The organism is Ruegeria sp. CDSA141 (genome assembly GCF_059612005.1).
In genome coordinates, this window is record NZ_JBXWPT010000005.1 from 1 (window position 1) to 55754 (window position 55754).

57 protein-coding genes, 3 tRNA genes and 3 pseudogenes (1 of these 63 running past the window's edge) are annotated in these 55754 nt (G+C 56.2%); 23 read left to right on the plus strand and 40 right to left on the minus strand.

Annotation, left to right across the window (positions count from 1 at the left end; translation table 11 throughout):
- Nucleotides 1–754, plus strand: a 754-nt coding sequence (locus tag AC2FLP_RS09295) for a 5'-methylthioadenosine/S-adenosylhomocysteine nucleosidase family protein (RefSeq protein WP_496683545.1), incomplete at its 5' end; no start/stop codon positions are given.
- A 395-nt stretch (nt 755–1149) separates the two neighbouring features.
- Here AC2FLP_RS09295 and AC2FLP_RS09300 read toward each other — a convergent pair.
- From AC2FLP_RS09300 to AC2FLP_RS09440, 29 genes are all read right to left on the minus strand, one after another.
- The gene (locus AC2FLP_RS09300; RefSeq protein WP_496683543.1) at nt 1150–2184 is read right to left on the minus strand and encodes a toll/interleukin-1 receptor domain-containing protein; all 1035 of its coding nucleotides are present in this window, start codon (nt 2182–2184) and stop codon (nt 1150–1152) included.
- A 900-nt stretch (nt 2185–3084) separates the two neighbouring features.
- Entirely contained in the window at nt 3085–3393 is a 309-nt protein-coding gene (locus tag AC2FLP_RS09305; protein ID WP_496683540.1) for a hypothetical protein, read from the minus strand.
- Nucleotides 3394–3544: 151 nt separating this feature from the next.
- Nucleotides 3545–3973: an EcoRII N-terminal effector-binding domain-containing protein gene (locus tag AC2FLP_RS09310; protein WP_496683537.1), complete on the minus strand. Its 429-nt coding sequence runs from the start codon at nt 3971–3973 to the stop codon at nt 3545–3547.
- Nucleotides 3966–5801: a DEAD/DEAH box helicase gene (locus tag AC2FLP_RS09315; protein ID WP_496683534.1), complete on the minus strand. Its 1836-nt coding sequence runs from the start codon at nt 5799–5801 to the stop codon at nt 3966–3968. Before AC2FLP_RS09315 ends, AC2FLP_RS09310 begins: the two co-directional genes overlap by 8 nt.
- Nucleotides 5788–6618 carry an HNH endonuclease gene (locus AC2FLP_RS09320; RefSeq protein ID WP_496683532.1) on the minus strand — a complete coding sequence of 277 codons (831 nt, stop codon included), beginning with the start codon at nt 6616–6618 and terminating at the stop codon, nt 5788–5790. Before AC2FLP_RS09320 ends, AC2FLP_RS09315 begins: the two co-directional genes overlap by 14 nt.
- Nucleotides 6611–8254, minus strand: a complete 1644-nt coding sequence (locus AC2FLP_RS09325) for an ATP-binding protein (RefSeq protein WP_496683529.1) — start codon at nt 8252–8254, stop codon at nt 6611–6613. Before AC2FLP_RS09325 ends, AC2FLP_RS09320 begins: the two co-directional genes overlap by 8 nt.
- Before the next feature lie 78 nt (nt 8255–8332).
- Nucleotides 8333–8791 carry a very short patch repair endonuclease gene (locus AC2FLP_RS09330; protein ID WP_496683527.1) on the minus strand — a complete coding sequence of 153 codons (459 nt, stop codon included), beginning with the start codon at nt 8789–8791 and terminating at the stop codon, nt 8333–8335.
- Entirely contained in the window at nt 8784–10133 is a 1350-nt protein-coding gene (dcm, locus tag AC2FLP_RS09335) for a DNA (cytosine-5-)-methyltransferase (RefSeq protein ID WP_496683524.1), read from the minus strand. Before dcm ends, AC2FLP_RS09330 begins: the two co-directional genes overlap by 8 nt.
- A 415-nt stretch (nt 10134–10548) precedes the next feature.
- Entirely contained in the window at nt 10549–12546 is a 1998-nt protein-coding gene (locus tag AC2FLP_RS09340; RefSeq protein ID WP_496683522.1) for an AAA family ATPase, read from the minus strand.
- 146 nt (nt 12547–12692) lie between these two features.
- The gene (locus AC2FLP_RS09345; RefSeq protein WP_496683519.1) at nt 12693–13001 is read right to left on the minus strand and encodes a hypothetical protein; all 309 of its coding nucleotides are present in this window, start codon (nt 12999–13001) and stop codon (nt 12693–12695) included.
- On the minus strand, nt 12998–13237 hold the full coding sequence (locus AC2FLP_RS09350; protein WP_496683517.1) for a helix-turn-helix transcriptional regulator: 240 nt from the start codon (nt 13235–13237) through the stop codon (nt 12998–13000). Before AC2FLP_RS09350 ends, AC2FLP_RS09345 begins: the two co-directional genes overlap by 4 nt.
- Nucleotides 13238–13354: 117 nt before the next feature.
- On the minus strand, nt 13355–14164 hold the full coding sequence (locus AC2FLP_RS09355; RefSeq protein WP_496683514.1) for a hypothetical protein: 810 nt from the start codon (nt 14162–14164) through the stop codon (nt 13355–13357).
- Complete coding sequence (locus AC2FLP_RS09360) at nt 14154–15356, minus strand: tyrosine-type recombinase/integrase (RefSeq protein WP_496683512.1); 1203 nt, start codon at nt 15354–15356, stop codon at nt 14154–14156. The genes AC2FLP_RS09355 and AC2FLP_RS09360 overlap by 11 nt, the downstream gene beginning before the upstream one ends.
- A 165-nt stretch (nt 15357–15521) precedes the next feature.
- Nucleotides 15522–15596, minus strand: a tRNA-Phe gene (locus AC2FLP_RS09365).
- A gap of 79 nt (nt 15597–15675) precedes the next feature.
- A complete protein-coding gene (locus AC2FLP_RS09370) occupies nt 15676–15858 on the minus strand; it encodes a DNA gyrase inhibitor YacG (protein ID WP_117868192.1) in 183 nt (60 codons plus the stop codon).
- Entirely contained in the window at nt 15855–16877 is a 1023-nt protein-coding gene (locus AC2FLP_RS09375; protein ID WP_496683510.1) for a ribonuclease E/G, read from the minus strand. Before AC2FLP_RS09375 ends, AC2FLP_RS09370 begins: the two co-directional genes overlap by 4 nt.
- Nucleotides 16874–17452 carry a Maf family protein gene (locus AC2FLP_RS09380; RefSeq protein WP_299895135.1) on the minus strand — a complete coding sequence of 193 codons (579 nt, stop codon included), beginning with the start codon at nt 17450–17452 and terminating at the stop codon, nt 16874–16876. Before AC2FLP_RS09380 ends, AC2FLP_RS09375 begins: the two co-directional genes overlap by 4 nt.
- Nucleotides 17453–17463: 11 nt before the next feature.
- Nucleotides 17464–17682, minus strand: coding sequence for a translation initiation factor IF-1 (gene infA, locus AC2FLP_RS09385; protein WP_005978431.1), 219 nt, complete (start codon nt 17680–17682; stop codon nt 17464–17466).
- Between the two features lie 91 nt (nt 17683–17773).
- Nucleotides 17774–18649, minus strand: a complete 876-nt coding sequence (locus tag AC2FLP_RS09390) for a carbon-nitrogen hydrolase family protein (RefSeq protein ID WP_299895138.1) — start codon at nt 18647–18649, stop codon at nt 17774–17776.
- Between the two features lie 67 nt (nt 18650–18716).
- Nucleotides 18717–18986: a DUF4242 domain-containing protein gene (locus AC2FLP_RS09395; protein WP_117868185.1), complete on the minus strand. Its 270-nt coding sequence runs from the start codon at nt 18984–18986 to the stop codon at nt 18717–18719.
- A gap of 63 nt (nt 18987–19049) precedes the next feature.
- Entirely contained in the window at nt 19050–19643 is a 594-nt protein-coding gene (locus AC2FLP_RS09400; protein WP_496683507.1) for a GNAT family N-acetyltransferase, read from the minus strand.
- Nucleotides 19636–20034: a ketosteroid isomerase-related protein gene (locus AC2FLP_RS09405; RefSeq protein WP_117868181.1), complete on the minus strand. Its 399-nt coding sequence runs from the start codon at nt 20032–20034 to the stop codon at nt 19636–19638. Before AC2FLP_RS09405 ends, AC2FLP_RS09400 begins: the two co-directional genes overlap by 8 nt.
- Before the next feature lie 2 nt (nt 20035–20036).
- Entirely contained in the window at nt 20037–20489 is a 453-nt protein-coding gene (locus tag AC2FLP_RS09410; protein WP_117868179.1) for an arsenate-mycothiol transferase ArsC, read from the minus strand.
- 3 nt (nt 20490–20492) lie between these two features.
- The gene (locus AC2FLP_RS09415) at nt 20493–20972 is read right to left on the minus strand and encodes a UPF0262 family protein (protein WP_117868176.1); all 480 of its coding nucleotides are present in this window, start codon (nt 20970–20972) and stop codon (nt 20493–20495) included.
- A gap of 98 nt (nt 20973–21070) precedes the next feature.
- A complete protein-coding gene (gene hisD / locus AC2FLP_RS09420; protein ID WP_496683504.1) occupies nt 21071–22372 on the minus strand; it encodes a histidinol dehydrogenase in 1302 nt (433 codons plus the stop codon).
- A gap of 61 nt (nt 22373–22433) precedes the next feature.
- A complete protein-coding gene (locus AC2FLP_RS09425; protein ID WP_496683502.1) occupies nt 22434–22955 on the minus strand; it encodes a GNAT family N-acetyltransferase in 522 nt (173 codons plus the stop codon).
- Complete coding sequence (locus AC2FLP_RS09430) at nt 22956–23432, minus strand: DUF2948 family protein (RefSeq protein ID WP_425078762.1); 477 nt, start codon at nt 23430–23432, stop codon at nt 22956–22958.
- A complete protein-coding gene (gene murA / locus AC2FLP_RS09435) occupies nt 23429–24697 on the minus strand; it encodes a UDP-N-acetylglucosamine 1-carboxyvinyltransferase (RefSeq protein ID WP_496683500.1) in 1269 nt (422 codons plus the stop codon). Before murA ends, AC2FLP_RS09430 begins: the two co-directional genes overlap by 4 nt.
- Before the next feature lie 6 nt (nt 24698–24703).
- A complete protein-coding gene (locus tag AC2FLP_RS09440; protein WP_496683498.1) occupies nt 24704–24859 on the minus strand; it encodes a hypothetical protein in 156 nt (51 codons plus the stop codon).
- An 83-nt stretch (nt 24860–24942) separates the two neighbouring features.
- Here AC2FLP_RS09440 and AC2FLP_RS09445 point away from each other — a divergent pair.
- Nucleotides 24943–25017 (plus strand) — tRNA-Thr (locus AC2FLP_RS09445).
- A gap of 459 nt (nt 25018–25476) precedes the next feature.
- Nucleotides 25477–25965 carry an invasion associated locus B family protein gene (locus tag AC2FLP_RS09450; RefSeq protein WP_496683496.1) on the plus strand — a complete coding sequence of 163 codons (489 nt, stop codon included), beginning with the start codon at nt 25477–25479 and terminating at the stop codon, nt 25963–25965.
- Between the two features lie 189 nt (nt 25966–26154).
- On the opposite strand, the gene AC2FLP_RS09455 is transcribed toward AC2FLP_RS09450, so the two are convergent.
- The 3 genes from AC2FLP_RS09455 to AC2FLP_RS09465 form a co-directional block, all read right to left on the minus strand.
- Nucleotides 26155–26231: transfer RNA gene (locus AC2FLP_RS09455), tRNA-Met, on the minus strand.
- 72 nt (nt 26232–26303) lie between these two features.
- Nucleotides 26304–27290: an alpha/beta fold hydrolase gene (locus AC2FLP_RS09460; protein ID WP_496683494.1), complete on the minus strand. Its 987-nt coding sequence runs from the start codon at nt 27288–27290 to the stop codon at nt 26304–26306.
- Entirely contained in the window at nt 27291–28763 is a 1473-nt protein-coding gene (locus AC2FLP_RS09465) for a flavin-containing monooxygenase (protein ID WP_117868093.1), read from the minus strand.
- A 229-nt stretch (nt 28764–28992) separates the two neighbouring features.
- On the opposite strand from AC2FLP_RS09465, the gene AC2FLP_RS09470 reads away from it, so the two are divergent.
- The 5 genes and pseudogenes from AC2FLP_RS09470 (at nt 28993) to AC2FLP_RS09490 (ending at nt 31723) form a co-directional block, all read left to right on the plus strand.
- Nucleotides 28993–30540, plus strand: a complete 1548-nt coding sequence (locus AC2FLP_RS09470; RefSeq protein ID WP_299895198.1) for a trimethylamine methyltransferase family protein — start codon at nt 28993–28995, stop codon at nt 30538–30540.
- A 133-nt stretch (nt 30541–30673) separates the two neighbouring features.
- Nucleotides 30674–30892, plus strand: a complete 219-nt coding sequence (locus tag AC2FLP_RS09475; RefSeq protein ID WP_496683491.1) for a hypothetical protein — start codon at nt 30674–30676, stop codon at nt 30890–30892.
- Between the two features lie 171 nt (nt 30893–31063).
- A pseudogene (locus AC2FLP_RS09480) lies at nt 31064–31243 on the plus strand (SDR family NAD(P)-dependent oxidoreductase); the annotation flags it as partial.
- A gap of 67 nt (nt 31244–31310) precedes the next feature.
- Nucleotides 31311–31475: pseudogene (locus AC2FLP_RS09485) on the plus strand (SDR family NAD(P)-dependent oxidoreductase); the annotation flags it as partial.
- A 68-nt stretch (nt 31476–31543) separates the two neighbouring features.
- Entirely contained in the window at nt 31544–31723 is a 180-nt protein-coding gene (locus tag AC2FLP_RS09490) for an SDR family oxidoreductase (protein ID WP_496710054.1), read from the plus strand.
- A gap of 2 nt (nt 31724–31725) precedes the next feature.
- Here the strand turns inward: AC2FLP_RS09490 and AC2FLP_RS09495 are convergent, their stop codons facing one another.
- The 4 genes from AC2FLP_RS09495 to AC2FLP_RS09510 are packed head-to-tail and all read right to left on the minus strand — an operon-like array spanning nt 31726 to nt 36200.
- The gene (locus AC2FLP_RS09495; RefSeq protein WP_496683487.1) at nt 31726–33066 is read right to left on the minus strand and encodes an NAD(P)/FAD-dependent oxidoreductase; all 1341 of its coding nucleotides are present in this window, start codon (nt 33064–33066) and stop codon (nt 31726–31728) included.
- Nucleotides 33063–34559 (minus strand): aldehyde dehydrogenase, encoded by a 1497-nt coding sequence (locus AC2FLP_RS09500; RefSeq protein WP_496683485.1) that lies wholly within the window; start codon nt 34557–34559, stop codon nt 33063–33065. The genes AC2FLP_RS09495 and AC2FLP_RS09500 overlap by 4 nt, the downstream gene beginning before the upstream one ends.
- Nucleotides 34560–34564: 5 nt before the next feature.
- The gene (locus AC2FLP_RS09505) at nt 34565–35482 is read right to left on the minus strand and encodes a dihydrodipicolinate synthase family protein (RefSeq protein WP_496683483.1); all 918 of its coding nucleotides are present in this window, start codon (nt 35480–35482) and stop codon (nt 34565–34567) included.
- A 7-nt stretch (nt 35483–35489) separates the two neighbouring features.
- Nucleotides 35490–36200 carry a GntR family transcriptional regulator gene (locus AC2FLP_RS09510; protein ID WP_496683481.1) on the minus strand — a complete coding sequence of 237 codons (711 nt, stop codon included), beginning with the start codon at nt 36198–36200 and terminating at the stop codon, nt 35490–35492.
- A gap of 168 nt (nt 36201–36368) precedes the next feature.
- Here AC2FLP_RS09510 and AC2FLP_RS09515 point away from each other — a divergent pair, with 168 nt between their 5' ends.
- Nucleotides 36369–37319 (plus strand): GlxA family transcriptional regulator, encoded by a 951-nt coding sequence (locus AC2FLP_RS09515; RefSeq protein ID WP_496683477.1) that lies wholly within the window; start codon nt 36369–36371, stop codon nt 37317–37319.
- Between the two features lie 479 nt (nt 37320–37798).
- Here the strand turns inward: AC2FLP_RS09515 and AC2FLP_RS09520 are convergent, their stop codons facing one another.
- Nucleotides 37799–38356 carry a ZrgA family zinc uptake protein gene (locus tag AC2FLP_RS09520; RefSeq protein ID WP_496683475.1) on the minus strand — a complete coding sequence of 186 codons (558 nt, stop codon included), beginning with the start codon at nt 38354–38356 and terminating at the stop codon, nt 37799–37801.
- 249 nt (nt 38357–38605) lie between these two features.
- On the opposite strand from AC2FLP_RS09520, the gene AC2FLP_RS09525 reads away from it, so the two are divergent.
- The 12 genes from AC2FLP_RS09525 to AC2FLP_RS09580 all read left to right on the plus strand — a co-directional run bounded on the left by AC2FLP_RS09525 (nt 38606) and on the right by AC2FLP_RS09580 (nt 51984).
- Complete coding sequence (locus AC2FLP_RS09525) at nt 38606–39877, plus strand: imelysin family protein (RefSeq protein WP_496683473.1); 1272 nt, start codon at nt 38606–38608, stop codon at nt 39875–39877.
- 85 nt (nt 39878–39962) lie between these two features.
- Nucleotides 39963–40256, plus strand: a complete 294-nt coding sequence (locus AC2FLP_RS09530) for a (2Fe-2S)-binding protein (RefSeq protein ID WP_496683471.1) — start codon at nt 39963–39965, stop codon at nt 40254–40256.
- Nucleotides 40204–40689 carry a bacterioferritin gene (gene bfr / locus AC2FLP_RS09535; protein WP_496683469.1) on the plus strand — a complete coding sequence of 162 codons (486 nt, stop codon included), beginning with the start codon at nt 40204–40206 and terminating at the stop codon, nt 40687–40689. Before AC2FLP_RS09530 ends, bfr begins: the two co-directional genes overlap by 53 nt.
- Nucleotides 40649–42196 (plus strand): di-heme oxidoreductase family protein, encoded by a 1548-nt coding sequence (locus tag AC2FLP_RS09540; RefSeq protein ID WP_496683467.1) that lies wholly within the window; start codon nt 40649–40651, stop codon nt 42194–42196. The genes bfr and AC2FLP_RS09540 overlap by 41 nt, the downstream gene beginning before the upstream one ends.
- Before the next feature lie 3 nt (nt 42197–42199).
- On the plus strand, nt 42200–43210 hold the full coding sequence (locus AC2FLP_RS09545) for an imelysin family protein (protein ID WP_496683465.1): 1011 nt from the start codon (nt 42200–42202) through the stop codon (nt 43208–43210).
- Between the two features lie 3 nt (nt 43211–43213).
- Nucleotides 43214–44299: a DUF1513 domain-containing protein gene (locus AC2FLP_RS09550; RefSeq protein ID WP_496683463.1), complete on the plus strand. Its 1086-nt coding sequence runs from the start codon at nt 43214–43216 to the stop codon at nt 44297–44299.
- 101 nt (nt 44300–44400) lie between these two features.
- On the plus strand, nt 44401–46290 hold the full coding sequence (speA, locus tag AC2FLP_RS09555) for a biosynthetic arginine decarboxylase (RefSeq protein WP_299895238.1): 1890 nt from the start codon (nt 44401–44403) through the stop codon (nt 46288–46290).
- Nucleotides 46291–46471: 181 nt separating this feature from the next.
- The gene (locus AC2FLP_RS09560) at nt 46472–47599 is read left to right on the plus strand and encodes a tyrosine-type recombinase/integrase (protein WP_496683461.1); all 1128 of its coding nucleotides are present in this window, start codon (nt 46472–46474) and stop codon (nt 47597–47599) included.
- 314 nt (nt 47600–47913) lie between these two features.
- Nucleotides 47914–48057, plus strand: a complete 144-nt coding sequence (locus tag AC2FLP_RS09565) for a hypothetical protein (RefSeq protein WP_496683459.1) — start codon at nt 47914–47916, stop codon at nt 48055–48057.
- Nucleotides 48054–48308 (plus strand): hypothetical protein, encoded by a 255-nt coding sequence (locus AC2FLP_RS09570; protein ID WP_496683457.1) that lies wholly within the window; start codon nt 48054–48056, stop codon nt 48306–48308. Before AC2FLP_RS09565 ends, AC2FLP_RS09570 begins: the two co-directional genes overlap by 4 nt.
- A 347-nt stretch (nt 48309–48655) precedes the next feature.
- Nucleotides 48656–50884 (plus strand): DUF5906 domain-containing protein, encoded by a 2229-nt coding sequence (locus tag AC2FLP_RS09575; protein ID WP_496683455.1) that lies wholly within the window; start codon nt 48656–48658, stop codon nt 50882–50884.
- 653 nt (nt 50885–51537) lie between these two features.
- Nucleotides 51538–51984: a hypothetical protein gene (locus AC2FLP_RS09580; RefSeq protein WP_496683453.1), complete on the plus strand. Its 447-nt coding sequence runs from the start codon at nt 51538–51540 to the stop codon at nt 51982–51984.
- Between the two features lie 160 nt (nt 51985–52144).
- Here the strand turns inward: AC2FLP_RS09580 and AC2FLP_RS09585 are convergent, their stop codons facing one another.
- The 3 genes and pseudogenes from AC2FLP_RS09585 to AC2FLP_RS09595 all read right to left on the minus strand — a co-directional run.
- Nucleotides 52145–52630, minus strand: a complete 486-nt coding sequence (locus tag AC2FLP_RS09585) for a RidA family protein (RefSeq protein WP_481668677.1) — start codon at nt 52628–52630, stop codon at nt 52145–52147.
- Nucleotides 52631–52818: 188 nt separating this feature from the next.
- The gene (locus AC2FLP_RS09590; protein WP_496710055.1) at nt 52819–53709 is read right to left on the minus strand and encodes an alpha/beta fold hydrolase; all 891 of its coding nucleotides are present in this window, start codon (nt 53707–53709) and stop codon (nt 52819–52821) included.
- A gap of 18 nt (nt 53710–53727) precedes the next feature.
- Nucleotides 53728–53994 (minus strand): annotated as a pseudogene (locus AC2FLP_RS09595) (winged helix-turn-helix domain-containing protein); the annotation flags it as partial.
- A 144-nt stretch (nt 53995–54138) separates the two neighbouring features.
- Between AC2FLP_RS09595 and AC2FLP_RS09600 the strand changes: the two are divergent.
- Together AC2FLP_RS09600 and AC2FLP_RS09605 are read left to right on the plus strand one after the other, a co-directional pair.
- Nucleotides 54139–54336, plus strand: coding sequence for a hypothetical protein (locus AC2FLP_RS09600; protein WP_496683449.1), 198 nt, complete (start codon nt 54139–54141; stop codon nt 54334–54336).
- Nucleotides 54337–54682: 346 nt separating this feature from the next.
- Nucleotides 54683–55754, plus strand: partial view of a linear amide C-N hydrolase gene (locus AC2FLP_RS09605; protein ID WP_050602985.1) — the 5' portion only. It continues 38 nt past the right edge of the window; only the first 1072 of its 1110 coding nucleotides appear in the window; it begins with the start codon at nt 54683–54685; its stop codon lies off the right edge, out of view.

The following is a 55754-nucleotide window of genomic DNA, read 5'->3' on the forward strand; positions in this document are numbered from 1 at the left end:
TGATACACCCCTGAAACTCAGGGGCTTGAATCACGCAGCCAAGTCGACCGCAACCAAATTAATAGGTCCAGAACCTAGCGACCCAATATTGTATTGGAAGGCTAAACTAAAAGTTGCGGGTCGCTCGGTGGATGCTTTTAGTATTTGTTTACCGCAAATGGGTTTAGTCGCGGCAGCAACTGGAGTATCCCAAGCAACGCGTACGTTGTCTCCTAAAATCGTTTTAATGACTGGTATTTGCGCAGGGAGGAAAGGCGATTGCAATCTCGGAGACGCTATCGCCGCGACCATTACCTGGGACTACGGAAGCGGCAAGTTTGTGCAAAAAGGTGACACTGTCGAATTCGAGCCTTCTCCAGTACATGTGCTATCAGAGGCTACAGTACAACGTAGCATTTCAGCGTTGATAGCAGACCATCACAAGATCAAGCAGTTTTATCAAGATTGCCCGGGTTTCCGGCCAAGCGAAGTTCCGACGCTTCACCTTGGCCCGATGGCGTCAGGGGCAGCGGTTCAAAACCACGAGGAGTTTTTTAATGGGGTGGCAAATCAGAACCGAAAAATCCTAGGTGTGGACATGGAAGCATTTGGAGTTGCTTGGGCTTGTCACCAAAGCTTTGAGCCGAAACCAAAGTGGCTAGTTGTAAAAGGAGTATCCGACTTCGCAGATGGGACTAAGGACGACAATATCCAGAGCTTCGCGTCCTTCATCAGCGCAAAAATCGGATTAGAGGCTTTGCGTTCATTGTTGTAATTTCTTGAGCGATAAAACTGGTTGGAGCTTACTAACTGCGACGGTGCACTTCTCATATTGAAGAACAAGCCCAATAAAGGGCTTGTTGAAATAGAGCCGCTTAGTCAGCAACGGCCCCAACCAAACTAGATGACGTCACGGTTTGTAGTTAAGCGCCAGTTGCCTTTTGATTGGTCCAGTTTGTTTGCAAGTGCATTGGTGCTCTCTAACCCAACTGGAAAGTAGCCTTTGGCGCCAGTGAGGAAAAGTAAACACTGATCCAGTATTGCACCCAGAGAACGGGGGGCAGAGAAAACTACTGTGTCGGTCACACTCCTGCTAGTCAAGCTTGTGCAGCAAATGGTCATGCGCACAGAAGTGTGCTTTTTTAGTAGTTGGAGGAATATCCAACAATACTAGCCCAAATTCTCTTCCCAAAACTCCAAGTCGCCAGTATCCATTGTGTATCCGGTACTCTCACGCGCCTGCACAAATGATGATGCTTCATCACTTTCAAGAAAACTGTCCAAAGCATCGAGCGCTAAGGCAACCTTTCTTAGCTTCTTCTCTCTCCACAGGTACTTGTGGGGCTCATCGATCTCCATCAGATTGTACTGGACAGCATTCTCGCCATCTCGTTTCTGATCGTTATCATACCAATCAACTGGTGCGGATTTGCCATAATGGTCCATGATAATATTTTGATAAAACTGAGTGCTTACTTTGGGCTGTAGATCTGAGATTTGATCCATTAGCTGCCGGAACTTGGTCTCAGGGGCTATTCCAGTTTTACTAGAAATAATGTCGTTAACTTCCACACGATCCTTTGCGGCCTTTAATTCTTCAATCAAGTCGGTGGCCTCCCCGTAGACTTCCTGCAGGTTTTCTAGCTCATCTTGAGTTTCTATCAGTTTCTGTTCCACCTTGGCGTGGTCAGAAGCAGACACATTGGTCGCAGGAGAAAGCTTCTTCAGCACCTTCTTGACATCCACTTTCCAGGATGCACGTTTCTTGTCCCAATCGTGTTCCGTCCTCAGTTCGAGTTCAATCTCAGTCGCAATAACCATATCGCGCAAATCAATTAGTTTTGAGTGCTCATTGATGGACCAACCCTGCTTCAATCCTAGAGTGCTGGATACGGCGTTAAAGCTTATAGGCGGCACCACAATCGGCAGTGCTTTCAAGGATTTTGCCCAAGTTGCGCCCAGTTCCATCAGGCAGAACCAGCTTTCCATGTACCTCGGGGTCATTAACAAAATAACCAGCTTTGGGTTCTGAATTTGTTTCTTCATATAGTCATTGAAGTCATTGCCAAGGGGGATACCCTGGCCCTCAACACTAGAGCAAAAAATTGACTTTGCAGGTACACCGATGGCTTCCTTTAGGAAGGAAACGAATTTGTCAGCAAGCGCTTGGTCCGCAACAGCGTGACTGATAAAAATCTCTGTCATTTATAAACCTCTGATGTGTCGATCTGCACTATATTTACAGGGCGCTCGCGTACAAGCTGGGCCCGCGTGTTCGGCAATTGACTATGCTAGGCAGAATGAAAGGCGAAGACACGTTTTATGTGAATGTCCGTTCTGTCGGACTTTATACTTTGAACACCCGATCACCCCATAGAACCAGTGAGAAGTGATTTCATTTCTTGTGTGGTGAGTTGCAACTCTTCTGGAAAGAGCCAGATTTCGCGCTCATCCGCATCTTACAAGCGTTTTTCTTGAAACAGGGTCTTCCCTGTACTTCATTGCCGAAGCATACAGCCCCTTCTAAAACTGTGCTCCATCTGGCATGTCAGCAGCATCTACAGGAACGCGAGGGCGCTGCGGTATCGGAACTCATGCTGCCAGCAGAACAGGCGGGAGTTTACGAGAGTTTCTGAAATCGAACTTCTTTGTCGTATAATTAGGACGCTCGCGCCTCATTTACGCGACCAGAACTTTCCGAAATTGACTGTCGCCCGAACCTTCGAGCACGACCTTTGCACCCGTGAGTAAACCGTCATCGTGTTCGAACTTATTTTTATTAAGAAGTTTTAGAAACGTCGTGTTTGGTGCACTGGTAGTGCGAGCCAATCTGCGCTGTAGGTACTGCGACAGACCGACATGGGAAGCCCCTGGCTGCAGCAGCTCCAAGGAAGGCGATATGCGAACATCACGTATTTTGAGAACTTCCACTCCGGTTTCACTCAATCAGATCCTAACGGAACGGCAATTTCATCTCCCGCATTCTCGGAGGCGGCCTAGACCCTGAACACGCCCAAGATAGGTAAAAGACCTAGGATAAACCTTCGTCCAACTTGAAACTGGGATCGCCGGACTCGTCAGTAACAACGATCACACGCAAATCTCTCACCCCTCTTTGTCACGACGATCGCGCTCAGCCTTGCGCTTGATAGCAATTGCTCCGAAGACCAAGCTTGGAGCTCCAAAGCGGCGGTGATCGTAAACAACGTACTCATCGTAAGGAGCGGGGTGACCCATTTGCAGTGCATCACAATCGAAGCGTTCTTTGAGAGCTGCCAAAAGTTCCTTTTTGTTCACAGGAAGCACATCGAACCAACACATATGGCTGTCCGCGAACTCACTCTCAAATTCAGGATTGATTTGTTTCAGCGCTCGGCAGTCGTCGCGTAGGTAGTCTTCAGCCGTATTTGCCATATTTAGGATGCTCAGTATCTCAATTCTGCTCGATGCAACGTCTTAAACGCATAAACGGTCAGTATTTCCTGAGTCGCCTAGTATCAAGCCCAGGTGCGTTTTTGCGCTGTTCTATATTGCGCACGACTAACCAGCAGTCCCTGCGCCACTACTAGTGTAAACGCCTCCAACCCGTAAGCTTGATTTTCCCAGGTTCTTCAGTGTCTCGTTCCAAGGTTGAAGGAACGACATCAATTCTATATCGAAAATCCCCATCTTGGGCGGAAATCCTAAAACAGTCACCTTCAGTAGCCCCAAAAGCTTTAAAAAACTTTGTCATGTGCGTAATTCGGTACTCATCCCTCGTACCCTTCGGATCATGAAATTTGTTGTTGTAAAAAACATATCTGAACGACCATTCTCCACCATCCACGTCAACGCAGCTGAGCCAAGCATCCGGGTTCTTAACACTCGGGTCTAACTTGGGAAGAAATGCTATCAGTTCCTTTTCTCCTTTGGGAACGTGAATGCCCGCCTGATGGGCACCTGACTCCCCGGTATCATTTGCCGTCAGTTGTTTGGTGAATGTTTTTTCAGTCATTTGTTCTGTCCGGTGTAATTTCCAGCGCGCGCTTCAGGTCAAAATCGTCTCGCGTTGCTATCGGTATAGCTTCATTCCCCAGTTCCCTCTTCCACCTGGAGCGTTCCAACATCACAGCTTCAACTGTGTCCTCATAGTATAACCGGTACACTGTCACCGGTTCGGTTTGCCCTCTTCTATGTGCTCTGGCACTGGCCTGAGCTTCTAAGGCGGGATTCCAAACTTGTGTATAATGGATAACTACAGTTGCAGCAGTGATGTTTAAGCCTGCGCCGGCAGCTTTCGGATTCAGAATGAGGCAAGCAGGGCCGTCGTGGGCAGTGTAATCGTCAACAATAATCTGACGATCCTCTTGCAAGGTCGAACCATTAATTGCGGACCAGAAAACTTCGGATGCGGGTTGGAGAGCTTGCCTGATCAGGTCTCCACACCGGTTGTAAGAAGCGAAAACCAAAACCTTGCGACCGTTGGAGAACGCCTCCTGTATCAGTGCGACAGTTCGCTCCAACTTCGGTGTTACAAGAGCTTCGGAACTGCCCCAGTCGATCTGTGCGTTTTCCTCGTATAGCTCGGCAAATGAAGTCTGCGATCGCAACCAAGGATGAGCACAAAACATCTGAAGCTGACCCGTGGCAACAAGAGCGCCGGCAGACGGATATTTTTCAAGTGTCTCGGACCTGATACGTTCATACTCGGCAGCAAGTGAATTACCTAATTCTATCGGAAGATCAATGTCCACGCGTTCAGGCAGGTCACCTGCAACGTCGCCTACAAGTCTTCTCAATATTATTGGTTCAGTGATTTTATTGAGCTCCTTAGCCGCGGCCACCCCATCCGGAAATTCCACTTCAAATTCTGACTGCGTCCCAAGTAGTCCAGGTATTGCGAAGTCGGAAATCGACCAGAGATCTAAAAGGCTATTCTCAACCGGCGTTCCGGTCATTGGGATACACCGCTTACGCGGAACTGACGCCAGCTCACTCCTTCGGGCCGATGCCGGATTCTTAAGAGCCTGTGCCTCATCGCAAATCACCCAACCCCACTCAAAAGCGCTGATAATTGAGATGTCGTTCACTGCAGTTTCATAGGTAGTGATCACAACCTGCGCCACCTGAAGATCTCGAAAAATCCCCGCCCGATGAGCCCCCCTGTGGACCATAACGGACAGTTCCGGTGCGAATGTATGGATTTCTCTGCGCCAGTTTGCAATGAGGCTCGTTGGACACACAATTAGAGCCGGTGCAGTCTCTGTAGGCGGGTCGAGCAACAGAAGTGAAATAATCTGTATTGTTTTGCCCAAGCCCATTTCGTCTGCAAGGATCAACCCACCAGTGTGGGAAAGCGTTTCCCTCATCCAGGCTACTCCGGTGGCCTGGTATCCGAACAACGTCGCATCTAAGCCCGGGATCGAAGCTTCAACAGGATACGCTCCAGCCTGATCGCGAGCAGGTTTGAGAACTTCATCTTCGAGTTCTACCGAGATGAGATCCTGAGAAAACCGCCGCAAAGCCAGAACTTCAGGGAACGAAAGATCTTCAAGATCATATTCGGGGAAAAGGCGCTTAATGGTCTCTGCCAGGTCGTGAGGTAGGGGCCGAATAACACTTCCTTCAACATACCAGTTGTGCTTGAGCGAAGGCGCCAGTCCGGAGACAATTTCTCCTTTCACCTTACGCCGGCCCAGGAGGCTCGCCTTGTAGCTAATGCCCGACTTTTCAATTAGCAAAGTCGGGTCTCCGACACGTTCGGACAAAGTGAACCCGGCCGGAGGATTTTCTTTCAGAGTAAAGAAGTCATTCGGAAATGCTGATACGTCAGTCTTCTTCATCGGCCATCATCTCCGAAACCTCACTTGGGGTCCAGGGAACCGGACGACGTGTGTGCACGACGCGATGACATGTCGGACACAATGGGATCAGGTCCGATACCGGATCGTAAGGACTTGGCTTATCCAAGCTCGCCAGTGGCTGAAGGTGGTGCACTTCAATGACCTCACCTGCCTCGCCGTAGGTTTCTCGCGGATCCATGCCGCATATTCCGCAACGATGCCCATGAAGACGAATTGCCAGAAGACGGTTTCTTGGATTGCGCTCTCTTCGTTTGACGGTACTCAGAGATACTGCGCCTTCGAAGATTTCGGCGTCGCCGCGCTCAACGTCCGGAGGCACCTCATCATATCCAATTAGTTCAGCTACTGCGGCCAATATGGGCACAACAATTTCTTCACAGGTTCGGGAGACCTCTCCATCGTCAACGACGGAGTTTATCCCTCGTCTCTCAGCCGTAATTGAAAAGCTGATATCATCAACCGCCCAGTTCTCTGAGGTCATCCCTTCCGGAAAATAGAGGTCAATTTCTGATCCGATACTTCCCGTCAGGCTGAATGCAAGTTTTTTGGCTTCGTTATCCGCTTGATTCATCTGCAAAATAACTGCCTCAGATGCAGATCCGAAGCTCAGCACAACGCGGTGCCGGCGCAAGCCAGAGGGCCCCAATGACACAACTGGCCCATTACGCCGGCCCAGGTCCGCAAACCAGATCTGGAGAGATGTCTGAAGTCCTGACTTGTCGGACTTTAGGCTGATTTCAGCACCGGTCCCGACGGCCAGAGTTCTTCTGACGAGTTCTGCTTTGTCGTTAAACATCTAGTTCTGATTGCGCGTCGCCCAATTCGTGATCCGCCGGCAATGACACTTCTCTTAGTAACCGCTTCAGATTAAGTGCAACTTCTTCGCGAAAGTCTTCGAAAACAGCTTCGAGCTCCGGGTTTTTGTGATCCAGCTCAGCCGTGGCCAGAGCCCACAACAGCAAGTCCATACCTTCAACGGAGTAGCCGGAGTCTTTAGCTCTGAGATAAATCTTCTGATAAAAGTCGTGGAACTTATTGATCCTGACCGAGACGACGTGGTCTTTGTCCGTTGAACTTCTCAGTGCCGGCTCCCACAACCCGCCAGAGTGCATATCCTCTACTGCTTCAATGTAGACGCTCTCTGCGTTTACATCGTTCTGAACCGGAGCTTTCAACTTGATTGTCGGACCAAACGTGTTGGATACGACTGCGGTACCGCCTTCGACGTTTGCAGAAACCACTGATGGTTTTTTAACATTAGGGGAATTCTGAACACTCTTGTTTGAACTGGAGTGGTCGATCCCGCGTTTTGCAGTAGCCGCCTTTGAAATCCTGCGGTTTCTGGCATCGGCTTCTCTTCTGACCGGAGTGATCAGTGATTTGACCCGTGTCTCAAGAGCAGGATCAAGCAAAATACGAGACTTTTTCACATCTACTCTGAACGCTTCATCGAGCTCATGGGAGAAGTCGAGTTCTACCCGAAGCAAAGACATGTGTGGCTCCATCGCGCCCCAGCCATGGATTCCAAGCCACCCGCCGGTTTGTATCAGCCGGTTTTCTCTGAAGACGTAAAAACCCTGACCTTTGTTAGAATGTCGGATTTTTCTTTTTTGCTCGTCGGTGCAATCGCTGCTGTGGGGTAGAATCCAGGCTTTCAGTATTGCTGTTTCAACGGAGCCATCTTCCAGAATGCACTCCAGTTTTTGCTGCTTTGGCCCAAGAACCTGCTCTGACCCTTCAGGATAAAACGGGTTCCATCCTTCGAGGTTGTCACCATTTACAAAGATCGACACATTCGGAACCGTTGCATCGTCGGGATCCAGAAAACGATTGTGAACCAGTGACAAATGAGAAGCGAGATTTTCTGCTACACGCTTCACCGCGGCCTTCTCTTTCGCTCCCCCCGGTTCTTCGTAGTTTCTTTGCAGCAGTCGATCGCAATTCGACCAAATCACCAGGGTACCAGTATCACCGCAATATTCTTCAAATGCTTCATGCTCGTCCGCGGTAATGTCTTCCTTTAACATATCCCAGGAGTTCACTTCAGAAACATGGAGAAGATCCCAGGTCAGTTTCGCCAGCTCGTCTGCAGGATCACGCCTCGATATAACTGTAAACCGCAAGCAGACCGAGCTTGACGCTGTTTTCAGACCCAGCCCGAACTTTCCGAGGCTGGCGAGGTTCGGTCGTGCTTTCGCACCATAACGCATAGCATCATAAAGCTCGTCGAAGTTCATACCATCGCCATCATCCCCGAAGTAAACAAACTTCCTGCCTTCGGGAGTGAGCTCCACTTGGATGTTAATGTTCGAAGCGTGAGCTGCGATTGAGTTATCTACGATGTCGGCCGCAGCGGTATTGAAATCATAGCCCGTGTCTCGCAGGCCGTGTATCAGGCGAGGAGCATCAGGTGGGTTTGTCAGATCTATCATCTGTTATTCTAACCTGTCGGAAATAATTGATAATTCGAAGCTACAACTATGAAGGGTATACCCGCAATCGGATCAGCGTCATGTTTCCTCTCCGCTGATGCTTAACATTTCTTTCTCCGATTGCAGCCATTGAACCAGACGATCCATTGTTTCCTCCAAGGGCAGTCGCCGTTTTCCTTTAACCGCACATTCCCAGACCAACGCAATGCGCCACCCAGCCTCACCTAGTGCTGAATACGTTTTGCGATCTCGCTCCATATTTCCAGAGATTTTTTTTCTCCAGAACTCTTCCCGAGTCCCAGGCCACTTGAAAAGGCTGCATCCATGCCCATGCCAAAAACACCCGTTCACAAAGATGACCGCGCGATGTTTGCGTAAAGTCAGGTCAGGCTTTCCGGAAAGGCTTTTGTTATGCAGCCGAAAACGGAAGCCGCGTGCATGAAGTGCACGGCGGATTATCATTTCCGGTTTCGTATCTGACCCACGTATCGCCGCCATGTTCCGGCTACGCGTCTTGATGTCATGAATGTCAACCAACTTGGATAGCCGCTTCCGCCCTGTAATTCGTCAAACTCAGGATATGTGGCCTCATAAGGCGCGCAACATCTGAGAATACCGGCACAGCCACAGAGTTTCCGAACTGTTTGTAAGCCTGAGTGTCTGACACCGGTATCCGAAAGTCTTCGTCGTATCCCATCAGGCGGGCACATTCCCGTGGCGTCAGGCGCCTCGGATTCCGGCCCTCGCCCCTATTGACAAGAATCTCTGAGCCATCCTTGTAGTAGCGAGCGGATAGGGTCCGGGATATGCTGTCTCCCTGCACCAAACCAAACCCAAACCCGTTACCTTTTGCGCGGTGCTTAGCCGCATAATTTTGCAAGTACTGCCAAAGCTTGTCGCTCAGGGTATATTTATCGCTGACGACAGCCTTGGCACCCACCGTGTAGTGACGCTCCGGTACCTCCAGACCATTCTCCGGATGAAGAATGTCCCCCATCACAAAACGACCCCGTCTTGGCAGATCGATATCATCAAACGAGAATGGCACGTCTTCCCGGAACCCGACCATTACGATCCGCTCGCGATGCTGGGGCACATAGTGTGCCGCATCAATTACCCGTGTCTGAAGCTTGTACCCAAGCTCATCCTCTAACTTGCGTTTGATCACCTCAAACGTCCGGCCCCGATCGTGGCTTCTGAGATTCTTGACGTTTTCCAACAGGAAAGCTGCCGGGCGGTGCGCCATCAGGATTCTTAGAACTTCAAAAAATAACGTGCCCTGTGTCTCGTCATCAAAGCCGTGTCGCCGGCCAAGCGCATTCTTCTTTGAAACACCTGCAATTGAAAAAGGCTGACAGGGGAAACCCGCCACCAGGACGTCATGCTCAGGGATTGCTGCTGCATCCACCTCCCGGATATCGCCCGCGATCGGCCGGTTGTCGGGAAAGTTCGCAAGATAGGTCTGTTGGGCGAATTTATCCCATTCGGAGGTAAACACACATCGCCCACCTGCGCCCTCCATAGCTTTGCGCAAGCCACCAATCCCTGCAAACAGATCGATAAAGGTGAAGCCACCTTTGTTTTTCGGTGGGCTCCGCCGATCGACTTCCAACTCCAGCAAACGAATGACACCGTCCCTGGGTTTTTCTTCACCTCTGACCCAGCGATAAATGTGGCTCTCAGAATAGTCGAGGTGTTCTGCTGCCTGGGGTACCGAATAGCCCGCCTTCCTGAGAAGGATCTCAAAGTCCGTCATCTCTGCTCGCTTCGCTGGGAATTTTTCTGTCATTATGGCTGGGAGCCACCCTAGTCGCAAGAACATTGTGAGCACATTTGGTGGATTTCTCGTTAACGCACACCTGATCCAGGCTTTTGCCACCAATTGCCTGTGCTTTGCGACAGCACATTTCTATTGCCGTCGTATGCGAGCTTCCCGTGAGAAATAGCACGCTACAGCAATTCGGAACAGGTCCGGGACGTTAACAAAACGAACATCTTATTCTGCTGTCAGGCGACACCACGGAGACGTCAGCGAAACACCTGCAAACGGGTGTCTCTTAGGCTGGAAGGAAAACTCTCAAAAGCCGAGCTCTGCGCTGACCACGGTTAGCGTTTGACTACCGGAGGGACCCGTTTGTTGAGCGATAACTCCGTCGTAATCCTGCTCTGCAGATGCCCCGCAGACCTGACAACAGGGACACCCCTAAAGGGAGGTGTCCTGTCTGTCCGTCATGCGAGGGGCCGGCTTCCTTCAGACAGACAGGACAATCAGCAGACTTTGTCTTAATGTCCGCTCAGTCTCCTGCACTATCCTGATCCTCTTCGATGTCATCCCAATCATCGTTTTCCACTATCCGTGGAACGAACATCAAACCGTTCTCGACAGCAATCCTCCTTTTCTTCACAAGCCCTGAAAGAGCTCTGGATACCGCCTTTTGTCTGCTGGCGCGGTTATCACTGCCTGAAACGCTCAAACCATCAGTAGCGGCCTTTCGCCAGTCAGTTACGTTCAGCTCAACTCCGTCCGACATTTCCATGTAAAGCGTGAAAGCCGCCGCTTCAGCGGACGTGAGCATCGGATTGCCCTCGGGATCACTTGGGCAGCACGGCAGACAGATCGGTGCGTCCACGGGTTCGCTGTCTATGTCGTAGCCAAGGTGGCGAGAACCGATTCTGAAAGCAAAGTCGAGGTCAGGTGATCCGTTTCGGTTCTTGCGGATTTTGCCCCGAACAATTCCGTTCCGGTCGGCAGTCCTGACCATTATTGAAAAGTCCAGGGCTCCGTTAAATACTGAGTGCCCCCTGGGTGTATTGCCCTCAGCTTTGGTTCCGTGATGAACAAAGATGACCGCCGCCCCATTTTGTGCCAGGCGTTTTCCTATCTGCACAACGCGGTTCATACCTGCCGCGTCATTCTCCTCCAGTCCGGGCATTGCCATGGCAAGTGTGTCGATCACAATAAGGGAAGGCCGGACCAATCTGACCTGTTTCACCAGAGCCTCCAGGTCAGGGCTGCCCTTTCCCTCTACCTGACCTCGCGAAAACAGATCTCCGCAACCCTGAACCAGTTGAAAACCATCTGTTACGCCAAGATCACCACAGAGAGCCGCGACGCGGCCGGCCATACCATCTTCATCCTCGCAAGCGATGTAGAACACCTGCCCCTGCTTAGTTCGCAAACCAAAGACATCCTCTCCACGAGCGACAGCGTAGCCAAGCCGCGGAGCAAACAGAGATTTGCCAGCCCCGGGCTCACCAAAGATGCATCCTATCTGCCCGGGTGCGATCAACATCTTGATGACGTAGTCACGGATGGGCAGATCAGCACATTGGTCAGGGGTGAGAAACGTAAGCCCACCGGTATCAGCTGACTTTGAGGCCTCGTCACCGAGCAGGAATTCGATGCTTGGCAACTCTTCCGGGTCGTCATCAAAATCGTTTGCCGAAACTGCCAGCCAGCCAAAGTTTCTCGCTTCTGCAAACAGCGTATCAGCAGTCACAGCAGGAGCATCTGCTTTTCCGAAACTACGCCACTTCCTTGCTACTTCCTTAGAGTCGTAGCCGGTGTAGTCAGCACTCCAGGCCTGTACGAGACTGAGCCCGGACCTGGATCCGGCCGTCGCATGATGAACAGCCATCAGAATTCTTACCCACTGAGCATACGGCAAGTCATTCGGGATCCTGAAGAGTGCTACCGCAAGCTCCGTCACCTTATACTGACAATGACTACCGTTCTGTGAACTGCTGAAAGATCGTGTGAGCGCCTGCGGGAAGGCGGTCAGGAGCAGCTGAGCAACCCTTGGGTCACCTTTTTCCACCGTATAAGAACCGGTTTTGCTGACTGCGCCCGGAGCAATGACATAGCCCCCCTCTCCACGAACATCTATACCGGCGCTGGTCGTCGAGTTTCGGATACCATTCGCGTTTTCGAAATAGAGATGCTTACCGCCGCCGGCGGTCCGAACAACCATTGCTGCGTCTTCGGGATCAAGACCAAGATCCAGATACGCGGCGACTCCGTCTTTGTGCTCCCGCACGTCGAGGTCGACGACTGCTACTCCATTGACTGATCCGGTCGGCAGTCCGGGAAGCGCCTCAGGCCATTTTGTCCACCAGGCCTCAATCTGTCTCACATCAGAAGTGGCAACCTGTTTCCATTTCACGCCGTATTGCGGCGCTTTATTGTTGGGGTTGCACGGGAATATTTTGTATCCGGACTCAACAAGCTGTAACGCAGCTTTTTCATTGACGGATTTTGTTCGACCGGCAGAACTGACTGTGGATCCCTGCATTTGTCTTTCCTGTCTAATTCTCCGGTCGCAACGCGAACCGCAAAAGGGTCGTGGAACTGGACGAAACCAGAGGCCGAAACCACAAGTTTAAGAAAGAGTACGGCGAGGCCGGAGAAAGTCGGCCCCAGCCGTTCTATGCTATCGGCTCAATCACGAAAGCCACCGAACAACCTGTCCCAAAAGCCTTCCGGCGGCGCTTCGTACCGAACAGAACAGTACCAGGAGTGCTTTCCTTCAAATTCGTGAACAAGATTTGAGAGCAAGGCTCGCTGAGGACCAACAATCCTCGAGAGCTGCTTCTTTTTCTCGATTTCCAGTCGCGCGAACAAATCCGCAGTTCGCTCATCCACACCCATCCCGTTCAGTTCTACGATCCTCGCCCAGCGCAGGTCTTCGAGCGTGTTGAAATAAAATTTCGCCATGTCGTCAGGATGCATCGGGTTCATAGTACTCATGTTTTGTCTCCATGCCCGATGCTGGCCCGTGCACAGCTTTCCACAAACGCGCTCAACCAGGATTCTGGCATGGCGGAAGCCCGGTCACTCAGTTTTATGAACGGCGGAAAGCGTCCTTCGGAAATCATCTGATAAATCTGACTGCGCGACAGTCCGACTTTTTCAACAACCTCTGCGGGCCGAAGTAAACGCCCGGTGGGCTGCACGTTCTGCCAGGGCGTTGTATCCTGTTGCATTTTCTGTCCTTTCCTGAAGTGGCCGACAAAACGTCGTACCGGCTACTAAAGGCTGACAGAAACCTTTGCGCATTTCACGGGAACAAACCTGCCAAAAATCCGGAGGTATTTTCCTCTTTAATTTCCATGACCTGACAAAACATCCCGGAACTCTTCTGAGAAAATTCTCCAGGCCGGGCCTTCAAATCCAGCGACCTGCGGATCCATTTTCCCGGTGATCGGATGATATTCGACGCAACCTGGTTCCGGACCCAGACTCATCTTCATTTCAAGAACAGCCTTAAGTCGCTTCCTGAATGTGCCATCTTGTACGGGGTGCCAAAGTGCCATCGCCCTGAGGTCGTCCGGCACCGAAACAGAGAAGCTCCGCTCTTCTATCCTCTCGTTCACAATCTCTGTAGTTGCACTCAAAAATCGAAACACAGATCCCCGACTCCCCTTTGACTTTCGGGAAACGACCGCATCTGGTTCTACACCAAAAGCCGCGTGAAAAAGACCAATCGCCCGGGGATAGAAGACCCATTTTTCAGCGTTTGGCCGGGCACCACCAGAACTACGATGCTTCAGAACACTCTGCGCATCAGCCACCCACTTCTCTGCTTCAACGGCCCATGCGTGCGGAAGCGGGGGTGGAGGGTCTTCATTATACAGAAAGCTACTGGAGAACCCCCGATAGATCTCAAGGACATCACTGACCTTTTTAACCTGATCCCAATCCAGGCGTGCAGTCAGTTGCTCTCTGATCGTCCATTCAACTGAGTTGTTTAGCCAATGTTGAAAACTTTTCTCGGCGACTTCATCCAGAAGAGGGAGCTCTGTTTTAACGATGATGTTCTTCACATCAACAAAGGTCAGAAGTCTTCGCCACCCGATCGATTCCTGACTAAGGGGAATTAACTTTTCAGATTTTAACACTTCACCGGTCATCCTGAGCCGCCTCTTTCATTCTGCTTAACTCACCCGCCCACCAGTCTGCCATTCTCACCCGTTCCTCCCAGTGTTCTCCCCGCACATAGGCGCGTCGCACGTCGTTGCCCTCAACATGAGCCAGAGCACGTTCAACCGCGTCTGCAGCCCACAGACCGCTTTCGTTTGCGAAGGTGCTGAACGTTGCCCTGAAGCCGTGTGCGGTTATCTGATCGGACGAGTACCCCATCCGTCGGAGTGCAGCGTTCAGAGTGTTTTCCGACATGGGTTTCTTCCAGGAGCGTGCGGAGGGAAACAGATAATCACTTGTTCCCGTATGCCGGTGCAGTTCTTTCAGCTGATCCAGCGCCTGCTGCGGCAACGGAACACGGTGAGGGCGGCGCATTTTCATTCGTTCCGCCGGGACACGCCATGTCGCCTCCTGACACTCAAATTCATCCCATGTCGCCAGTCTGAGCTCTCCGGGGCGCGGGGCCAGAAGGGCAAGCAGATGCAGCGCATGTTTTGTCGCAGGCTGACCCGAGAAAGCATCGATCCGGTTCAGAAGCAGGCCAAGTTCTTTCGGATCAAGTATCGCTGATCTGGAACGCACCTGCGGACGGATAAGCGCGCCCTTAAGTGCCTCTGTAGGATCCTTATGCGCGCGCCCGGTCGCAATTGCATAGCGGAACACTGACCCGATCGTGCTCCTGAGCCGACTGGTTGTTTCATAGGTTCCTTTGCTCTCAACCTGCCGCAGCAGGCGCAGAACATCCGGGGTCTCTATCTGCGCAACAGGGCGTTCTGAAAGCATCGGCGCAGTCTGACTGATGAGCCAGTTCAGCTTCTTCAGAGTAGCAGGCGCCCGCCCTTCTTTTTCCAGCTTTGCTACATACTCCCGGGCCACGACGCCAAAGGTCACTGCGCGTTCCCGTTCGGCCTCAATCCGTGCCAGTTTCCGCTCCTCTCCCGGGTCTTTGTCTTCCAGCAAAAGCAACTTCGCGGCATCACGTTTTTCGCGTGCAAGTTTGAGGCTGACGAGCGGGTAAGGACCCAGAGACAGGAGCTTTTCTCTACCCCCAAACCGGTACTTGAGCCGCCAGAGCCTGGACCCGCCGGGATTGATCAGCAGGTGCAAACCGCCCCCATCGAATATTTTGTAAGGTTTTTCGCGGCTTGCGGTGTTTCGGATGGCTGTATCGGTCAACGGCATGGGAACAGGAATCGAATTAATGTGGTTTTGAAAATACCCCCGGAAATACCCCCAGATTGTCTGGCTGCCCCCGGAATCACCTGAACGACGCTGGACTCAGAATGCAGCAAAATCATGGCGTTACCGAAAATATCGGACAGTGCTGGATGCTGCTGAAAGTATAAATGGTGCCCGGGGGCGGAATCGAACCACCGACACGAGGATTTTCAATCCACTGCTCTACCCCTGAGCTACCCGGGCACGGGAACGACGTTTGTCGTTGGGTGGGGGCCTTCTATGACTTGCTACCAGCGGTGTCCAGAGGCTTTTTCACATTTTTTCAATGCGGTCGCCCGGGCGTGGAGTCCGGCGTGTCAACCTCGGCTTCTAGGTCCTCTTCGCGCTGCGATGGAACCGAATAAGAACCGTTCAGCCACTTGGCCAAATCAATATCTGCACACCGTCTGGAACAGAACGGGCGAAATTTCTGCGCGGTCTCCCCTCCACAAATCGGGCAGCTCATTTCAGAATCTCCATCACGGGAACGCGGCCACGTTTTCGCTGCAACTCAAAATGGCCCAGTGGAGTCCAGCCGACAAGAATCGTCTCGTCCGGGTCTGATCTGAACGCGGCACGTAAAGCGGATTCAAACCCGCGGCGATCCTTCTTTGGCATGGGAGCGAGGTCCAGCGTAATCTGCCCCGCCAGCCCACGCACGCGCAAAGCCCGGGGCAGCATCTTGGCGCAGGCAAAATTGGCTTTGGTGCCCGCGGCCATTGACGTGTCCGCTCCGGTGTTCACATCCACGGCGACCAGTGCGCGCGTGGGTTCGATGTAAAGGTGCCCTCCGCTCGGCAAAGGCTCGGACGTTCCGCGTACCGTATCCAGTGCATCCAAAACGCCGTGGGTTTCGAAACCGCCCGTCTGGGTCACGACTTCGGCCGGGTCAGTCCAGTCGCGCCAGGCAAGGATATGAGGGCTGTCACCTTCGCTGAGCAGTTCTGGCTCGGACCCATCGTCACTCATCACCTGCTCGGCCTGCGCCAACATGGCTGAGATATCTTCCGAGATATCCTCGGCATCTGCTCCTGTACAACAGGAACGGAGGATCAGACCATAGGCGCTATCACCCATGTGTTCATGGGCGATTTCAAGCAATTTGTCACGTATGTCCTCGTCCTTGATACTGCGCGAAATGTTCAGGCCCGGGGCATCCGGCGTGACAATGGCATAGCGACTTTTAAAAAGGATGCGATTGCTCACCGGGATGGCTTTGCCGGGCTCAGCAAACCCGCTGACCTGCACCAACAGCAAGACGCCAGGGGCCAGACCCTTGACTTGTCGCAGGAAAGCCGGACCATCGGGCGTGGTCAGGAACATTCCTCCCTGCCCCTTGACCGGGCGATCAGCGCGGGCGCGGTAGATCGTGCCGGGCGCGGGTGCGTCTGCGGCGATCAGGAAGTCATCCAGCTTGCCGTCGACCATCAGCGCAGCCGCTTCGCGGCCTTGGATGTGGTCCAGAACAATGGTGCGACCTTTCATGATGCCTCGCGATACAGTGGATAGCCGATGCCTTGTAGCAAGGCCGCGGTCTCGGACAGGGGCAGACCGACGATGCCGGTAAACGACCCCGAAATCCATGGAATGAAAGCCCCTGCGGGACCCTGAATGGCATAGGCACCTGCCTTGCCGCGCCAGTCTCCGGTCGCCAGATAGGCGTTTATCTCGACATCCGACAGGCGTTTGACCTTGACCTGTGAGACGACATCACGCTGTAGCACTCGGTCTCCGCGCCGGACCGCAACCGAAGTGATCACGCGGTGACGGCGACCAGACAGGGAATGCAGAAATTCCGCCGCCTGTCCCGCGTCCTCGGGTTTTCCCAGTATCCGGCGCCCCAAGGCCACGGTGGTATCTGCACAGAGGGTAACGTCGTCTCTATCCGACTGAACCGCCTGCACTTTTTGACGCGTGATGCGGTTGCAATACGGAACCGGAAGCTCGCCCTTCAAGGGCGTTTCATCGATGTCAGGTGGGCGGATGGCGTCTGGCTGCACGCCAAGCTGAGCCAGCAGGTCCAGCCGTCTTGGGCTGCCCGATCCGAGAATAAACGCCATTGCGGCAGGCGTTACTTGAAGCGGTAGTTGATCCGACCCTTGGTCAGATCATATGGGGTCATCTCGACCTGAACCTTATCGCCGGCCAGAACACGGATGCGGTTCTTACGCATCTTGCCTGCCGTATGTGCGATGATCTCATGGCCGTTTTCCAGCTCGACCCGAAACGTCGCATTAGGCAGGAGTTCCTTCACGACACCGGGAAATTCGAGCGTATCTTCCTTGGCCATGTTGTCTCCATCATTACGTTGCACCCGCAGAATCTGCGGGGATGTGCGCTTAAATGAGCCTATTCCGGCCTTATTTCAAGGGCGGAATCGCCTAAAGGGCGGATATTGTGACCGATTCGACTCGGGGGGCCTGTTCTTGCCAATGGGTTCGGTTCAGCACGTGGCCGTCGGCGCGAACCTCGGCGATGGCTGACAGGTCGACGTCTGCATAGGTCCAGCCGGGCTGGTTCAATGCGCCTTCGGCCAGCACACCGGTGGCCGGGAAACCTTTATCGGGCGGGCCGAACACACCGCCTGTTCCGGTGTTCATATCCACCGCCTCGGACCACTCGTTGTTTCCGACCAGCGAAGCCATAACTGTAACGCATTGATTTTCCAACGCTCTTGACATCGCGCCTATCCGCACGCGCCAGTAGCCCGAAAGCGCTTCGGTACAGGACGGGACAAGGATCAGGTCTGCCTCACTCAGTGCGCGGCCCAGCAGGGGGAACTCGCTGTCATAACAGATCAAAACACCGATTTTGCCCAGCGCTGTGTCAAATAGTTTCAGCGGACCGCCGGGTGCAATGGCCCATTGCTCGCGTTCGAACCGGGTCATGATCTGTTTGTCCTGATGATCGCAACTGCCATCCGGGGCGTAAAATGCGGCGCGGTTCACCGGACGACCGGGACCATCCACAACCGGAGCAGATGCGCCCAGAATGTAGGTTTTGTACGCCCTGGCGAGGCGGGTGTGCAGGTTTTGTACATCTTCCATCCGGTCGGAGACGGCCCGGATGGAACGCTCCAGATCACCGGCAACCTCGGCGCCGTCCAGGGTCGAGAGCTCCATCGCGCCGTATTCAGGGAAGACCAGCAACTCGGCCCCCTGCCCTGCGGCCTGGGACACCCAGCGGTTCAGCTTATCTTCGTATTGTGCCCAGCTGTCGAGCCAGTCGAGGTTATAAGCGGCGGTTGCGACTTTCATGGCAGCGTCCCCGTGCGATCAAATTCGCATGACCTTAGTCGGGGACACAGACCGGAGTACAGCCCAATTACCCTGCGGTCGTCGGATCGATGATCGTGGTCACTTCGGTGATCGTGTTGGCCGGAAACCCGCTGAGCTCGGCGTGCTTGTGGATCGCGTCCTCACTCTCGGCCAGATAGATGCAAAAGGTCTTGTCACCGGCAACATAGGAATGCTCCCACTGCACGCCGGGTATTTGAGCCAGCGCTTCGTTCGACTTCGCAGATGCGCCGCACAGTTCCTCACCGGACATGGAACCGACACCCGGAAGATCGCGTTCGATAACATAGCGTTTCATTGCACTTCCCCCACAGAAAACCTATCAATACCACGATTCGAGGTTTTTTTCTGCGCTTGGCGTTCAGAGATCCCGGATCCAGAACTGCAACGGCTTCAGCGTCTCACCCTCTTCCCCGATGTCTTTCCACGAAAACTGCGCGATCGCGCCGGGCAAAGGCGCATATCCTCGTGCGCGCCAGAAAGAGTCCAGCGGGCGGTAATTGTTGGGCCGCATCGGGTGATCGGCGGGGCGTTGCACACCGCAGAAGGCGCATTTGGTGAAGCCCAGCGTGCGGGCGTGGGCCTCGCGTTCGTCGAAGAACCTGTGACCGACACCCTGCCCCCTGTACTCGGGCAACAGCACCGATTCCGCGCAATAGAATATGTCGTTCAGATCAAGGCCTCTGCCCTCGAAGGCCGCAGCGAAATCTTCGGCGTGGTCGATCAGGGGCGCGCCGGTTGACGCGCCGATCAGGCGGTCCTTGTCGAAGGCGCCGACCACAATGGCCTTGTCGCTGTCGCGGTAGGATTGCAGGTATTTCCGCTCATATTCGAGGTCGCCGTCATAGAGATACGGCCAGTCATGAAACACCTTGATCCGCAGGCGGGCAACGTCATCCAGAGCGGGCTCCAGCGCCTCCCCTGTCAGGGGGCGGACGACGGTGACTTTAGCCATTCGAGACCTGATTGGTCCAGTCGGCAAGATTGTAGAACGTGGTGACGCGGGTGATCTTGCCGTCTTTGAGGTCAAAGAACGACCCGGCAGGCAGGCGGTAAGTCTGACCATGCGCGTCAGGCAGGCCTTCGTCCGTTACCAGATAAGTCCCGTTGACAATAAACTCAGCCGCCGCGCGGGTGCCGCCCTGCGCTTCGAACACAATGATGTCGGTCAGGTTCTCTTTGTAGCAGCGGTTCATATGGGCGCAGAACGCGGCGAACTTTTCCTTGCCAGTGCGGATCTGGCCTTCGTTCACGTGATGGGCCACGTCATCTGACAGGCAGGCCAGCATGGCATCCACGTCACCGGCATTGAAGGCTTCGAAATAGGTTTTAACGGTCTGGTTCATGGTCACTCCGTAGGTTCGCCCCAGCGATCTTTCAGATGTTTGATGATCTGATCGCGGGTCTGTCGGTAGTGATGTAGCTTTTGTTCGCGGGTCTCGCCCATCCCGGTAGGGTCCATTATTGGCCAATAATCGACATCGAGGTGAAAAACCCGGGTCAGTTCCAGCGCCTGACGCTGACTGGCGGGTGACAGCGCCACGATCAGGTCAAACGAGCTGAGATCGTCGCCCCATTCCTGCATCTCGTCAAAGGAGCGCGAGCGGTGGCGGGACAGTTCGACACCCACTTCGTGGCATGCCGCGATACAGAACCCGTCGATTTCCAGATCGTTGTGCACGCCAGCGGACTGAACATAGGTACCAGTGCCGTAAAATTTCTTCATCAGCCCCTCGGCCATCGGAGATCGAACCGAGTTATGGTCGCAACAGAACAGGACCGACTGCGGCAGAGGCTTCACCCGTCAGCCCCCGAAATGTAGCACGCAGATCAGCGTGAACAGGCGTCGGGCCGTATCAGTATCCACTTCTGCTTTTCCCTCCAGCCGTTCTTGTAGAACGCGGCTGCCTTCGTTGTGGATGCCGCGGCGGGCCATGTCGATGGTCTCGATCTGGCTCGGCGGCAGGGTCTTGACCGCGTCGAAATAGCTTTCACAGATCTGGAAGTAATCCTTGACCACCTGCCGGAACGGGCCAAGCGACAGGTGAAATTCAGCGGCTTTTTCGGCCTCTTCCGTCTCGATATCAAAGACCAGCCGTTTGTCGCGGATCGACAGCTGCACGTGGTAAGGCCCATCAGGTGCGACACGGTCATCCCGTTTGGGCAGCGAAAAGCTGTTATCTTCCAGCAGATCATAGATGGCAACCTTGCGTTCCTGCTCGATCTCGGGGGTCGGAGGCGGCAGGTTTCGGTCATCCAGTTCGATATGCGAAATACGGGTCATCTTTACGGCAACTATCCTTGTGTCAGCACAGACCTATAACAACGGCATTCCGTCGGCAACGCAGAGAAGCGCCATACATGCCCGGTCTTTACGTCATTTCAGCCATTCAGGCGGTTCAGGCGCGCCGTGACCGAAAGGCCGTGCGCCTCGAGGCTTTCCGATTGCGCCAGCTGTTCAGCGGCGGGACCGATCGCGCGCAGGGCTTTGGGGGTCATTTGGCTGAGTGTCGTGCGTTTGAGGAAATCCATCACGCTGAGCCCGGACGAGAACCGGGCGGACCGGGCCGTTGGAAGCACGTGGTTGGGGCCGCCGACATAATCACCGATGGCTTCGGGGGTGTATTGGCCTAGAAAGATTGCCCCGGCGTGGATGGTCTTTTCGCTCAGCGCGACCGGGTCCGCGACGCAAAGCTCCAGATGCTCCGGGGCGATACGGTTGGAAAGCGCCGCGGCCTCGTCCAGATCGCGTACTGTGATGATGGCGCCAAAGTCGCGCCAGCTGGCCCCGGCGATGACGCGGCGTTGCAGGGTTTCGAGGCGCTTTTCGACAGCCTTGGCAACGCTGTGGCCAAATGCGGCGTCGTCGGTGATCAGGATCGATTGCGCGCTTTCATCATGTTCGGCCTGGCTGAGCAGGTCCAGTGCGATCCAGTCCGGGTCATTGTCCTTGTCGGCAATGACCAGGATTTCCGAGGGGCCCGCAATCATGTCGATGCCGACCTTGCCAAAGACGCGCCGCTTGGCTGCCGCCACAAAGGCATTGCCCGGGCCGGTGATCTTGTCGACCGGTGCGATGGTGTCGGTGCCATAGGCCAGCGCCGCCACGGCCTGCGCTCCGCCGATGCGATACACTTCGTCCACGCCCGACAATTGTGCCGCCAGCAGCACCAGCGGATTCACCTTCCCGTCCGGCGTGGGCACCACGATGGCTAGCCGGTCCACGCCCGCCACCTTGGCCGGAATGGCATTCATCAAAACCGAGGACGGGTAAGAGGCCAGCCCGCCGGGCACATACAACCCCGCAGCAGAGACCGCAGACCAGCGCCAGCCCAGCGTTACGCCCGCCGCGTCAGTCCATTGGTGATCCTCGGGCATCTGCCGTTCGTGATAGGCCCGGATCCGGCCGGCGGCCAGCTCCAGCGCCGCGCGGTCTTCGGACCCGACTTGCGCCACCGCATCTGAAATCTCCTGCGCGCTGAAGGCCAGCGTTTCGGGCGTCAGCTCCAGCCGGTCGAATTTCGCGGTCAGTTCGATGACTGCCGCGTCGCCCCGGTTGCGTACATCGTCGATGATCTGCGCCACAACTGCATCCACATCCGGACTGTCTTCGCGCTTGGCAGACAGAAGGGTCTGGAAGGCGGCTTCGAAATCGGGCGATGTGGCGTCGAGGAAAACGGGCATGGTCTGGCACTCCGGGCGTTGCGCCACGGGACATATCGCCCACGGGGCGCGGCCTCAACCCTCAGCCCGCGGGGTGCAGCGATTTGCGCATGGCAAAGCAGGACAGGTCCTGACGGTCACTGCATTGCCCCGTGACCTGCCAGCCGTGGCGCAGATAGAACTCGCGCGCAGTCCGGGTGCCAACAAGATGCGCCTCGGAACAGCCGCACGCGACCAGTTGCCGCTCCAGCCGGTTGAGCAGTGCGGCCCCCACCCCGCTGCCCGCGTGATCCGGGTCAACATAGAGCAAGGTGATCTTGCCGGTTTCGAACAATCCTCCGACCGCAGCCACCTGCCCTTCACGCTCGGCCAGCCAGATCTGGGATCCCGGCTTGAACCAGCCCCGGATGGTCGCCGGGTCTTTGTTCGCGGTCCACTGTTTTAGATAGTCGGGATCGTTGTTGTGATCGGCCACGCAAAGCTGAGTGATCGACCGGATCAGCACCCGGCTTACGTTAAACACATCGAATACCGTGGCCGGGCGCAATACGATGCCATCGTGCACCTTCAAAAACGCCTGAGAAATGCCACGCTTGTTTTGCATCTATTCGGGGTGTTGCGGGGCCCGGCCGGATGGGGCCTGATACGGGCGCGTGACGTCTTTTAGCGTGGCTTCCAACGCCTCGACCGTCAGGCGGATCGCGCCATCACCCGCCAGTGTCAGCAAGACCTGGCCCGCGCCATCCTCGCCGGGTTCGAATTCGACGGACAGCAGGGACATGACCATGTCCTTCTCGCCGCGATCAATGCCCTGACTGGCCACGGACAGAACGGAATCGAAGACCAGAACCGACTGCACCCGTTCAAACGGGCGGTCACGACGGGCGGCGGCATCCTTGTCTTCCCAGCGAAAGCGATTCAGCAACAAGCCGAAGCGGCGCTTCGACGGTTGCCATTTCATCTCGGTCACAGGAAAAACCGCGTCCTGGGCTAGGGTCGAGATCACCTTCAGATCATCTGCATCCTCGGCCCCCAGATTCAGCGGGGCTTCGCGCCCGTCTTCAAAACTTGCGTCCGTCATTCGCCCTTGATCCGTTCGATTTTTGCACCCACGCCTTCCAGCTTGCGCACCACATGCTCATATCCGCGGTCCAAATGATAGACCCGGCTTACCGTTGTCTCGCCTTCAGCCGCCAATCCGGCAAGGATCAGCGACACCGAAGCCCGCAGATCTGTCGCCATCACCCGGGCACCTTTCAGCGTTTCGACACCCGTGACGGTGGCGGTGCCGCCATGCACTTCGATATTCGCGCCCATGCGCACAAGTTCCGGGGCATGCATGAAACGGTTTTCGAAAATACGTTCTTCCAAAACCGAAACTCCTTCGGCGGTGCACATCAGCGCCATCATCTGCGCCTGCAGGTCGGTCGGGAAACCCGGGAAAGGTTCCGTAACCACATCCACGGCTTGCACGCGGCCATTCTTGCGGGCCACTTTCAAGCCGTTTTGGGTTTCGGTGACACTGACACCCGCCGCGTCGAGTTTGGCGGCAAAGGAGTCGACCAGCGACATGCGCCCGCCCAGCAGCTCGACCTCGCCGCCGCAAATCGCCGGGGCCAGCATATAGGTGCCCAGTTCAATCCGGTCGGTGACAACCTGATGTGTGGCACCGTGCAGCCGGTCGACGCCCTGAATTTCTATGGTCGAGCTGCCCTCACCTGAAATCTGTGCACCCATCTTTCGCAGGCATTCGACCAGATCGACAATCTCGGGCTCGCGCGCCGCGTTCTTCAGAACCGTGGTGCCCTTGGCCAGCGTTGCCGCCATGACGATGTTTTCAGTGGCCCCGACTGAGGCAAAGCGCATCTCATGCACCGCGCCTTTCAGCCCACCCGGAGCCCTGGCGTGCAGATAACCGTCCTTCAGCTCGATCTCGGCACCCAGCGCTTCAAGCCCCTCCATGTGCAGGTCCATCGGACGGGCTCCGATCGCGCAGCCACCGGGCAGAGAAACGACCGCTTGTCCAAATCGCGCAAGCAAAGGACCCAGCACCAGATTCGAAGCACGCATCTTGCGCACGATGTCATAATCTGCCGTTTGGCTGGTCAGGTTGTGGCTCGACATCGCGATCACCTGACCATCCTGCAGCGACGACACCTCGGCCCCCAGCGATTGCAGCAGAGCCGTCATGGTCTTGATGTCGCTGAGGCGTGGCGCGTTGGTCAGCGTCAGCGGTTCTTCGCTCAGCAAAGTCGCAGGCATCAGTGTCAGACACGCGTTCTTGGCCCCCGCAATCGGTATTTGACCGTTCAGCGGGCCGTTGCCCGTCACCAGAATCGAATCCATCTGCTCTTATCCCTCGTCCTTGTCAGGTTTGTCCCCGGAGGCCGCCCGCGCCTTGGCTTGCGCCTTGCGCCGCGCCATATTGGCCTTCAACGCCGTTTTCAGCCGCTCTTCGCGCGCATCCCCGGATTTGCCTTGTTTTTTGGGTGAATTTTTTTCCGTCATGATCTTTCTCTACAGGAGGCGAAAAAAACCGTCCAGACACCCTTGCGCCGCGTTTCGTTTGAGTCTAATCACCCGCCCACAGCGCTGCTGTAGCTCAGAGGTAGAGCACTCCCTTGGTAAGGGAGAGGTCGAGAGTTCAATTCTCTCCAGCAGCACCATCTCGCTTTTTTGCCCCGAGATATCCCTTAAGTATCTGAAAGTGAGTGAAAATTCGGGAGCTCCATACAAACCGTTTTGACAGTATTTATTGGCTCAGTAAACACCAACCGAAGGACGGTTTGGCGCATAGAAAAGTCACCATTTTTATATATTTTCCAAGGACTTGATAGAAATCGCAGGGCGAATTCCATACGATCCTCAAACCGACCCTTCTCAGGGACGGAATTTTCGATCTTCTCCTTAAGTAGAATCTTGTCACGTTCGGCCCCTCGGGAGGGCGTTAGCAAGCCAACCCAAACAACGGAGATGACATCATGGCACGCGAACCCGATTTCAGTTTTTTCCTTCAGGCTGTATCGAGGTTTATAACCCGGGCATCTTTCCCTCACTAAAGGCTGGCAGAAACACAACCCCAGCGTTACTGAAAGAGACCAGTTAATCTGTTTTTGAGGGCTTCGATGCTGAGAATTTTTCTTATTGCCGCATCCATTTTCCATACCGCCAGCCAGGCGGAAGCACGGGAGAAGAAAGTTGCCAAAGCAGGTGTTTGGGACATCTACTGCGACACGTCCAAGTCAGAGTGTTCGACGATCCAAGGCATCAAGTACCACGGCAAGAACATCGCGAACATAATTGGTATCCCGATAGACAACAGCGAGGTTGTAGCCGGGCTCGTTTTGCAGTTGCCTGCAACAACGGACTTGAACAATGGAGTGGTTGTGACACTTGATGGCAGGTTCAGTCGAAAGTACGCATACCAGTTTTGCGCTCCACAATATTGCCAAGTCAACATCGGGCTGACGAAAGAATTGTTGAACTCAGAATTCGGAAAGGTGGAGTATTACTTTGCGGCTTCTCCAACCGTCAAACGCAGTTTTACGTTCTCACTTTATGGGTTTTCTGCGGCTATCGAAGAGGTTCGGAAACGCGGCTACCCCTCCAATTGACCACAAGTTGCTGAAACCGGCCAGCGACCTGGAAAGGTACCTGCGTGCAGGTCGATCCATACCGTGACGCTGTTATCCGGGCGTTGACCTCGATTTGGTTGTGGACTGTCAAACAGTGGAAAAGATGCCGGGCAAGCTCCGCACAGGACGTCATTCCTGTTTACAATCCATTGCTTTATTTCAGGTGGGTGGTAGCGGAGGAGGGACTTGAACCCCCGACACGCGGATTATGATTCCGCTGCTCTAACCAACTGAGCTACTCCGCCTTGAGTGAGAGGCGATGTAAGCGAGGGGCCCGGGAGGGTCAAGAGGGAAATCAACCAGCCCGAAGATTTCTTTCACGCGTGCCCAGATGGCTTGTTCTGCAAGGACATCCGGGGGGATGTGGTTGCGCCCGTCATCCTGCGGATGAAGGCAGCGCAGATTTCGGGCTCAGTAATCGGAATCATGTGACCGAACTCTTCCAGCTCTTCATAGCTCAGTCCGAAATCGGTCATTGTTGGCCCATGCAGCGGCGGGGACAGTATTGCGTCCTGACGGCCATACAAGATGCCCCCGGGGACAGTCAGATCCGGATAGCGTGCGACCTGCGCGTTGATGCTGGTGTCGACACCGACAACATCCTGAGACGCTGTGATAAAGGCCGAAGGCCGCAGGCCAAGCGCGCCGCCTGCCCGGTCCAGAAAGTCATCCGGCGGGGTCTCCGGGTCAAACGCTGCGCCCAGCGTGTGCGGCGCGGTTTTGGACGCCAGAGGAACGGCGAGCGTGTTGCCGATCAGACTGCGCAGCCATTCGGAGCGGATCTCGAGCGGTTTGAAGATCGCCGGGGTTTCGGGCAGTTTGTGAGTCAGCGGTGCCAGCAGCGCCAGCCCGGCAATTCGGGCCGGATGGTCCAGTGCCATCGCCAATGAAACCGCGCCCCCCAGCGAGTGGCCGACCAGAACGGCCCGGTCCACGCCTTTTTTGTCCAGAAACTCAGCAATCATGCCAGCCTGGTGGGGCAATTGCGCCAGCTCGGCCGTATCGCGCGTTGAATACCCGCATCCCGGCCGGTCCAGCGCGATAACGTGGTAGTCGTCGGCCAGAAGATCCACCAGCGCATAGGTAAAGTGCTGCAACTGCCCGGCCAGGCCATGGATCATGACGATGGTCTGTGCGTCGGGGTTTCCCCTTTCCACATAGTGAATGCTGCCGCCGCGAACGGGTGTGATCTGACCCAGCTGTGGCACGGTTTCAAGACCGTGGCGTGTTATCCTCCGGGTCCACAGGTTCGTGACAAACAGGGCCACGGCAAAGACGGCGATCACGATCAGAACAGTTGTCATTCAACTTTCTCCATTGCCAAGGGCGGCGGGTCTGTATTGTTCCAACCCCGATTGTGCCATGCGTTTCTGGAACTCGGCAACCGTGCCGGGCCAAAGGGTCGTGTTCCGCCCTTCCGCATCCATGTACCACGATGAACAGCCCCCGGCCTGCCAGACGCCGTCCGAGTGGCGGTCGTGCATTTCCCGTGTGAACGCCGCCTGTCTGGCTGCGTCAGGAGTAATCGCGGACAGACCCTTGTGCTGCATCTCGCTCAGGACCCGGCCAATATGGCCAACCTGGGCCTCGATCATCAGCACGACCGAGTTATGCCCCAGCCCGGTATGCGGCCCCAGAAGGAGGAAGAAATTGGGGAAACCCGCAATTGCGGTACCCAGATGCGCGCACATGCCATCCGACCAGGCTGAGCGCAACGTCAGCCCGTCTGTGCCGGTGATGTCCAGACGCTCGACCACGTCGGTTACGTGAAACCCCGTGCCCCAGATCAAGGCATCCGCCTTGGTCTGGGTGCCATCCGCCGCGATGACTGTGTCACCTTCAATTCGGGCGACGCCTTTCGGAACAACGCTGACATTGTCGCGGGCCAGGGTCGGGTACCAATCGTTCGAGCTCAGGATTCGTTTGCAGCCGATCCGGTAGTCGGGGGTCAGAACCCGTTGTTCGGCCGGATCGGTGATGGCGCGCTCCAATGCCTTTCGCCACATTTTCAAGGCAAAATTCACCGCACGTTCCTCACCGCGAAACACGCGGTGGCGAAATTCGAAGATCATGAATATCAACTTGCGCCGAATGCGCGGCAAAATGGGAAACCGGGCGTAAAGGCTGCGCACCCAGGGCGCAATCGGGCCGTCCGGGCGCGGCATCACGTAAGGCGCACTGCGCTGAAAGATCGTGACGTGACCTGCAATTCCGGCGATTTCGGGTACAAACTGAACAGCGGACGCCCCGGTACCGACGACCGCAACGCTCTTGCCGGTCAGATCGACATCGTGATTCCATTCGGCGGAGTGGAAACTGGGGCCGGGAAACCTGTCTGCGCCGGGGATTTCCGGAATGCTGGGATAATGAAGTGCACCAATGGCCGAGACCAGAAACCGGGCCGACCAGTGCTGACCATCCATCGTTTCAACTTGCCAGCGCGTTCCATCCCACCTGGCCGATTTCAGCTCCTGCCCGAAGTGGCACAGGTCATACAACCCTTCCTGACGCGCGACCTTTTGCAGATAAGCCTGTATTTCTGCGCCACCGGCATACGCGCGGCTCCAATGCGGGTTGAGGTGGGTCGCCATAGAATACAGATGCGATGGCACATCACAGGCGACACCGGGATAGGTGTTTTCGCGCCATGTCCCCCCGATATCATCGGCCTTTTCCAAAATCGCGATATCCTTGATACCGCGTTTGCGGGCCTCAAGCGCCATCGTCAGCCCGGCAAACCCGGCGCCGACGATCAGCATCTCTGTTTTGTGGTGCATGAGTGAGTGCCTTCAGAATCAACCTTACGTTTATCTGTTGCAGATGTATGCACTTGATTGGCTGTGAAGTAGGTCACACAGGGGAAAATGACCGGGCGTCCTTTCGTTACAAATGGATGAAAAAATGGATTGGCTTAACCTTTGTCGCTTCTTGCAAGCACATATCGCAATCAGAGAGGTGGGCGCGCCGCGAATCCGTCAGTTTGTTTCAAAATTGGAGGATTGCCCCTTGACCACTCGCACTGCCACGCGTTCCGGCGGACGTTCTGCCCGCCGTGCCAAACGCTCCGCTCCGAACTTTGACATGCTGCCGGGCCTGACCCGAGGCATCCCGCTGTGCGAGGTCATGGACGCGACCCAGGTTGAGCGCATCGACAATGCGGCGATGGACATTCTGGAGAACGTCGGTGTTCAGTTCCGCGACCCCGTCGCGCTGGAAGACTGGAAAAAAGCCGGAGCCAAGGTTGATGGAGAGCTGGTTTTTCTGGATCGCCACATGGTGCGCGACCTAATCTCGAGCATTCCGGCGCAGTTCACCTATCACGCGCGCGATCCGAAAAAGAACCTGGCGCTGGGGGGCAAGCACGCGATCTTCGTACCGATGACCGGGGCGCCATTCCTACGCGATCTGGACGATGTGCGCCGCAACCCGACGCTGGATGATCTGGCGATGTTCCACAAGCTATCGCACATGATGCCCGCGCTGCACAGCTCGGCCCATCACATTGTCGAGCCCTATGATCACCCGATCAGCCAGCGGCATCTGCGCATCACCTATTCGTCGATGAAATATTCGGACAAGACCTTCATGGGTATGACCACCTCGCCCAGGAACGCCGAGGATGTGATGGATATGTGCGATATCCTGTTCGGTGAAGGTTTCATTGACAATCATCCGGTCACCACCGGCAACTGCAACGGCAACAGCCCGCTGGTCTGGGACGAAACCATGCTGGGTGCGATGCGGGCCTTCTGCCGCCGCAATCAGCCGGTTCTGTGCTCGCCCTTTGTTCTGGGTGGCGCGAACACCCCGGCATCGGTGCCCACGACCGTGGCACAGCTGACTGCCGAGGCGCTGTCGGCGCTGGCCTATACGCAGGTGATCCGCAAGGGCTGCCCTGCGATCTGGGGGCATTACCTGTCGACCGTTTCGATGAAATCCGGAGCACCCATGGCCGGCACGCCCGAGATCAGCCTGATGAACTTCATGATCGGTCAGATGGCGCGCTTTTACGATGTTCCGTGGCGCACCTCGAACACGCTGGGCGGGGCCAAGACCTTTGACGCGCAGGCAGGCTACGAATCCGCCACGACGCTGAGCGCGGTCATTCACGCCGGGGCCAATTATATCTGGCATTCGGCAGGCTGGAACGAGGCTGGCATGCATTGCTCGGTCGCCAAGTTCGTCGTGGATGCGGAACAATGCGCGATGGCTTACCGCATGGCTGAAGGGCCGAAATGGCACGACTTCGATGAGGCTTTGGCAGCGATTCCGGATGTGGGGCCCGGCGGGCATTATCTGGGTCATCCGCACACGCAGGACAACTTCCAGACCGCGTTCTTCATGCCGGAACTGTTCGACAACAACTCGATCGAACAATGGGTCGCCGAAGGTGAAATTGAAATCACTGAACGCGCCCTGAAACATGCACGGAAATTGCTGGCCGAATACCAAGAACCCAAACTGGACGAAGCCCGGAACGAAGCGCTTCTGGACTATATCGCCCGCCGTGAAAGGGAAATCCCGGCGGCGGATGAGTTGAACCAGACATACTGATATACACTCCCCTTACTGGCCCGCCCGCATTTCGGGTGGGCCTTTTTTTCGGTCAGGTCAAGTACACAAGGTGAAGATTGCCGAACTGCACATCCACAGCCACGACCTACCGGTCAAAAACGGACCCTAAACCATGGCAAATGCCAAGGTCCGGGCGCTGGATTTCACGCTGGTCAAAACCGCCGCGGATAACGGTGCAACCGTTCGGCCCGACCTGCTGGAAGGTATCTGGCTGGCTGCGCCATATATATCGAAGGCAACTACGATCCCGAAAACGGTATCTAAATCAAAGGCGGGCATATCGAACTGCCAATCGGGCCGGGGCTGGGCGTGGTACCTGTTGAAGGCCTGATCGGAGCAGCTGTCGCATCGGTCCAGCAATGGATGACCTTATGAACCTGAATGGAAAATCGGCTTTGGTCACTGGCGCAACCAGTGGCATCGGGGCGTCAATCGTTCAACGCCTGCACAATGCGGGGGCACGGGTGGGCGCAGCGGCATTGGCCGGGCCATCGCCCAACGTTTGCAGGACGAAGGGGCGCAGGTCTTCACTGCCCAACGAGGCGAGGACACGGAATTCTACGGCGTCGTTGCGGATTTCACCCTTACCGACAGCCCCGCGCAGGTAGTCAGCAAAGTGACTGACCTGGCCGGGCGTCTTGACGTGCTGGTCAACAACGCCGGCATGATGCAGAAAGCCTCGGTCGAGGGGATGAGTCTTGAGGACTGGCACCGCACTCTGACGGTGAACCTGACCACCCCCTTTTCTGATGATCAAAGCTGCGCTGCCGTATCTGCGCGACACCAAGGGCACGATCGTCAACATCGGATCCATCGAAGGCTTGGACAGCAATCCCGGTCACGCCGCCTATTGCACATCAAAGGCAGGGCTGCACGGCCTGACCCGCGCCGTTGCCGTGGATCACGGGGCCGGGGGTATCCGCTGTAACGCTGTTGCGCCGGGATGGATCGATACCGAGTTGAACGAGGATTTCATCGAGCCATGTCCGACCCGTCCGCGTTCCGTCGCGACATCGCCAAGATCCACCCGGTGGCCCGAACAGGGCGGCCTGAAGAAGTTGCCGCGCTCGTCGCGTTTATGGCGTCTGGGGATGCGGGTTTCATCACCGGGCAGGTCTTTACGATAGATGGTGGACGCATGGCCAAGCTGAGCTTGCCTTGACCTCACTCCTTACCAGATCGCCACTCTTTCCAGATCAAATAGCTGTTCGCCCCAAGCGAGGCGAAGGGCTCGGGCGGCAATCGCGGAAGGTCCGGCTGCGCCAGAAAGTGATCCGCGATCTCTGATCCGCCCTGCATCAGCAGTTCCGCGATGCCCATGCCTTGCAAAGTGCCCCGGGCGATGCCCAGGCCATTCTGACAGCAGGCCGAGAACACGCCCTCCTCCAATTCGCCAAACGCCGCGGATCCGTTGCGGCTGAGGCACAGCATCCCGGCCCAGCGATGTTCCATCTGCACATCCGACAGATTTGGAAAGCGTTCCCGGAACTTGCGGTCATGCACCCAGCCGGCATTGCGCAACCGCATCCGGCTGGTTTCGATCGTCGGGTGAAAACTGGATCCGGTACGGATCAGAATGCGATCCCCGTAGCTGCCCGAAATGCGCCGGACCGAGGTGCCCATCGGATCCGCCGGGGTCACCGACCAGCGCGGTTGTCCGCCCAGTGTCTTGATCTGCGCCTCGGTCAGCGGGGCCGTAATCGAGGCGTAGAGGCAGATATGCATCAACTGCCTCTGGTAGAACCCGAAGCTTTCCAGATGGCCATTGTTGGCCAGGATGATCCGCCCGGTGCTGACCCTGGCCTTGTCGGTGCTGACGATCCAGCCTGTGCCCTGCTTTTCAAAGCTGGTGACAGGAGAGTTTTCAAACACGTCAATCTGGTCGGCCAGGCGGTTCGAAAGCGCCCGCACATAAGCTGCCGGCTGGATCATGACCGTCCCCGGCGCAAAAAGCCCCGAAACATAATGCGGGCTGCCCGTGATCTCTTGCATCTGCTTTTGGTCATACAGCGTATGCGGCTCACCCAGTTTGGTCAGATGCCCGGCAAAGGCGCGGTTATGGGCGTCTCCTGCCTTTGTGGCGGCTGCATTGTGTTTGCCGCAAGGATCGAACATCTCTTGCGGCAGGTCGCAATCGGCGGCGACCTCGGTTGCGAATGCGATGGCCTTACGGTTCAGTGCAATGGCGGCGCGGTCCGCTTCCAACCCATCGCCTGCGTAGTTGTCCGAGGCCAGATCATGCGGCAGGTCGATCATGAACCCCGAGTTCCGCCCCGCCGAACCATCCGCAAATCTACCCGCTTCCAATAGAGCGATCTTTAACGAGGGGTCCAGCTGTTGCAACCGCCGCGCCGTCGTCAGCCCGGCAAACCCACCACCGACAATGGTGACGTCGGCGGTCAGGTTCTGTTCGAGCTCTGGCAGGGGCTCCTGGGGCGGCAGGATGGCATTCCATCCCGCCGGGCCCGTCTGCCGGGGCAGTCTTTTGGCCTCAAAGCGCGTCAATCGACGGCCTCGTCGGCGTCGTCGGAAAGATCAATCCAGATGGTTTTCAGCTGGGTGTACTGATCATGCGCATGGATCGAATTGTCGCGACCGCCAAAGCCCGATTGCTTGTAGCCGCCAAACGGCGTGGTGATGTCGCCTTCGCCGAAACTGTTTACCGTAACAGTCCCTGCCCGAATGGCTCGCGCACCGCGAATGGCCCGCTTGGCGTTGGCGGTGAAGATCGAGGCACACAAGCCGTAGTCAGTGTCATTGGCAATCCTGATCGCTTCGTCAAAGCCCGAGACTTCAATTACGGACAGGACCGGGCCAAAGATCTCCTCTCGGGCCAGCACGGTGTCATTGCCCGGCACTTCGACGACGGTAGCCTCGACAAACCCCTTGTCCGCCTTACCGCCGATCACCACGTTTTCAGCCTGATCGAGGTATCTGCAGACCTTGTTGTAATGCCCTTCGCTGACCAGCGCGCCCATGCGGGTTTCAGGGTCCAGCGGGTCACCGATGTTCCACTGTTTGGCGTGATGCGCGATGCGTTTCAGCAGTTCGGCTTTCACGTCTTTATGCACGATCAGGCGCGACGAGGCCGAGCAGTTCTCGCCCATGTTCCAGAACGCACCATTCACCACATGCGCCGCCACCCGGTCGAGGTTTTCGGCATCGTCCATGACGATGGCGGGGTTCTTGCCGCCCATCTCAAGCACCACCTCCTTGGCGTTGCTTTCCGCCGAATAGGTCAGGAACCGCTTGCCCGTCACCGTCGAGCCGGTGAAGGAAACCATGTCGATATCCATGTGCCGCCCGATGGGTTCGCCCACATCGGCCCCTCCGCCCGGTACGATGTTCAGTACGCCGCGGGGAAGGCCGGCCTCCATTGCCAGTTCGGCCAGGCGCAGCGCGGTCAGCGTGGTTTCAGCCGCGGGTTTCACAACCACTGAACATCCCGCCGCCAAGGCAGGTCCTATCTTCCACGCCAGCATCAGCAGTGGGAAGTTCCACGGCAGGACCAACCCTACAACGCCAATGGGTTCACGCACGACCATGGCGATATGGTCGTCACTGGCTGGTGAGACCTGATCGTAAATCTTGTCGATCGCTTCGGCATGCCATTTCAGACAGTGGATGGTTTCGGGTACGTCCACGGTTTCGCAATCATAGATGGTCTTGCCGCTGTCGATACTTTCCATCACCGCCAGTTCACGGGCGTTGAGGGTCATCAACTTGCAGAGCCGGATCAGCACATCCTTACGCTCGGACGGGTGCATTTTGCTCCAGCGCCCATCGTCAAACGCTTCACGCGCCTTTTCGACCGCAAAGTCGACATCCGCTGCACCGCAGGATGCGATATCCGCCAGCTTGCCGCCCGTAGCCGGGTTCACTGTCTCAAAGGTTTCACCCGTGATCGACGGGCGGAATGCCCCGTCGATGAACGCCCCGGTCGGCAGGTTCAGGCCTGCGGCGATGGATTTGTATTCGTCCTGTGTCAGCAGATCCATATCTCTCACCCCTCAGCCACAATGTCAGCGATTGTCTTCTTGAGCACACGGGTCACCTGTTCCAGCGCGCGCTTGTCATCCTTGTTCAGACCTTTTAGCGGAGGCCGCATCGCGCCCGGGTCAATCCCGTTCATGGTAACGCCATGCTTGATGGTCTGGATGAACTTTCCACCCTGTTCCAACACCCGCATCAGCGGCATCATCGCGGACATGATCCGGCGACCTTTCGCGAAATTGCCTTCAACCACGCAGGCCCGATACAGAGCCACGTGTTCAGCAGGCAGGAAGTTCGACCCGCCGCACACCCAGAACGGCGCGCCCCAGGCAAAGAACTCGAGCGCCTGATCATCCATACCGCAACCAAGTTGGATATGTGGATAGTCGCGGGCCAGCAAATGCACCCGGTTGATATCGCCCGAGCTTTCCTTGATGCCGCAGAAATTCCGGCTGCGGCCCACACGGTCAAGGAACTCTTCGCCCATTATCGTACCGGTGCGGTGCGGGTAGTTGTACAGCATCACAGGCAGATCGGCGGCCCTGTCGATAGCCAGCGCGTTCAACGCATTCTCGCGGTCGGTTGGCACTGAATATGGCGGACTGGCCAGCAGGATTGCGTCTGCGCCGATCTTACGTGCGCCCGAAGCCAGAGCAATAGAATCCGGCGTCAGCATCGCGCCTGTGCCAACCACCAATGGCAACCGGCCCTTCAACTGCTCATGCGTGAATCTGGCCAGTTCCAGCCGTTCTTCCACAGTCTGGGCATAGTTCTCGCCGGTCGAACCACCCGAGATCAGGCCATGCACGCCATTCTCGATCAGGTATTCGATCACGTCGAACAAGGCGTCCCAATTCACGCTGCCATCGTCGTGATAAGGCGTGACCACAGGGGTATAGATCCCCTCAAACTTGAAAATCGGGTTCATTCCGTCCTCATGCAGGTTTCGAAAGGGGCGGGACGCCCATCGGGACATCCAGCGCGTCAGGCATCACGAACAATTCAATCTGATCGCGTGACAGGTTCCAGTGATCTTCCGCCAGCTGCGCCGCCGCCGCTTCATCGCGCGCCTCGATGGCTGCGATAATCGCGTCATGCTGCTGGCTGGCCAGCGACAGGTTTTCCGACATTTCACCAGTCTGTGGCCGATAAAACGTCATACCGATCCGGGCGTGATCGATCAGCAGCCGGTTGAACGAAGGCAGCAGGTAGACATTTCCGGACATTTCGCCCGTCACGTCATGAAAGCGGTTGTTGGCCAAGGCACGGTCCTCGCCGGACCCGGACCGAAGGGCCGCCTTGAAAGCCTGCTGGGCCTCTTTCAAATCATTGATCTGGGCGTTCGTCGCATTCAAAGCCGCCAAACGCAGGATCGCTCCGTATACCATCGGCGCGGCAAGGAAGAAGTCGCGCAGGGTGGTGTAGGACATCTCCGAAACCCGGGCGCTGCGGTTTGTCCGCAAGTCCAGATAACCCTCGCCAGCCAACTGACGAAACACCTCGCGCAGCGGCGTGCGCGACAGTCCGAATTCGTCCGACAGATGCGCCTCGTCCAGATCGGCGCCCGGGCGCAGGCGCAGCGTCAGGATGGACACTTTCAGGTGCTCTCTTAGCGCGCTTTTGCGAGACTTGGCTTCGTCCTTCATGCTTTGGCCTCATCCTTCTGTTCGGCGTCCGTGGTCGAATCGCGTGCGGTCACAGTTTTGTATTCCATAAAAATACACCTTGTATACAATTAAAATTCGTGCAGCATGGAAGCCGGCGAAATAAACTCATGTTTTGGGCGTTGTCCCAGCTTGCAAACGGTATTGCTCATGCCTCAGACGCGGCACATCACATTCATCCTTGTCGAGGAGTTTTCGCATCTTGCGTTTTCATGCGCGGTCGAACCGTTGCGGATCGCCAATCTGGTGAGTGGTGAAGAACTGTACCGCTGGTCTTTTGTGTCCGAACATGGCGAGCAGGCCGTGTGCTCGAACGGATCCGTCACGCTGGTGCATTCCGGTCTTCAGGGTCTGGCCAAATGTGATCAGCTGTTTGTCCTGTCGGGCATTCACATGCGTGACCACGTCACACGCCCTCTGCTTGCAACCCTGCGCCGCGAACGCGCGCGCGGTACGAAAATCGGCGCCCTGTGCTCGGGGGCATGGGTGCTGGCCAAGGCTGGTTTTCTTGACGGAATGCAGGCAGCGATCCACTGGGAGTACCACGACGCGTTCATGGAGGCCTTTCCCGAGGTCAATCTGGTGCGCAGCGTGTTCGTGGCCGACGAAAAGCACATTACCGCATCTGGCGGGACCGCAACGGCTGATCTGATGCTGCATCTGATCGAACGCGATCACGGCGAGGAACTGGCCATCGATGTGGCGGATCAGATGGTCTATAACGCGGTACGCAATGCCACGGCCAAACAAAGGGTTTCCCTGCAGTCACGCAACGGTATGCGCAATGCGCACCTCGCCAAGGCGATCACCATCATGCAGGGCAGTATTGAAACCCCGGTTTCCCCTTCGTTCATCGCGGAAACGCTTGGCATTTCAACGCGGCAGCTTGAGCGGTTGTTTGGAAAATACCTGAACACGTCACCCAAGAAGTACTTCATGGAAATGCGGCTGGAGCGCGCCCAAAAACTGTTGCTTCAGACCGAAGCGTCCGTCACCGAGGTCGCCGTGGCCTGCGGATTTGAAAACCCGGGCCATTTTTCGCGTGTCTACAGGTCAAGCTTTGGCGTTACCCCGCACGCGCAGCGCAACAAGATCGACTGACATTGTCTGGTGGTGGATTTGCCCCGACCGATACGGCAGGGGATGCCGCGCTTCATCGGCCCATAACGGGCCTGAACGGGCATCCCCCTAACCCTGCCGAGATACCCCCTCATTAAAACCGGACTAGTCAACAGATCGGCAGGATGATGAACCAATAGATCTGGATATTGGCATAAGTTTTGCGAGAACTTGTCATACATGAGTTTCTTGTGCCCTTATTCGTTAATCTTTGCCTCAATTCGAGACTGCTGATTCAGCGAAATCCGGCACCCACGAAGACCATAACCAATTGCAACAAAACTACAAATGATGGACTTCGTTCCTTTGTTGCTTTCAGGCCCGCGCCGGGGACCAGCTTTTCTGGTTTCAATCTGGCGTGTTCGATTTCCGCGCGGCGTCCCGGACATGGACGGGGTAGTCTTGGGTCAACAACATCGGTTCTGCATTTGAAACGCCAAACAGGCGTCCAAGTGCCATCTCTAGCGGATCTGCGCCACATCCAGACTAGGCGCGACACGGGTGATTTCGTGAGTGCTGGTCGCTGCGTCTGATCCGACGCGAACGTTCAGCTTCCTTGTCCCGCTGAACCGCTGGAAATACGCAAATTCTATTGTGTTCAGCGCATCCATATTCTGACATTGAACAACGTAATCGGCCTGGAATTCCGAATGTTCATCCGGCGCGGATGACGCGACCCCTTCACCCGCGGTGTCCTGATTCCCCGAGATATCATGCGTCAGGATAACATTGGCGGAAACGGTAAAGCACACAGCCTCGGACGGGACGACAAACAGATCCAGCGGCTTGGACAGTTCGGAAATCGCGATGGCGACTCGTGTACGCTCGTCGTCATTTGCCACCGGGGTCTCGAACCCGACGATATCAATGCTTGGAACCCTGAGGGACAGCGAAAAATCGGTATCTGTGAGCACGATATCCAATTGGCCGGACCCATGGTGATGGGTGGACGTGATCTGCGTCGCCTGAGCAGCAAGAGCTGCCGGGAAGAGAGACAAGGCCAGAACAGAGCACTTCATTAACCAACAACCGCCTAAAACAGAATCACAATAGTGATTTTAACGCGAATCACCCGCCACGCAATGTTAACCCTCGGATCGGAGCCCGCCAGATATGGAGAGGCTTGCTGGGTTCAATAGTCTCCGCCTATATCCGACAATAAAACTCAGGTTGACATTACTGACTAAATAACTCAGTTATTTCTCCGCGAAAACCGCGGGGTATTCCCGCACGATCCGACAGTTCTGACAGGAAAGCACCAAACTCCTATGACCAAGTTATTCACCACTGCCAGCGCTCTGACGTTTTTCATGGCAACCACCGCAATCTCGGGTGATGCCCCCACCAAGGTGGATGTACTGAACACCTATGCCAATATTGCGGAAGCCAAATTTGAAGACAGCCTGATTTCAGCCAGAAAGTTGCAGGATGCGGTCAACGCACTGATCGCCGATCCGTCGGACGCAACGCTGAACGCGGCGCGCGCGGCCTGGGTTGCTGCGCGTGTCCCTTATCAGCAAACGGAAGTCTATCGCTTCGGCAATGCCATCGTTGATGACTGGGAAGGCAAGGTGAACGCCTGGCCTTTGGATGAAGGTTTGATCGACTATGTTGACGCGGCTTATGGCGGCGCGACGGACGAAAACGAGTTTGCTGTGCTGAACGTCATCGCCAATCCCAGCTTCCAACTGTCGGGCGAGACCATTGATGCCGGCGAAATTACCCCCGAACTGCTGAGTGACACGTTGCACGAAGCAGATGGTATCGAGGCGAACGTCGCAACCGGCTATCACGCCATCGAATTCCTTCTGTGGGGCCAGGACATGAACGGCCATGGCGCCGGTGCCGGCAACCGCCCGGCCACCGATTACGCGCAGGACGAGGACTGTACCGGCGGCCATTGTGACCGTCGTGCGCAATACCTGAGCGCTGCGACCGAACTGCTGGTCAGCGACTTGGCATGGATGGCGGATCAGTGGAAAGACGGCGGTGCGGCACGCGCAGCCTTGATGGAGAACGAAGCAGAAGGCATCAGCGCGATCCTGACCGGCATGGGCTCTTTGTCGTATGGTGAGCAAGCCGGTGAACGCATGCGCCTTGGCCTGATGCTGAACGATCCCGAGGAGGAGCATGACTGCTTCTCGGACAACACACATAACAGCCATTACTATGACGGCCTGGGCATTCAGAACGTCTATCTGGGCAGCTATACCCGCATCGATGGCACCCCGGTTTCGGGCGCGTCTGTGGCCGATCTGGTCATCGCCACCGATCCGGCGCTGGATACCGAGATGAAAGCGAAACTGGCCGCCACCATGCAGGCCCTGGGCAAGATCAAGACAACAGCCGAGGCAGGATTTGCCTACGACCAGATGCTTGAGCGCAACAACAAAGGCGGTGAGGCCCTGATTATGGGCGGCGTCAACGGTCTGGTCGATCAGACCAAGACCATCGAGCGCATCGTAACCGCGCTGGAGCTGGACGGGGTCGCGTTTGAAGGTTCCGACAGCCTGGATAACCCAGACGCCGTATTTCACTAACCCCAAGCGGGCCGGAAAGGTATTCTTTCCGGCCCCTTCAAACCGTTCTGATCATACGTCGAAGCGGCGAAACGAGCCAACAACAATGATTGTCTGCCACTGTACCAACATATCCGATCACGACATCCGCGCAGCCATTGACTGGATGCGCAGAGCAGACCCGCGAACCATCATCACCCCCGGCAAAATCTACCATGCCCTTGGGAAGTCGGCGGATTGCGGCGGGTGCATGCCGCTGTTCCTAGACACAATGCAGGCAGCCAGTAATCTGGACGTACCGATGCAACTCCGCACATTGCGAGCCGGAGCAACACAGGAGAAAGCTGATGAAGGGCGATCCAAAGGTCATCGAATATCTGAACAAATCTCTGCGGCATGAACTTACGGCCGTAAGCCAGTATTGGCTGCATTACCGCCTGCAGGAAGACTGGGGGCTTGGTCATATGGCCAAGAAAAGCCGCGAGGAAAGCACCGAAGAGATGGGCCACGCGGACAAGTTGATCGAACGGATCATATTTTTGGAAGGCCACCCCAACCTTCAGAAGCTGGACCCATTGCGGATCGGTCAGACACCGAAGGAAACGCTGGAATGCGACCTGGCCGCCGAAATTGACGCAAGGGCTCTTTACAAGGAAGCGCGCGACTATTGTCGGGAGGCCGGCGACTATGTCTCCATGTCGCTGTTCGAACAGTTGATGTCCGATGAAGAGGGACATATCGACTTCCTCGAAACGCAGCTCGACCTGTATGAAAGGATCGGCGAAGCCAATTATGCGCAACTCAACGCATCGAAAATGGACGAAGGCGAGTAGCCTTCTTGCCTTGTCGGTGGTCGCCCTCGCGGCCACCCCTTCCCTGTCAGCCGAGCTGCGGGACCTGCATCTGAATTTCACCCCCCGCACCGACGAGGAACGCGCCCGCATTGCGGCCGTGACCGCGCCCCCGCAGGATTATGGCGTGTCGCAGCCGTTCGAAGAACTCTCTGCCGGGGCGGCGACTGTCCGCGTCCGCAACGACGCGGATGCGTTTTCACAACCCTCAGGCAACCTGAGCTTCGAAAAGGAGTTGGAGTTCAAAGTCGGCAACGGGTTGTTCAAGAAAATCTGGGTTTCGTCACCATCATCCACGTTGGCCTCTGACGGCTTGGGGCCGCTATATAACGCGCGATCCTGCCAGCGTTGCCACATCAAGGATGGGCGCGGGCACACCCCAAACGGACCTGATGACAACGCGGTCTCAATGTTTCTTCGGGTCTCGATTCCCGACACGCCAGAAGACGGGTATGCCGGCATAGATGATTACATCGCCACCCTGCCCGAACCCAACTATGGCGGGCAGATGCAGGACTTCGCGCTGGCCGGGCATCCGGCGGAATATCGGCTGAGTATTTCGTATGAGGAAATCCGCATCGAGCTTTCTGACGGTGAAACCGCCGCTCTGCGCCGCCCGACCTATCGGGCGGATGAGCTGGGGTATGGCCCGCTGCACCCCGATGCGATGCTGAGCCCGCGGGTCGCACCGCAGATGATCGGGCTTGGGCTGCTGGAGGCGATCCCGGTCGACGACCTGCTGGCCAAGGCTGACCCCGATGACGTGGATGGGAATGGCATCTCGGGCCGTCCGAACACCGTCTGGTCTGTTGAATACGGTGCGCCCATGATGGGACGGTTTGGGCACAAGGCAGGCATGCCGACAGTCATGGAGCAATCTGCCGCGGCCTTTGCCGGGGATATCGGTATTTCAAGCCCGCTTTACCCGGCACCTCAGGGGGACTGCACGGACTTGCAGGTGAACTGCGTCGAGGCCCCGCATGGCGACACCGATACCCGCGAGTTCGAGATCGATCAGCAGGGCATGGACCTGGTGGATTTCTACAGCCGAAATCTGGGTGTGCCCGGTCGCCGAGACGTAGACGATCCCGACGTGCTGCGCGGCAAAGAGGTGTTTCACACCACTGGCTGCGCATCGTGTCATACTCCGGCTCATGTCACCCACCGGCTGGAAGATCGGCCCGAGCACAGTTTTCAGCTGATCTGGCCTTATACCGACCTGCTGCTGCATGACATGGGCGAAGATCTGGCGGATCACCGCCCCGAGGCCCGCGCGACGGGTCGCGAATGGCGGACGCCGCCGCTGTGGGGCATAGGTCTGACCGAACGCGTCTCGGGCCACACGCAATTTCTGCATGACGGGCGAGCACGCAATCTGCTCGAGGCGATACTGTGGCACGGTGGCGAAGCCCAGGCCGCGCGCGATGCAGTTGTGTCAATGCCGAAAACTGACCGCGACGCCCTGATCCGTTTTCTGGAGAGCCTCTGACCCATGCGTATTCTTACCCTTGTTGCCGCGTTGATGATGCCGCTTGCCACGCAGGCGCAGGATCATGCACCGATTCTGATGGACGTGACGGAGACACATATCCTGCCCCGGTTCGGCAAACTGCCGGAAACAACCGGTGCTCTGGTCAGCGCATCACGGGTGGATTGCGATCCGACCTCACCGGCGCTGCGCGCGGCTTATGATGCGGCCTTCGACAGCTGGGTTTCCGCCAGCCACCTGCGGTTCGGTCCGACCGAGGTCGACGATCGTGCGTTTGCCATGGCGTTCTGGCCCGATACGAAAGGGTTCACCTCAAAGGCCCTGTCCCAGCATCTCGCGGCCGAGGATAACGCTGTGCAAGACCCGAAAGCCTATGCCGAGACATCCATAGCGGGGCGCGGATTCTTTGCGCTCGAACGGATGCTGTTCGATCCCGCCTTTGCAGACCAGGGCAACACGGAATATCGCTGCGCGCTGATTCAGGCGATCTCGGCAGACATTGATGCCAATGCCCGGGCGATGGCCGAGGACTGGCAAGGCTATGCCCCCAGCCTGACCCGGCCCGACGAGAACAGCCGCTACCGAACACAGGACGAAGCCATGCAGGAGCTGTTCAAGGCTTTGTCCACGGGTCTTGAATTCACGGCCGACACACGGCTTGGTCGCCCGTTGGGCACGTTCGATCGCCCGCGCCCCAACCGCGCCGAAGCGTGGCGGTCGGAGCGGTCATTGCGCCATGTCGAGCTTTCGCTGATGGCCCTTCGTGATCTTGCGGCGCGGTTGGCCTTTGATCACCCCGAAATTGCCGCCGATCTGGATGCCGCCTTTGCGCGCGCGATCGAGAACGCCCAATCCATCGAAGACCCTGCTCTGGCCGGAGTCGCGGACCCACAAGCCCGGGTCCGAATCGAGGCCCTGCAACAGTCTATCCATGACATCCGCGCCATTGCTTCATCCGAACTTGGCCCGACACTGGGCATCAGCGCAGGCTTCAATTCGCTGGATGGGGACTGAACAATGACATCGCGTCGCCGCTTCCTTGCAGGGCTTGCCGCAACCTCTCTGCCTCCGATCCATGGATGGGCCTCGGTGGGCAGGCCGGAGTTTCTGGCCGCAGGGTTGTTTCCGGATGGTTCGTATCGACTGGCCGGGCTGGATGCACTGGGAACACTCCTCTTTTCCGTGCCCCTGCCCGCGCGTGGGCATGCGGCGGCGGCGCATCCGGTCAAGGCACAGGCCGTTGCCTTTGCGCGCCGTCCGGGCACCTTTGCCGTGGTGATTGATTGCGTGACGGGATCACCGGTCGCGCGGCTGATGACGCCGGAAGGTCGGCATTTCTATGGTCACGGTACTTTTTCAGCCGATGGCGCGATTTTCTTCGCCACGGAAAACGATTACGAGGCTGGAGAAGGTATCATAGGCGTCTGGGACGCAGAAACCTTTGCGCGCTTGGGCGAATTCCCGTCCGGCGGGGTCGGGCCGCATGACATGCGGCTGATGCCGGGTGGAAAAACGCTTGTGATTGCCAATGGCGGGATCGAAACCCACCCCGAAACCGGGCGCACGAAGATGAACCTGCCGACGATGGAGCCCAATCTGACATACCTTTCCCTGTCGGGCCTGGTTCAGGAACAGGTGTCGCTGACGCCTGCGCTTCACAAGAACTCGATCCGCCATCTGGCGGTCCGTCGCGACGGGCTGGTGGGTTTTGCGATGCAGTGGCAGGGCAGCAAAGCCGAACATCCGCCTTTGCTGGGTCTGCACCGTCAGGGGGAAACCCCGCACCTTCTGTCAGCGCCTGTGCAGGATCAGAGCCCGCTAAAGGGTTATGCGGGCAGCATCGCGTTCTCGGCGGATGGCGCAACCATCGCCATCACCTGCCCGCGCGGCAACGCGCTGCATCGGTTCGATGTGGCCAGTGGCACATTCAGGGATGCATTCGAGCTTCAGGATGTCTGCGGTCTTGGATCCGGCACCAGCGGTTTGGTTTTCACCACCGGAACCGGTGTGTTTGGCGCGTTGACCACTGCGCCCCCTGTGATCCGGACCCACGCTAAGTGTCAGTGGGACAACCACCTGATCCCGATCCGTCGCCCTGCGTAAAACTCGGTTTTCTCTGGCACATAGTTTACACTTGGAAGAATCAAACAGCTGCCGTATTGGCGGTCGCGAAACTGGCACTCCTAGGTTAAGGACCGACTTGATTGAAACAGACGCCGGACGCACCGCATTCCATCTACGGGGTTGAGAAATGGGGCAAAGGCCTCATCGAGGTGACGGAGCGGGGCGAAATCGGTCTGCGCAATCCCCTGGCGCCCGAGGTTGATGCGATCAGCCTGCCCGGCATTCTCAGCGACCTGGACGACCGCGGCATCAAGGCCCCAATGGTTCTGCGCGTCTCTTCCTATCTGGAACACGAGATCGCGCATCTGAATGAAAGCTTCCGGGATGCTATCGCCCGCGTGGGCTACAGGGGCAGCTATCGCGGTGTGTTCCCGATCAAGGTGAACCAGCAGGCACAGGTCGTCGACCGGATCGTCGAATTCGGCAAGAAATACAACTATGGGCTCGAGGCCGGGTCCAAACCCGAATTGGTGATCGCGCTGGCGCATCGCCTGGCCAGCGAAGCGCTGATCGTGTGCAACGGGGTAAAGGATGCCGAGTTCATCCAACTGGCAACCCTTTCCCGCAAGATCGGCTTCAACACGGTGATCGTTCTGGAAAGCCCGAAAGAGGCCGACACGGTGATCGAAGTCTACAAGGAATTGGGGATCGAACCGCTGATTGGTGTGCGGGTGAAACTGACCAACCAGATCAGTGGCAAATGGGAAGAAAGCTCGGGTGACCGGTCAGCCTTTGGCATGAACACCGATCAACTGGTGACCACTGTGGACAAGCTGCGCGACGCGGGCCTACTGCATTGCCTGAAATTGCAGCACTCGCATCTGGGATCGCAGGTACAGGACGTCAACGACGTGCGCCGCGCGGTGGGCGAGGCCTGCCGCTATTACACCGAACTGACCCGCGAGGGCGTGCCACTGACCCATCTGGATCTGGGCGGTGGCATGGGGGTGGATTACACCGGTGAAAAGAAGGCGGCTGAAAACTCGATCAACTACACGGTCGAGGAATACTGCGCCAATGTCGTGGAAACCGTGGCCTACGCGATGGATGAGGCCGGGATCGACCACCCCACGCTGGTCACTGAAAGCGGTCGTGCTGTGGTGGCGACGTCGTCGATGCTGGTGTTCAACGTGTTGGAAAGCACATTGTACGATGCGCCCAACGGCCCGGAGGTTGAACCCGACGATCATCACATGGTTTCGGACCTTGCCGCGGTGCACGGCTATCTCAGCAAAGATCGGCTTCAGGAATGCTGGAACGACGCCAATTTCTACCGCAACGAATTGCGCGCACTGTTCCGCCGTGGGTACGTAGACCTGCGCCAGATGGCCCGCGCCGAACGGATCTATCTGTCGCTGATGGCCCGCCTCAAGGCACTGGCAGCCAATGACGATCTGGAAACCGACGTGGACGACCAGCTCGAGAAGGTGGCCGATATCTACCACTGCAACTTTTCGCTGTTCCAATCCCTGCCCGACGTCTGGGCGATCGACCAGCTGCACCCAATTGTGCCGTTGCAAGGGCTGAACAAGACGCCAGATCGCCGCGCGGTTCTGTCCGACATCACCTGCGACAGCGACGGCAAGATCGACCGGTTCATTCTGGCTGATGGCGTCTCGCCCAGCTTGCCGGTGCATTCCCTGCCGGAAGAGGATGAATACTTCATGGGCGTCTTCTTCGTCGGCGCTTATCAGGAAACACTCGGTGATCTGCACAACTTGTTTGGCGACACCAACGTCGTCACAATCGACCTCCGCTCCGACGGTGGTTTTGATCTGCTGCACGAGCAAGAAGGCGACACGATCAGCCAGGTGCTGTCCTATGTCGAGTTCGATCCGACCGACTGCGTCGCCGCCTTCCGCAAAATGGTGGACGAGGCGATCTCGACCGGTACTCTGAAAGCCAAAGACCGCAAAACCCTGATGAGCGCCTATCGCGACTCGATCAACGGCTACACCTATTACGAATAGTGTTTTCATCTAACGCTAAAGCACGCTAAGGCCCCCGGTGGCTACGCGAAAAACCCATAAAAACAAGGGGCTTTACTTTTTCATCTGTCCGCGTTTTGTTTTCGACCTCGGAGCGAGCGGGTTAGCGGATTCCTAAATTTTCGGCCCTAGAACGGCCCTAAATGTGATAAAGGATATACAGATGAAACTGACAGAAGCGACGATAAAGAAGTCTTTGCCGGACTTGGGCCAAGGTGAATTACGGGACGACCAGATTAAGGGTCTGATCCTGCGCGGCAACAAGAACGCGGCCAGTTGGTCCTTGCGGTTTACCCATGAAGGCGAACGCCAGCGCCATACACTTGGCCGTTGGCCGGGGGTGAACCTAACGGACGCGCGGAAGGCTGCGCAACGCATCTACGGCCAGATTGCCGTGGGCCAAGCACCCGAGAAAGTTGCCCGCACACTTACGCTGGAAGAGGCACTGACCAAAGCCGAGAACGAAGGCTTTACGCATCTGAGCAATCCGCGCAATTACTTCGGCACCATGCGCAACCACCTTGGGCCGCTGCTGAAGCGTGACCTGCGCCGGATTACCAAGGCCGACATATTGGCCCAGTCCGACAAGCTGCGGAAAACCAAACAGCCGACCGCTGACCTGTTGCTGCGCGTGAGCAAGTCTGTGTTCCGGTGGTTGGCTGAACGTGGGTATTGCGAAGATATTCTGGAAGACCTGCGCGTGGCCCAAACCAACGTACGCGACGAATTCTTGTCGATTGACGAGGCCAAACAGGTTTTGGGGGTAAGTCACCAAATCCCCTATCCGTTCGGTCCCGCGTTTGCTGTGCTTTTGCTGACGGCTGGTCGGCGACAGGAAGTTTTGGCGATGCGCAAAAGCGAACTGGACCTTGAATCCGCGCTCTGGGAAATTCCTGGGTCTCGTACCAAGAACGGATTGGCGTGGCGCATCCCGCTTTCTGCCCCGGTTGTTGAACTGCTGACTGAGGCTCTGGAACTTGCGCCCGAAGGCGACTGGGTGTTTAGCACCACTGGTAAGCGGCCCTCTCTTGGCTTGGATAAGGCGCTCTCGACGTTGCGAACCCAAACCGGGCTGGCCGATCTAAAGCTACACGACTTCCGGCGCTCGTTCGCCACGGCGATGGCTGACCTTGGCTTTGAACCCGGTTCGGTTGACCGATATTTGAACCACGTCGCAGCCGCCACAAACTCGCGCCTGTCCCGCATTTACAACAAATCCGACATGCTGGTGCTGCGTCGGCGGATGGCGGACCAGTGGGCCGAAATTCTTGCTGAACCGGAAAAAGCCTAGATACGCTGGGGGGAGTTTACGGACGCTCAATTAACCGCTACCGTTGGCGGTACACCGACGAAGACCACGGCGGTGCATAAAGGATTACAGGGTTGGCGCTTAGATAGTACGCCAACCACCCCGCCCCCAGCGGATACTGGGGTGGCCTGTAAGACTGAAAAAATATGAAACCATCCGAATGGACTGAAACCGAACACCCAAAGTGGTGTGAATCGCGGCATGCTGTCGAGTTTGTGTCGGCCAGATACCGACCCGTCGGCGCTCGATATTTTGACAGGTATGAAGGGACCGTGAAGTTCCGTGGCAATCGCCGCATGTTCCTAGTCTCTGACCTGATTGACCACTTCGCCCGCGAAGAACAGGAAATGACTGACATCGCCGCCGACCATGAGGCTTTGGTGCGCAATGGCCGCAAAGGTGGTCGGCCTGCCTCTGTCGCGCGGAGGAAGTCGGCATGAGCGAACCCCAGTTTGCCAACCCACGCGACAAGCTCCGGTGGGTAATGGAACGCAACAGGCGCGAACGTGAAGGATTGCCCCCGCCGACGGTGGAGGAAGTCGAAGTGGACGCGGAAACCAAACGCAGGCGCGACAAGGAATGGGCCGACCGCCCACGGCGACCCGGTCGCAACGCTGTGTGGGACCCCGGTTTCTTTACGAAATCCGGAAACTGGATCCCCGGCAGATGGTTCCAGCAAGGGAAGCGTTAGTGGAACTAGCTTTTCGCACTGCACACGTTAAAGTTGTAGGGCCCCCGCTGGGTCAAGCAGGGGTCCAATAATCCGGGTGAGAGCGCCCGGTGAGGCCAACAAGGAATGTGAAACTTGATGACTCCCCGTAACATAGCCTCGAAAATCCTTACGAAAAAGGGTTTTCTAGCCTGTGGTAAGCAGGGATACAGGACTCAAAGGATTAAAGCCCCATACAGAAACGGGAGGCCCGATGCTCTCGGAACCTCCCATATGACCGATAACCAATCGGGGCATGTAATCAACTATAGGCCTAGCTTATCCAGCTATCCAAGTAAAGCCCCGAACCTAGATTTAGGGGGGCAAGAATGTCCGACAATCAATCCCAAGTCGAACACCAAGATCGCACCGAAGCCGAAACAGCAACGTGGGTTGCACGGGTACCAGCACTAGACGATGAACCGCAGTTTCTGCGCAGTCCGTTAACGCAACGCGGCGCACAATACGAATTCACTGCCGCCTATCCGCATCGCAAAATGGTCGCTGCGCCGGACGGTTCCCGTATGCTGGAACGCACACTGTTTATCCGCGTCCGGTATGACGCCGCCGATGGCGCTAAAACCTACCGCACTTGGTACGCGACTATAGAAGCCGGCAAGGACGGATGGCGTACCAAGAATATGGTGGACGTGCTGTTACCTGCGCTCGGTGGTTCGTGGCCGCTGTACAATTTGCACCTGCTACAGAACGGCAATCCCCAGGAGCACGAAATCTGGGTCGTTGGCGGGGAGAAAACAGCCGACCACATAAACAATGTGCTCTGCCCGGAAAACGTTATCGCTGTGTCGGCGACCGTTATGGGCGAGATGGATAGTTTTAACAAACGCGACAGCTACGACTGGTCCGAGCTTAACCGATATTCGCGCGTGGTCGTGTTTGCCGATAACGACCGCAAAGGCCGCACATCCGCACAGCTGGTGGCTTCGCTAAACCCCGGCTGGCTGGTGGCGCAACTGGCCGACCCAGACCGTTATCCCAACGGGTGGGACTTAGCTGATACCGACGACATGCGCGAGGTCGAAGCACTGCGTAACGGAGCCTTGCCTCTAAGCGAGCTAGAAGAAAACCTGCTACCGAACGCATTGGGCGAGGTGTTGGATCGCCACGTCCGGTTCGTGGACGACCGTTTTGTCTGTATAGATATGCCGGGTGCTGGCTACTGCTATGTAAGTCGGTCGCTGCTGGCTTCGGATAGCTCTGGGGTGCCGCCGCTGCTGGATCGCAAGAAACTTATCGAGGTAAACGAACCCCACAGCGAAGCCTTTATGGGTCGTGGCGGTGGGGCGCACTGGATTAACCCAGCTATGTCGTACCTGCGGTCTAGTAACGTCACCCGGCATGAAGGGCTGGTGTACGAGGATTTGGATTATTCGGGTCCGGGCTTTAATCTGTTTCGCGGCTATAACTACGCACCCACCGAAGGCGATACGTCTAGCGTGGAGGAACTTGTGCTGGACCTTATCTGTGGCGGCGACGCTGGCCTAGCCACATGGATATGGCACTGGTGGGCCGATATGCTACAGAACCCAACCACCAAGCCACCGGGCTTCGGTTCTGCGCTGGTTATGTTTGGGCCGCAGAACACGGGCAAAAGCACACTGGCTGACTTTATGCTGCACCCGTTCCACAAGGCCAATCGGTTCGCTGGTGGCGACAGCCGCGTATTCCAAGAAACCTTCAACGGGTTCCTGTACGGCGTTACTCCGGTAAAGATGGAGGAAGCCGGGTTTGGCCGCGACAAGCGATGGTACGACCGCCAGAAAGACCTAATAACCAATCCCGAATTCGCCATGCGCAAAATGTACCGCGACCCCATAAACCTAAAACTGGCTGCGCGGTTTATTATGCCCACAAACCAAGAGGACCCGATAAACCTAGATAACACCGACCGCCGCTTTACGATGATACACGTGGATGGCAAAAACAAAGGGTCGCGCGGCGAAAAATACTGGCGCGAACTTCGCAATAGATGGGAAAGCGGAGTGGCCGCTGCCACGCTACACAAACTGCTGGCGACAAACGTAGACCGGGTTCTGGTTAACCACGGATACGAAACCGCCGCCAAAGCACAGCAGAAACTTACCAGCGACCCGCTGCTCGGTGTCCTGGCTGATATGGCCTATGCTGGTGGTGCCTACGACATAAAAAACAATGTCGCTCGGGTTGCGACCACTTGGCTGCTGGAAAAGATCCGCAAGGCCGACGGCCACACAAGGGAAACACTGCACTCGCTGGGTGCGCGTTTGCGATACATGGGCTTCGAACACGCCCGAGATATTGCGTTCCCCAAACGGTCGCAGATCGGGCAGTCGTCCGTGCTTAAAGACCCGGTCGTCCTTACGCAGGTGGCCTATGGTCGAGGGTTCGAGCTTGGCACTCTAAGCGAACTGCGGCAGAAGCTGGAAGGCTTTGGCATTCCGACGCCAGATACACCGACCGACTGGGAACCAATCCGACCAGAAGAAGTGCGCGGCGCAACGACTGCGGACGACGATGCGGCAGCGGATAAGGTAACCAAACCAAAGAACGACGGATAGTTCCGTCGGTTTGCAGGGTAGTTTCCGTCGGTTTATGGGTACCATCCGACGGAGATAACCCACTGTACAAGAACAACAAAAATAAATTCCGTCGGTTTGCCGCTTCCGTCGCTTTGTATACCGACCTTTTATATACATTCTCTCTTCTCCTCTCTCCTCTCTTTCTCTTAACTATATTTCTTTTAGAAAGAGACGAAGAGACGAAAATAAAAGAACTTATTGTTATTGCTGGTAAAAAGCTCCGTCGCTATCCGACCAAGAGCGACGGCATAGCATACAAAGCGACGACAACAGATTGTTGTGCCTTACAGCCAAGCCAACGCCTATGCCCAGCACAGTAAAGGCGCGGCGGCGCTAACCGGGGCGCTGAGGCCAAAACCCAAACATGTTTGTCCCTAGCGCGCCCCTACCCGCGCTTTTACTTTTCGTGCTGATTTTTAACGAATTTTACCCCACGCATGCCCATAGTCCCGCACCCAAGCGTAGCCGCCCGGAAGAACGCGCAGAGAGGCCGTTAAGGGGTTTTCGCGTGGCGCTATACTACCCGGCACCTGTTTCGGCGCCGCTCGGGCCGTTTTAGGTGGGGTATTTTGTTACCGCAATTTTCGGGGTTATGCTTTCGGCGCAACTCAACTTAAAGGAGATTTTCTAATATGTCTGGTAACACACGCGCCGACAATGTTGCACAGCCCGATTACGTCGAAGTCCCGATGGATTTGCCCCAGTCGCAGGTAGATACTTGGTGCACCGTAACCAGAGGCTTACCCCGAGGTCACTTTGAGCCGCACCACGAACCTTTGCTGCGCCGATATTGCCAGTTAGTCCACATGATGAACGAACTGACCAATTGGGAAAATAAGGTGATGGCGAAACACGGTATCGACGGGATGTTTTACGTTACCGACAGCGGCCAGCACAAGAACCGCCCACAGGTGGACCGGGCTGCTGCTGTTACCACCGAACTGATCAAGCTGGCGACCAAACTGCAGATCTTGCCGAGTTACAGCCAAGCGACCGCCACCAAACGCGCCGAGGCCGCACAGGATCGTGCAATAACGGGAGATGCGGAAGGTCTACTTTTCAATAAAAACCGGCATTAGTGCCGAGTGAATATCAAACAATCCGAACTTCGGCAGCCGGATATTGTTTAGAGCAGACACTCGCCACTTCCTGCAAACCGGCTGACCGCTTAATGCGGGAACCGGACATTGATTTGAACAGGACCTACGTCCGAGTTGCGGACAGAACGGACACGCACAATCAGCTTGACAACTGGACTTCGCCTTCAATTTCTATCGCGAAGCCCAATGGTAGACCGGACACACCAATGGCTGATCGAGCGTGGCGACCTACGTTTGCTCCAAAGACTTCAATGATGAGATCGCTGAAGCCATTCACGACCAGATGCTGTTCTGTGTATCCTGGGCTCGACGCGACCATTCCAAATACACGTGTCCAACCGGCAATTCGGGACAGCTCGCCGATTTCTGCTTTCATATTTGCGAAAACAGACAGCGCAATACTTCGCGCCTCAGCCTGGGCTTCTTCGGTAGTGAAATCGACCCCCACCACTCCGAATGGACCTGCAATACTGCCGTCGCTCGCACTCTTTGGGCTTCCGGAAAATAGCAATCTGTCACCACGCACATTAACGAAGGAAAAAGGCAGGTTGACCCCGATTGGAGGCTTTGCGGGTGCAGGTAGGCTTAACCCCAGTGCATCCATTCTTTCTTCTGGTGTTGCCATGTTTGGTCTCAGAACATCGTTTCTTCTGGGCTAACATACCAGACGATCAAGCGCACGTCGGCCTTTGGCTTGAAACCGCAGTTCGCTGCAGGTCTCTCGAACTACTGCTCTGCGGACAAATCTGCCGTTCGAATTGATAGACTGAGCGACACGTCTTACCCGATCGTCAGTTCTTGAAGCCTTTTCCACTACTCTGAGAAAAATGCGGTTAGGGTCGATTGTAAGGTCCTAAACGCAGGATTCCCCAGCCAAGGGATATGATTTGATGAATCCAGCACAACCAACTCGGCTTTGGCAATGCCAGCCGCCAGCTTTTGTGCCTCCGCTAACGGGTGAACACTGTCACGGCGGGAATGCAGGATCAGGGTGGGGCAAGTGATTAAGGGCAACAATGCCCTATTTGAATGGGTATTGATAACATCGCGTCGACGAACCTCCAATTCTGCGGAAGAGCCTCCTTGCATCATACTGGCATAAGCTTTGACCGACTCCAATGGCCCTTCTGGATGGTAACTCATCATCATTGCTTGCACCAAACTGCTGTCGGGCGAAGGCCATCCTTCCTTGATCAAAGCGCGTAACGGTTCACTGACACTTTCAGGAGCGCCATCGCGAATGGCTCGTCCATCCGAATAGCCTCCCAACATAGCCAATCGCGAGACCCGCTTGGGACTATGTGAGGCAAAATGCAAAGCCACCGAGCAGCCGCCAGATTGAGAGTAGAGAGCAAAGTCGTCAAATCCCAAAGCATCTGCGAGCCAGCCGATTTCTTCGGCTTTCTCGGCAATTGCCAGCCGGTCGGATGTTCGGTCGGATTGGCCTACACCAACGGGGTCGTACCGGATCAAGGTGTTGTGCTGAGAAATTGTCTGGAACCGCGTTCGCTCAAAGGACAGCTGCCACTCAGCTTCCAAATCTCTGCTTTGGTATTCAACCATTATGACAGGTGAACCGTTTCCTGTGACAGCATAAGCCATCGAATGCCCCGAAGGCAGGCGCACATAGCGAATGCGTTGCACTTCATTATCAATCTGCGGCGCTTCTGGAACTTGGCGTACTATTGTAACTGCTGCCACCATCTGCAACCCGCGACGAGCCACAGTCCGGATAATCGCCTGTGTCTTGCCATCGTCCCCGACGGATTTGCGCGCGGCGGCTATGCGAGCGCTGATGGCAGAGTCAGAGACAATCCTGCCTTGCCAAACTTCTTCAATGATCTCGCCCTTGTCGAGAAGGCGGCCGGGGTTTCTCACCAGCAAGGAAAGCAAGTCAAACACTTGCGGCTCGACCGAAACCTCGACGCCCTTCCTCATTAAAACATGCGCGTCGTCATCCAGAATGCAGTCGGCAAAAGCATATCGCATGGGCAACCGAACCACGGGGGGCGGGACATAACAAGCTCCAAAAGTCAAATCAGGAAAATCGCAGGAGTTTCTAAAGATTGTCTTCAAGCAAAGGCTGCTGCCTTGCGCGATGCTGCTCTAAACCAGTAACAAGGAGATGGCCAAATGACCCTGATGCCCCAGATTGAACTTTTAAAGCACAAAGCCACAAAACATCAAACCACCACGCATCTCGAACGCGAGGCAGAAAAACTCCTTCGTGAAAAGCGTTCGGGTCAGTTGGCAAGACTTTGGCAGGTCTTGGTCGAGCGGATCCATAGGCATCAACCCGCGAAGACCAACGCTGTTCCGGCTCTGAAGTAATGCCGAAGCACTTCCGGTTCGGGCTCGAAGCAGTCATTCGCTGCAACTTGCTTGAACGACTGCTACGCGGACTTTTCGGACCTTGCAATCCTTTGGGATATGTCAATTGTTCCTATGCTTTTTTGACCGTGCATGATGGCGCATGTCAGTTCCGAATAGTTCCTTGGGGAGAGCAAGAAGGCTGGGTGTTACTAGAGCCCCCTATTGAGCCCGGCCTTCGTCCAAAGATTACCAGTTGACAGGGTGTTTCTTGCGGTATCGATTTGTCAAAAGCCTCAGATGTATTTTCACAAATCATTCACAAACCCTTTTTAACCCTTTCAAAGAAACAACAGGAGGATCAACGATGTTCAAAAGTTTTTCCGAGCCTTGGCGCTTTCTATCGCAAGCCCTTACATTCTCAGCCTGCATAGGCCTTGCTACGGGGCAGGCGCTTGCCTGCACAGGCATTGTACTGCATGCTAAAGATGGGGGTACCGTTCCCGCAAGAACGCTGGAATTTGGCTTCGATATCCAATCGAACATCTATGCTGTACCTGCAGGCACCGAGATTGAGACTCTGGCACTGGATGCTGACCAAAGCGGCTTCACCTATACCGCAAAGTACGGGTTCCTCGGAGCCAACGCGTTCGACTTCCCGATCGTTTTTGATGGCATGAACACGGAAGGCCTCTATTTCGGGGCATTCTATTTTGCCGGTGACGCGGTGTTTGGAGAGGCAACGGAGGATAACCGAGACCGCGCTGTTTCCTCGGACGAACTTGGAAACTGGATCCTGGGCCAGTTCAGCACTGTGGCCGAAGTGCGCGCAGCTTTGCCGAAAATCGATGTCGTAGGCACCCATATCGACGTCATCAATAGCTTTGCACCGTTCCACTATTCGGTTGTCGATGCGTCCGGCGCGTCGATTGTGATCCAATACACCGCGGAAGGTCTGACCATCTATGAGAATTCTGTAAACACCGTCACCAACAATCCATCATATGATTGGCACCTGACCAACCTGCGCAACTATATCGGTCTTCAGGCTGAAAACCGAGAGGCAATCTCTGTTGGTGATCTGTCACTACCAGCGTTTGGACAGGGAAGCGGTATGGTTGGTCTGCCCGGTGACTTCTCATCACCGTCGCGTTTTGTGCGCGCTGTTGCTTTCGCCAACTCCGCCCTGCCTTCTTCAACAACGGATGATGCGGTTTTTCAGGCTTTCCATATTCTCAACGCCTTCGACATACCAAAGGGTGCGATCCGTGATACCGGCCCGGACGGTGTTCATACTGATTACACAGTATGGTCTTCTGCAGCCGATACCGCCAAACGCACCTACTACTACAAGACATACATCACTCAGGCAGTGGAGATGGTTGATGTTCGTGCAGTAGTCGGTAGCCTGGACGCGCCGTCTGTACTGACGATGGAGA

What these genes read in the sequence shown, in the direction of transcription:
- AC2FLP_RS09475 (WP_496683491.1), top strand. Translation starts at nt 30,674, where the DNA reads ATGGCAAATGCCAAGGTCCGGGCGCTGGATTTCACGCTGGTCAAAACC.
- AC2FLP_RS09490 (WP_496710054.1), top strand. Translation starts at nt 31,544, where the DNA reads ATGTCCGACCCGTCCGCGTTCCGTCGCGACATCGCCAAGATCCACCCG.
- AC2FLP_RS09320 (WP_496683532.1), bottom strand. Translation starts at nt 6,618, where the DNA reads ATGTTTAACGACAAAGCAGAACTCGTCAGAAGAACTCTGGCCGTCGGG.
- AC2FLP_RS09545 (WP_496683465.1), top strand. Translation starts at nt 42,200, where the DNA reads ATGCGTATTCTTACCCTTGTTGCCGCGTTGATGATGCCGCTTGCCACG.
- AC2FLP_RS09465 (WP_117868093.1), bottom strand. Translation starts at nt 28,763, where the DNA reads ATGCACCACAAAACAGAGATGCTGATCGTCGGCGCCGGGTTTGCCGGG.
- AC2FLP_RS09515 (WP_496683477.1), top strand. Translation starts at nt 36,369, where the DNA reads ATGCCTCAGACGCGGCACATCACATTCATCCTTGTCGAGGAGTTTTCG.
- AC2FLP_RS09375 (WP_496683510.1), bottom strand. Translation starts at nt 16,877, where the DNA reads ATGAAAGGTCGCACCATTGTTCTGGACCACATCCAAGGCCGCGAAGCG.
- murA (WP_496683500.1), bottom strand. Translation starts at nt 24,697, where the DNA reads ATGGATTCGATTCTGGTGACGGGCAACGGCCCGCTGAACGGTCAAATA.
- AC2FLP_RS09540 (WP_496683467.1), top strand. Translation starts at nt 40,649, where the DNA reads ATGCGCAACTCAACGCATCGAAAATGGACGAAGGCGAGTAGCCTTCTT.
- AC2FLP_RS09530 (WP_496683471.1), top strand. Translation starts at nt 39,963, where the DNA reads ATGATTGTCTGCCACTGTACCAACATATCCGATCACGACATCCGCGCA.
- AC2FLP_RS09300 (WP_496683543.1), bottom strand. Translation starts at nt 2,184, where the DNA reads ATGACAGAGATTTTTATCAGTCACGCTGTTGCGGACCAAGCGCTTGCT.
- AC2FLP_RS09575 (WP_496683455.1), top strand. Translation starts at nt 48,656, where the DNA reads ATGTCCGACAATCAATCCCAAGTCGAACACCAAGATCGCACCGAAGCC.
- AC2FLP_RS09590 (WP_496710055.1), bottom strand. Translation starts at nt 53,709, where the DNA reads ATGGTGGCAGCAGTTACAATAGTACGCCAAGTTCCAGAAGCGCCGCAG.
- AC2FLP_RS09305 (WP_496683540.1), bottom strand. Translation starts at nt 3,393, where the DNA reads ATGGCAAATACGGCTGAAGACTACCTACGCGACGACTGCCGAGCGCTG.
- AC2FLP_RS09405 (WP_117868181.1), bottom strand. Translation starts at nt 20,034, where the DNA reads ATGAACCAGACCGTTAAAACCTATTTCGAAGCCTTCAATGCCGGTGAC.
- AC2FLP_RS09430 (WP_425078762.1), bottom strand. Translation starts at nt 23,432, where the DNA reads ATGACGGACGCAAGTTTTGAAGACGGGCGCGAAGCCCCGCTGAATCTG.
- AC2FLP_RS09510 (WP_496683481.1), bottom strand. Translation starts at nt 36,200, where the DNA reads ATGAAGGACGAAGCCAAGTCTCGCAAAAGCGCGCTAAGAGAGCACCTG.
- AC2FLP_RS09315 (WP_496683534.1), bottom strand. Translation starts at nt 5,801, where the DNA reads ATGAAGAAGACTGACGTATCAGCATTTCCGAATGACTTCTTTACTCTG.
- AC2FLP_RS09370 (WP_117868192.1), bottom strand. Translation starts at nt 15,858, where the DNA reads ATGAGCTGCCCGATTTGTGGAGGGGAGACCGCGCAGAAATTTCGCCCG.
- AC2FLP_RS09345 (WP_496683519.1), bottom strand. Translation starts at nt 13,001, where the DNA reads ATGAGTACTATGAACCCGATGCATCCTGACGACATGGCGAAATTTTAT.
- AC2FLP_RS09520 (WP_496683475.1), bottom strand. Translation starts at nt 38,356, where the DNA reads ATGAAGTGCTCTGTTCTGGCCTTGTCTCTCTTCCCGGCAGCTCTTGCT.
- AC2FLP_RS09525 (WP_496683473.1), top strand. Translation starts at nt 38,606, where the DNA reads ATGACCAAGTTATTCACCACTGCCAGCGCTCTGACGTTTTTCATGGCA.
- AC2FLP_RS09380 (WP_299895135.1), bottom strand. Translation starts at nt 17,452, where the DNA reads ATGGCGTTTATTCTCGGATCGGGCAGCCCAAGACGGCTGGACCTGCTG.
- AC2FLP_RS09500 (WP_496683485.1), bottom strand. Translation starts at nt 34,559, where the DNA reads ATGGATCTGCTGACACAGGACGAATACAAATCCATCGCCGCAGGCCTG.
- AC2FLP_RS09395 (WP_117868185.1), bottom strand. Translation starts at nt 18,986, where the DNA reads ATGAAACGCTATGTTATCGAACGCGATCTTCCGGGTGTCGGTTCCATG.
- AC2FLP_RS09440 (WP_496683498.1), bottom strand. Translation starts at nt 24,859, where the DNA reads ATGACGGAAAAAAATTCACCCAAAAAACAAGGCAAATCCGGGGATGCG.
- AC2FLP_RS09560 (WP_496683461.1), top strand. Translation starts at nt 46,472, where the DNA reads ATGAAACTGACAGAAGCGACGATAAAGAAGTCTTTGCCGGACTTGGGC.
- hisD (WP_496683504.1), bottom strand. Translation starts at nt 22,372, where the DNA reads ATGCCCGTTTTCCTCGACGCCACATCGCCCGATTTCGAAGCCGCCTTC.
- AC2FLP_RS09350 (WP_496683517.1), bottom strand. Translation starts at nt 13,237, where the DNA reads ATGCAACAGGATACAACGCCCTGGCAGAACGTGCAGCCCACCGGGCGT.
- AC2FLP_RS09325 (WP_496683529.1), bottom strand. Translation starts at nt 8,254, where the DNA reads ATGATAGATCTGACAAACCCACCTGATGCTCCTCGCCTGATACACGGC.
- AC2FLP_RS09355 (WP_496683514.1), bottom strand. Translation starts at nt 14,164, where the DNA reads ATGACCGGTGAAGTGTTAAAATCTGAAAAGTTAATTCCCCTTAGTCAG.
- bfr (WP_496683469.1), top strand. Translation starts at nt 40,204, where the DNA reads ATGAAGGGCGATCCAAAGGTCATCGAATATCTGAACAAATCTCTGCGG.
- AC2FLP_RS09550 (WP_496683463.1), top strand. Translation starts at nt 43,214, where the DNA reads ATGACATCGCGTCGCCGCTTCCTTGCAGGGCTTGCCGCAACCTCTCTG.
- AC2FLP_RS09450 (WP_496683496.1), top strand. Translation starts at nt 25,477, where the DNA reads ATGCTGAGAATTTTTCTTATTGCCGCATCCATTTTCCATACCGCCAGC.
- AC2FLP_RS09400 (WP_496683507.1), bottom strand. Translation starts at nt 19,643, where the DNA reads ATGGCTAAAGTCACCGTCGTCCGCCCCCTGACAGGGGAGGCGCTGGAG.
- AC2FLP_RS09310 (WP_496683537.1), bottom strand. Translation starts at nt 3,973, where the DNA reads ATGACTGAAAAAACATTCACCAAACAACTGACGGCAAATGATACCGGG.
- AC2FLP_RS09600 (WP_496683449.1), top strand. Translation starts at nt 54,139, where the DNA reads ATGACCCTGATGCCCCAGATTGAACTTTTAAAGCACAAAGCCACAAAA.
- infA (WP_005978431.1), bottom strand. Translation starts at nt 17,682, where the DNA reads ATGGCCAAGGAAGATACGCTCGAATTTCCCGGTGTCGTGAAGGAACTC.
- AC2FLP_RS09505 (WP_496683483.1), bottom strand. Translation starts at nt 35,482, where the DNA reads ATGAACCCGATTTTCAAGTTTGAGGGGATCTATACCCCTGTGGTCACG.
- AC2FLP_RS09565 (WP_496683459.1), top strand. Translation starts at nt 47,914, where the DNA reads ATGTTCCTAGTCTCTGACCTGATTGACCACTTCGCCCGCGAAGAACAG.
- AC2FLP_RS09340 (WP_496683522.1), bottom strand. Translation starts at nt 12,546, where the DNA reads ATGCAGGGATCCACAGTCAGTTCTGCCGGTCGAACAAAATCCGTCAAT.
- AC2FLP_RS09425 (WP_496683502.1), bottom strand. Translation starts at nt 22,955, where the DNA reads ATGCAAAACAAGCGTGGCATTTCTCAGGCGTTTTTGAAGGTGCACGAT.
- AC2FLP_RS09585 (WP_481668677.1), bottom strand. Translation starts at nt 52,630, where the DNA reads ATGGCAACACCAGAAGAAAGAATGGATGCACTGGGGTTAAGCCTACCT.
- AC2FLP_RS09570 (WP_496683457.1), top strand. Translation starts at nt 48,054, where the DNA reads ATGAGCGAACCCCAGTTTGCCAACCCACGCGACAAGCTCCGGTGGGTA.
- AC2FLP_RS09360 (WP_496683512.1), bottom strand. Translation starts at nt 15,356, where the DNA reads ATGCCGTTGACCGATACAGCCATCCGAAACACCGCAAGCCGCGAAAAA.
- AC2FLP_RS09460 (WP_496683494.1), bottom strand. Translation starts at nt 27,290, where the DNA reads ATGACAACTGTTCTGATCGTGATCGCCGTCTTTGCCGTGGCCCTGTTT.
- AC2FLP_RS09390 (WP_299895138.1), bottom strand. Translation starts at nt 18,649, where the DNA reads ATGAAAGTCGCAACCGCCGCTTATAACCTCGACTGGCTCGACAGCTGG.
- AC2FLP_RS09415 (WP_117868176.1), bottom strand. Translation starts at nt 20,972, where the DNA reads ATGACCCGTATTTCGCATATCGAACTGGATGACCGAAACCTGCCGCCT.
- AC2FLP_RS09580 (WP_496683453.1), top strand. Translation starts at nt 51,538, where the DNA reads ATGTCTGGTAACACACGCGCCGACAATGTTGCACAGCCCGATTACGTC.